Source organism: Xanthomonas codiaei (assembly GCF_002939785.1).
Taxonomy (GTDB): Bacteria; Pseudomonadota; Gammaproteobacteria; order Xanthomonadales; family Xanthomonadaceae; genus Xanthomonas; species Xanthomonas codiaei.
Map to the genome: position 1 here is coordinate 1 of NZ_MDEC01000031.1, position 55,307 is coordinate 55,307.

Below are 55,307 nucleotides of genomic sequence, written 5' to 3' on the forward strand. Positions count from 1 at the left end.
GGTGGGGGGGGGGGGGGGGGGCTCTAGCGCCTCAAAAAGATCAGCAGCCGGGTCGCGCTCAGCTTTACCTACGGTGATGGCGTATCGAAACACCATGCTGGCGATACCCCGAGCTCGATGTGCTGTCTCGATGGCACCACGGGCCTCAATCTTGCGCAGGACAGCAAGAAGTTCCGGCGCAGATACCTCTGCGATAGGCTATCGCCCAGATAGGGATTGAGGTCTTTTTCAACGGTCCTGGCATTGCGCTTCATCGTAAGAGCGGAGTTTTTTCTCATGTAGCTCCAAGAGCTCTCCAGAGACCGCTGCAAAGCTGAGCTGGGACCGATCAACGCGAACCAGCCTATCGACCCTTCTCTTTCGCCTGGGTCGATGCCTGACCGAGGAATCTTAAGCGCTTCAAGATGCTGCGCCCGCACATCTGCCAGGCCGCTTCTGGGTAGACCCCAGTGCCAAGCGCTTCTCTTTACCGCCAAAGCGGTACTTCCATCGCCATAGCTTGGCGCCTTTCGGCGAGATCTCGACGTATAAGCCGCCGCCGTCAAACAGCCTCACGGGCTTGGCAGCGGGCTTTGCGTTACGCACTGCAGCGTCACTTAGGGGCATGGGGGCATCCGTATTCGCACTGGGGGCTGGTGCCCCCATCTATGCCCCCGATCAGCCTGGATTTCAATGGATCAGGGTGGACCCGCCAGGACGTGCGGGCACCAAAAAACCCCCGATTTCTCGGGGGTTTTGAACTTTACTGGACGTCCCCGGAGGGTTCATCTGGTGCGCCCGGAGGGATTCGAACCCCCGACCAATGGCTTCGGAAGCCACTACTCTATCCGGCTGAGCTACGAGCGCCTGGCCGGGCATTATGCCAGAACCCGCGGCCGACGTGATTCCGCCGTCGCAGGGCGCGCGGACGCTACCCAGTGGCGCCGCATGTCCGCAGCCCGCTGCACGGGCCCGCTCGTCTCGCGCCCTGTCGCGTGGCCGGATATCGGATCAGACCAGCGGCGCGTCTTTGCAGACGCTGCGCTGGCTCGCCGCAACGGGTCTATCACGCCGGCAGCCGCATGGCCGCATCCAGAGCGCGCTGCTACCCTTTGCAGCATGAGCAAGCATGGTTTCGAACAGGCCCCTGCGGCACCCGCGCTGAGCTGGTCCGAGCGGCTGGGGCAGTACTGGAAGCTGGTGCGCGGCGACCGCCCGATCGGCAGCCTGTTGCTGCTGTGGCCCACGTGGTGGGCGCTGTGGCTGGCCGCCGACGGCCTGCCGCCGCTGTGGACGCTGTGCGTGTTCACTGCCGGGGTGTGGCTGACCCGCTCGGCCGGCTGCGTGATCAACGACTACGCCGACCGCTGGCTGGACCCCCATGTGGAGCGCACCAAATCGCGTCCACTGGCCACCGGCGCGGTGTCCGGACGCGAGGCGCTGTGGGTCTTCGTGGCGCTGATGCTGATTGCATTCGCACTGGTGCTCAGCCTCAACTGGCTGACCGTGGCGCTGAGCGTGCCCGGGGTGTTCCTGGCCGCCAGCTACCCGTATCTCAAGCGCCATACCCACCTGCCGCAGGTCTACCTGGGTATGGCCTTCGGCTGGGGCATCCCGATGGGCTTTGCCGCCGTGCAAGGCAGCGTGCCGCTGTTGGGCTGGCTGCTGTACGCGGCCAACATCCTGTGGGCCACCGCCTACGACACCTGGTACGCCATGGTCGACCGCGACGACGACCTTCGCATGGGCAGCAAGTCCACCGCCATCCTGTTCGGCAGCTACGACTTGCTCGCCCAGGGCGCGTTGTATGCATCGATGTTTGCCATCCTGGCCGCGGTCGGCCTGCGTGCCGCTCTCGGCCCAGCCTATTGGGCCGGCCTGTGCGTGGCGGCGCTGCTGGTGGCCTACGAATTCCGCATCGCCCGCCACCGCGAACGCGGCCCCTGCTTTCGCGCCTTCCTGCACAACAACTGGGTCGGCCTGGCGATCTTCGTTGGCATCGCGGTAGCGGTGGGTGGGCGCTGAGGGGCGGGGATTGGGGATTGGGGATTGGGGATTCGGAACTGCGGACGGCGGACGGCGGACGGCGCAGTCGAACTCGCTGCGATAGCGTTGCAAGGCTCCCACGTCGACCTATTCCTCGACAGGGAAAACGTCGCGCCTTGCCCGGCTGCGCCTTCCGGCGACAAGCCCGTCGCCTGAGTGAAAGAGGAACCGGGCCCAGGCAACTAGCCGTCCCCAGGCACCGACGCACCGGTGCCTTCAACGCTGCAGGGGGCTCTACCGATCCGCTCTACCGTCCTACGAGACACCTTCTCCTGGGGGAGAAGAGGAACCGCGCGTCATTTCCGCGCTTCCGTCGAGACAACCGCCGATCGATCCAATCAGCCATATAGCGAGATCCGCAGCCCTGACGCGGAGCGCCAACCACGCCCGCATTGCGCGCCGGCCCTATCGCGTCAACGCGATCGGCACCGGTGACGTACAAAGCCCCTGCCGAAGCCTGCCCTCATGGCACCCGCGCGCAGACCCAGGCATCCACCCGCTGCACGCCGGCCCGGCGCAGGGCCTGGGCGGCGGCGTGCAGGGTCGCGCCGGTGGTCATCACGTCGTCCACCAGCGCCACGTGGGCAGGCAAAGCGCCACGGGCGATGAAGGCATCGCGCAGGTTGCGCTGGCGCTCGGCGGCATCCAGCTCCGATTGCGGCGCGGTGGCGCGCACCCGACGCAGCAATGGCAGGCACGGCAGCTGCAGCGCGCGGCCCAGCGGTCTGGCCAGCTCCAGCGCCTGGTCGTAGCCACGCTGGCGCAGCCGCTGCCGATGCAGGCTCACCGGCACCAGTGCCTGCGGCCGTGGCAACTGGGCACAGCGCCGGGCCATCAACTCGCTCAGCAGGCGACCGGCCGCCAGGTCCTGATGGAACTTGAAGCGTCGCAGCAGGCCATCCACCGGCCAGCGATAGGTGAAGCAGGCGTGGACCCGCTGCAATGGCGGCAGCCGCTGCAGGCATTGCCCGCAGAGCGCCACGCCATCGGAGGCGAACAACGGGGTGGCACAGCACAGGCAGGCATGGCCGTGCTCCGGCAGGGCGGCGCGGCAGGACGGGCACAGGTCGCAATCGGCCATGCCCGCTTCCGCGCACACCAGGCACAGGCTCGGCAGCAGCAGCCGCAACACCCGCTGCGGCCACCTGTAAACCGAGCCTGCCACATTGAAGTTGACAGCCTCGTCCATGCTCACCAGACTGCCTGGCTTCCAAGCCGCTGACTGTCAGGAAACTCCGATGTCCGTTGTCGTCCGCCATGACTGGGATCGCAAAGACGTGCAGGCGCTGTTCGACTTGCCGTTCCCAGAGTTGCTGCATCACGCGGCCAGCGTGCACCGCGCACATTTCGATCCGGCGCAGGTCCAGGTCTCCACGTTGCTGTCGGTCAAGACCGGCGGCTGCCCGGAAGATTGCGCGTACTGCCCGCAGGCACAACGCTACGACACCGGCGTGAGCGCGCAAAAACTGATGGACACCGATGCCGTGGTCGCCAAGGCACGCCAGGCCAGGGATGCCGGCGCCTCGCGCTTCTGCATGGGCGCGGCCTGGCGCTCGCCCAAGGAGCGCGACATCCCCAAGGTGGCTGCGATGATCCGCGAGGTCAAGGCGCTGGGGCTGGAAACCTGCGCCACGCTGGGCATGCTCGACGCCGGCCAGGCACGCGCCCTTAAGGAGGCCGGCCTGGACTACTACAACCACAATCTGGACACCGCGCCGGATTACTACGACTCGATCATCCATACCCGCCAGTACCAGGATCGGTTGAACACGCTGGAACATGTGCGCGACGCCGGGCTGAAGACCTGCTGCGGCGGCATCGTCGGCATGGGCGAGACCCGCGAGCACCGCATCGGCCTGTTGCTGGCCCTGGCCACCCTGCCCGCGCATCCGGACTCGGTGCCGATCAACCAGCTGGTGCAGGTGCCGGGTACTCCGCTGCACGGTACCCAGCAGCTGGATCCGTTCGAGTTCGTGCGCATGATCGCCGTGGCCCGCATCACCATGCCCAAATCGATGGTGCGCCTGTCCGCCGGCCGCGAGGCGATGAGCGACGAGTTGCAGGCGCTGTGCTTCCTGGCCGGTGCCAACTCGATCTTCTATGGCGAAAAACTGCTCACCACCGGCAACCCGGACACCGAACGCGATCAGGCCCTGTTCCAGCGCCTGGGTCTGCGCCCGATGCAGATCACTGTCGACGCCGCCGGGCACGACCACCCGGGCACCGTGCATGCGGACATCACCTGCGGTACGGCGTGCGAGCACACGGCATGACGACGGATTTTCCGCGCTGCATGGGATCGTGATGCAGCGACGTCGTTGCGGTGGCCGGCCGGAGTTCCATCGCTGCAGAGCAACTCCGTGACCACCCGCCGGAGATGCTGCTGCCAGTCGGCGACGATCGGCACGGTGCGATGACCCGATCGTGCCGGTAGATCTGTGACCGGTCACGCTGCAGCCCGGTCACGCAAGTCCGCTGGCGCCTGTCGTTGCAGGGCGGCCCTGATTCGTCGATGCCGAATCGCAGCCGCAGGTCTGATCCACTGGCGTTGAAAGCCATCCCCGCCACGCATGCCCGCTGCCGATGCGCGAAGCCCCCTGGACGTCGGCCGGACTGTTGAACCATCCGATTGGTGGACATCGCCGGCATCAGGCGGCACAGCATTCCGTCGGCATCGAGCAGCTGGCACGCGGGCGAACCCGGCATCGCCGGCACCGGCCGTCGGTACCAGCTGGGCGATGCGGGCGCGGCACGCTACGCTAGCGACCCTTTCCGTGACCGAATTCCCCATGACTCGCCCCGATCTGCACGAACGGATTTCGTCGCTGCGCAAGTTGCGCGTGGCCCAGGAGCGGGTGCGGGTGCGGCGGCAGGTCGGTCGCCGCGATGGCGTGCGGCTGGAGGTCGACGGCCGCTGGCTGACCGGATTCTGCTCCAACGACTATCTGGGCCTGTCCCAGCAATTCGAAGTGGTGGCCGCGTTGCAGGATGCCGCTGCGCGCGATGGTGCCGGCGCCACCGCCTCGCACCTGATCTGCGGCCATCACACCGCGCACGAAATGCTGGAGCGGGAAATCGCCGACTGGTTGGGCTACCCGTCGGCCCTGCTGTTCGGCAGCGGCTTCATCGCCAACCTGGCCGTGCAGCAGGCCCTGCTCAGCGAAGAAGACGACGTGTGCGTGCAGGACCGGCTCAATCACGCCAGCCTGCTCGATGCCACGCGCCTGGCCGGCTGCCGGCTGCGGCGCTATCCGCACCTGGACGTGGAAGGCGCGATGCGCCAGCTCAAGGCTGCGCCAGAAGGGGCGGCGATGCTCGCCAGCGATGGTGTCTTCAGCATGGACGGAGACGTGGCACCGCTGCGCGCGTTAAGCCTGGTGGCGCGCATGCAGCAGGCACTGTTCTATGTCGACGATGCGCATGGCGTGGGCGTGCTGGGTCCGCAGGGGCGCGGCTGCGTGGCCGATGCCGGGCTGGGCGTGGCCGAAGTGCCGCTGCAACTGGTGACCCTGGGCAAGGCGCTGGGCGGCTATGGCGCGGCGGTAGTCGGCGAGCAAGCGCTGGTGCGCCACCTGGCCGAAACCGCGCGCCCCTACATCTACACCACCGCCCTGCCACCGGCACAGGTGGCCGCCACCCTGGCCGCGGTGCGCCTGGCACGCCGCGACGAGTGGCGCCGTGCGCGCTTGGTCGAACTGATCGGCACCTTCCGCGACGGTGCACGCCGGCACGGCTTCGAACTGATGGCCTCCGATACGCCGATCCAGCCCTTGCTGTGCGGCGAAGAGGCCACGGTGATGGCGATGTCGGCCGCGCTCGAGCAGGCCGGCTTCATGGTCGGTGCGATCCGCCCGCCCACGGTGCCCGAGGGCAAGGCGCGCCTGCGCGTGACCTTGTCGGCGTTGCATACCCCGCAGCAGGTGCAGGCGCTGGTCGAGGCCATCGTGCAGGCGCGCGATGTGGTCAGCCGGCAACCGCTGCGCGCGTCGGCCTGACGGTGGGCGACAGCGCGCCGGGGGGCTGGCCGGTGCCGGACTGTCGAGCGCCTCGCCGACACATCGATCCATCGCCACGGCATGCGGGAGACGCTGCCCGAACGGAGGTTGGAACATGCCTATGGATGGACGAGACGGCCACAGGCGGTCCACCTGCGTGCTGGCTCCGGCACGTTGCTGACACCCGCATGAGCCGCGCGCGCGCCAGTTCGCCTGGCCCTTCCAGCCGGCATGTTGGAAACCGTTGCGTCTGTGCCAAGCGGATGGGCGAACCGTTTCGCTGTTTGCACGCTGTCCTCGCAAGCTACAGGCACCACGCGTCACCACATCCCGCGGCGACGTGGTTGCCACTGTGACCTCCGGCGCGCCCGATCCAACCGCCGCCACACCGGCACAACGCCGTGTCTGGGAAGCGCTGTCCTTGCTGTACCTGGACAGCGCCGGCGAGGACCAACACACCGGTATCGCGCAGGCACTGGCCGCTTCGCCATTCACGCTACCGCAGTTGCGCACGATGCTGCTGCATGAGGTGCATCCGGTGTTGATCGGCAATCTGCGCAGCGTGGCGGGCGTGTGGGATGCGTTCGATGCCGACTGGCTGGCGGCGACGATCGCCGCGCGTCGCGCGCGCCGCTGGCGATGGCCCGACCGCTGGTGCCGGCGTGGCTACGCACGCGCACAGTGGGCAGTGCTCGCACCCAAGATCGAGGCGCTACGCGCCATCGACAGGCACTGACCCGAGCACACCACACCGGGCACCCTGCGGCGTCCACCGATCGGCGACAATGCGCGCATGCATATCGATGTTATCGGCCACGGGCCTGCGCTGGTTCTTCTGCACGGTTGGGCGCTGCACGGCGGGGTGTTCGCACCGCTGGTGGAACGGCTGTCGCCGCACTTCCAGCTGCATCTGGTGGATCTGCCCGGGCACGGTTTCAGCCGGCAGGAGCCCACGCCGCTGGCGCTGCCCGATGTGGTGGCCGGCGTAGCCGCCGCCACGCCGCCGGCGGTATGGCTGGGCTGGTCGCTGGGTGGCCTGTTCGCGCTGCATGCGGCTGCCACGCTGCCGCAGGTACGCGCGCTGGCGATGATCGCCGCCACGCCCCGCTTCGTGCGCGGCAGCGACTGGCCGGAGGCGGTCGAACGCGAGGTGTTCGTGCAGTTCGGCCAGGACCTGGCGCGCGATTATCGCGGCACGCTGGAACGGTTCCTGGCACTGGATACGTTGGGCTCGGCGCATGCGCGCACCGAGTTGCGCAGCCTGCGCCAGACGCTGACCGCGCGCGGCGAGCCGGCTGCCGAGGCCTTGCACCAAGGTCTGCAGCTGCTGGAGCGCACCGACCTGCGGCGTGCGCTGCCGCAGCTGACGCGGCCCAGCCTGTGGATCGGCGGCCAGCGCGACCGGCTGGTGCCGGCGGCCGGCATGCAGGCCGCTGCCGCACGCACGCCGCAGGCACAGACGCTGACCATCGCCGGTGGCGGTCATGCACCGTTCCTGGGCCACGCCGACCAGGTCGCCGAGGCGCTGCAACGCTTCGTTGCGTCCGTGCCCTGAGCAGATCGTCGATCATGCGGCTTCGCTGATCGAGGACGCACTGCATGGATTTGGGAATCGCCGGGCGCTGGGCACTGGTGTGCGCCGCCAGCAAGGGCCTGGGACTGGGCTGCGCACGCGCGCTGGCCGGCGAAGGCGTCAACGTGGTGATCGTGGCGCGTGGCCACGCTGCGCTGGAACAGGCGGCCGCGACCTTGCGTGCGCTCCCCGACGCGGGGCAGGTGCATAGCGTGGTCGCCGACATTGCCACCTCAGAAGGCCGCAGCGCCGCGCTCGCCGCCTGCCCGCAGGTCGACATATTGATCAACAACGCCGGTGGCCCGCCGCCGGGGGATTTCCGCCAGTGGGAGCGCGAGGACTGGCTGCGCGCGCTGGACGCCAACATGCTGGCGCCGATCGAGCTGATCCGCGCCACCGTCGACGCGATGCGCGCGCGCCGCTTCGGTCGCATCGTCAACATCACCTCCAGCGCGGTGAAGGCGCCGATCGACATCCTTGGCCTGTCCAATGGCGCGCGCGCCGGCCTCACCGGTTTCGTGGCGGGCGTGGCGCGCAGCGTGGTGGCCGACAACGTCACGATCAACAACCTGCTGCCCGGCCAGTTCCTCACCGACCGGCTGCACGGCAATTTCGCTGCCATCGCCCAGCAACAGGGCGTTGCACCCGAGGACGTCGCCGAGCGCAAGCGCGCCGGCATTCCGGCCCGGCGCTTCGGCGAGCCGGATGAATTCGGCGCCGCCTGCGCGTTCCTGTGCGGCGCACAGGCCGGCTACATCACCGGGCAAAACCTGCTGATCGATGGCGGCAACTATCCGGGCACGTTCTAGCGCGCATGCGCCTTGCCAGTGGCCGGCGCAAAGTGGGGAGGTCAGCTGAGGCCGCGTCCCCACCTTCGCGCACATGTCAGCGCTGCATGAGATGGCGGACTGCTGGCTGTGGGCGATGCCTGGCAGGACGATGTGGCGAGGCCCGACATGCACCGCGACCCGTGCCAGCGTGCGCACTGCAACCGCAGCCCCTCGCCCGATCAGCCGGGCACGAGAGTCGTCACGGACCGCCTTGGCAGGCCCGAGCTCGGCGCAGACGCGCAGAGGCGTCGATGCATCGATGCAACCCAGCGCATCGGCGCGCGGCATGCCATAGCGAGCGCGACGCAGTGATCGGTCGAACGCGCTGCACGCAACCCGGCGCGTTGCAGCACCTGGCCAGTATCCAAGCAAACCTTGCTCGACTGGCCCCTGGCCACGGTCAGATCTCCAGGCAGACGCGACACCAAAAACCCGCATCGATTCCCTCCACACCGGCCACAGGCGACAATAGCGCCGCAATGAACAGCACTTTCGACCCCCGCCACGTCCGCCGCGCCTTCGCGCGCGCCGCCAGCAGTTATGCCGCCGCCGCCGCGCTGCAGCGCGAAGTGGAAACACGTCTGCTCGAATCGCTGGATTACCTGGGCGACCAGGTGCCCAAGGTGGTGCTGGATGTCGGTGCCGGCCCGGGCCAGGCCAGCAGCAGCATCAAGAAGCGCTGGCCCAAGGCCCAGGTGATCGCGCTCGACCAGGCCATGCCGATGCTGCGTCAGGCGCGCAAGGCGGCCGGTTGGTGGAAGCCGTTCGCGCAGGTCTGCGCCGATGCCCGCGCGCTGCCGGTGGCCGATGGCAGCGTGGATGTGATCTTCAGCAATCTGTGCCTGCAGTGGGTGGAAGACCTGCCGGCCGTGTTCGCCGGGTTTCGCCGTGCGCTGCGTCCGGGCGGGCTGCTGCTGTGCTCCACCTTCGGCCCGGAGACCCTGATCGAGTTGCGCGAGGCCTTCGCCCAGGCCGACACCGCCCCGCACGTCAGTCGGTTCCCGCCGATCGCCCAGTTCGGCGACGCCTTGATGATGTCCGGCTTCCGCGACCCGGTGCTGGACCGCGACCTGTTCACCCTCACCTACAACGACCTGCCCGCGCTGATGCGCGAGTTGCGGGCGATGGGCGCGACCAACGCGCTCAGCAACCGCCGCGCCACCCTCACCGGACGCGGCCGCTTCGCTGCCGCCAGTGCCGCCTACGAGCCGCTGCGCCGCCCGGACGGCACCCTGCCCAGCTCCTGGGAAGTGATCTACGCGCAGGCCTGGGCCCCGGCCGCGGGCGCGCCCATCCGCGAACGCGGCCAGGACATCGCCAGCGTCCCGGTGGCTTCCATCCCGATCCGCCGCCGCGACTAAGCGCGGCTACCAATACCTCGCGAGCGGTCGTCAGGTAGGTGCGGACGGCGCGGAGGAACCGGAGTACGAGCGGTACATGCCGCACCCAGTACCGGCCGCGCCCGCCTGGCGGTGAGCGCGGCCCTTTGCCAGCTGCTCTGAGCGGCGGTGCACAGCGGCCGTCAGCGTGCGCCGGTACCCGGTGACACACACTATTGCGCTGGCGCCGTTGTGCAGCAGGCAGGTGCGGCCGCCGGAGCCGGTAGAATTCACTAGTTGATGACAGCGCCCCCGCGCTGGCCTCCCCTTTCGTTGCGGCCCCCGCCCCAATTGGCGTTTCCCATGTTGAAGTGGCTTCTCATTGCGTTGTTCATCGCATCGGCGCTGTACATCCATTACCGCGGTCGCGTGCGGCACCGGCTCAGCCGGCAGCTGCTGGACCATTCCACCTTTATGGCGCCGATCAACACGCTGATGTACCTGTGTTCGCGGGTGCCGACCACGCCGTTCATCGACCCGGGCCGGGAGTTTCCGGAACTGGCGCCGCTGCGCGCGAACTGGCCGGTGATCCGCGACGAGGCGGTGGCCCTGCAGCAGATGCAGAAGATCCGTGCCGCCGACGGCTATACCGACATCGGCTTCAATTCGTTCTTCCGCCGCGGCTGGAAGCGCTTCTACCTGAAGTGGTACGGCACCGCGCACCCGTCTGCGGCCGAGCTGTGCCCGCAGACCACCGCACTGCTGAAATCCATCCCCACGGTGAAGGCGGCGATGTTCGCCGAGCTGCCGCCGGGCAGCGAGCTGCGCCCCCATCGCGACCCGTTCGCCGGCTCCATGCGCCTGCACCTGGGCCTGGCGACGCCCAACGACGACCGCTGCTTCATCGACGTGGACGGCCAGCGGCATAGCTGGCGCGACGGCGAATGGACCATGTTCGACGAAACCTATATCCACTACGCGCGCAACGATACCGATCAGGACCGCATCATCCTGTTCTGCGATATCGAGCGCCCGATGCGCTGGCGCTGGGCCGGTGCGGTGAACCGCTTCGTCGGCCGCAGCCTGCTGTCGGCCGGCGCCTCGCCCAACCAGGAAGGCGACAAGACCGGCGGCATCAACCGCGTGTTCCGCTACTTCTACGCCGCACGCCTGAAGGCCAAGGCGCTGAAGGAGCGCAACAACCCGCTGTATCAGGTGCTCAAGTGGAGCATCTTCGTGCTGGTGGTGATCGGCATCGTGCGGCTGTAACGCCCGACCACCACGTAGGAGCGCGTCTGACCGTGCATGCCGATTGGCCCAAGCAGGCCATAGGCACCGTATTGCCGTAACACAGGACCACCCGCGTAGGAGCGCCCCCGGGCGCGATGAGGCGTCACCGGCAATGCCTGGTCGCGCCCAGCTGTGCTCCTGCGCAGCGGCAGTCCGTGTCCATCGATGCGCTCAACGCGAGACCTGCGCGATCCATTCCTGCAGGTTGTAGTAGTTGGTGACGCGGGTGATCTTGCCGTCGTGTATGTCGAAGAACGCGCCACCGGGCAACACGTAGGTCTGGCCGTTCGCTTCCGGCAGGCCTTCGTCGGTGGTGTGGTAGACCCCGTGCACCACGTATTCGGCGCCGACACGCGTGCCGTCTTCGTTGGCGGTCACCACGATGTCGTGCAACTGCTCGCGGTAGCTGTCGTTCATGCGTTGCAGGAAGGCCGCGAACTCCGCACAGCCGATCTCGCGCGGCCCCTGATTGAGGTCGTGGGCCACATCGTCGGCCAGGAACGCCAGCATGCCGTCCCAATCGCCGCGATTGAAGGCCTCGTAATAGGCCTGGACCAGGCCGGTGGCGCGTTGCCGGTTGCTCTCGCTCATGCTCGAACCTGCCGCTGGGAAAGCCGCATCATAGAGCGGCTGTTGCATGCATGCGAAGACGCCGCCAGTGGCTGCATCGCAGTTCGGTACGCCATCGGAGGCAACGAACCGAGAACGATCACCGCCAGCAGCGTCTTGCATCGCGATCTGCTGCGATGCAAGACCCATCATCGAAAACAACGCTGGTACCGCGTCCAAACGCCATCGCCGATGGACTACCGTGCGCGCCGCGCGGCTCAGGGGCCTTGCACCACCAGATCGCGGTGGAAGTAATAGACCTCCTGCAGCAGAAAGCGCCAGCTGGTGTGGAAGCTGCGAAAGCGCGTACTGGGCGTGGACGAGGCCAGCGCGTCCACACCCAGCTCCTGGCTCAGCCGCAGTGCGCGCGCCATGTGCAGCGGGTCGCTGACGATGATGGCCCGGTGCAGGCCGTGGCGCTCCATCAGCGCGCGCGCCTGTTCCAGATTCTGGCGGGTCGTCCGCGACCGGGTCTCGATCATGATCGCCTCCGGCGGCACGCCATGGCGCAGTGCATAGCGCCGCGCCACCTGCGATTCGGAAAAGCGCGCGCCATTGCCGAAGCCGCCGGTGAACAACAGGTGCGGCGCGTAGCCTTGCGCGTACAGATCCAGCGCGTGCCGGATGCGTTCTTCGAACACCGGCGAAGGGCGTGCATCGTAGGCGGCCGCCCCCAGCACGATGATCACGTCGGCCGGCGCGGCCTGGTCGCGGTCGCCGACCCAGACGATCCAGCCGGCCACCGCCACCAGCCAGATCAGGGCCAGCATGCACAGTCGCCAGCCCCAGCCCCACAGGCCGAGCCCACGCGAACGCCTGCTCACGCGACAACCCACGGCAAGGCATCCAGATCGACATTGCCGCCGGACAGGATCAGCCCGACCCGGCGTCCGGCAAACCGCGCCGGGTCGGCCAGCACCGCCGCCAGCGTGATCGCCGACGACGGCTCCACCACCTGCTTGAGCACCTGCCAGAGCAGCCGCATCGCCTGCAGCACGGCTGCATCGTCCACCGTGATCACCTGTGCGCCGGCAGCCTGCAGCAGCGAGAAATTCGGCGCGCCCAGCGTGCCGCGCAGGCCATCGCAAAGGGTGTCGGGCACGAAGTCGACCAGGCGCTGCCCGGCCGCCAGCGACCGCGCGGTATCGGCCGCCCCGCGCGGCTCGGCCAGCACCAGCGCACAGTCTGGCGCCGAGTGCAGCGCCAGCGCCGCGCCGGCGGCAAGCCCACCGCCACCGACCGGTGCTACCAGGACATCCAGCCCACCGCTTTGATGCAGCAGCTCCAGCGTGGCGGTGCCCTGCCCGGCGATGACTGCCGGATCGGTATAGGGATGAACCAGGGTGGCGCCGCTGGTCTGCTGTACCTCGGCACACATCTGCTCACGCGCGGCAATGGTCGGCGCACACCGCCACAAGGTGGCGCCGTGACGGGAGATATTGGCCAGCTTGGCGGCCACCGCGCCCTCGGGTACCACCACGTGGCAGCCGATGCCCCGGGTGCGCGCCGCCAGCGCCAGCGCGGCGCCATGGTTGCCGGAGGAATGGGTGACCGCGCCACGCGCAGCCAGGTGCTCCGGCAGCGACCACACGGCATTGCAGGCACCACGAAACTTGAAGGCGCCACTGCGCTGCAGGTGTTCGGCCTTGAACAACAGCTGCGCACCGCAGAGCGCATCCAGGTTATGCGAGGTCAGCAACGGTGTCAGCGCGCAATGCGGCGCGATGCGCGCGGCCGCTTGCAGGACATCGGAATGGGCAAGAGGGGCCGTTTCGGTCATGTCCCAAGATTAACGTATCGTCCCGCTCTTCACGGCCAGCAGGCAGTCCGCCTGCGCATGCTGGATCGATGAAGAAGCACCCCATTGCCGCGCAGTTAAGGACCGATTCAATGCAGCGGTTCGAAAGTGAGAGCATGGTTGCAGGAGGGCACCATCCATGAAATTCCGTCTGATCCTTGCCGCCGCGCTGCTCGCCCTGGGTGGCTGCGCAACGTACGACTACACCGGCGCCGGGTCGGGCGGCTATTACCGGGGCGCCCCCGCCGTGCAGTATCGCTATCCGCCCGGCTACTCGCCGTTCTATTACGGCGCGCCGTATGGCGCCGGCGCGATCGGGCTATACGATTATCCGGTCTATCCGATCTACCGCGGCGGCTATTACTACCGGCAGTACGATCGCCGTCCGCAGTACCGGCCGCCCCGTCACAACGGGTCGTTCAATAACGGGCCGCGACCAGGTGGACCGCGTCCGCAGCCGCCCAGCCGTCCCCCGGCGAGCGCCCCGGCACCGGCCAGGCCGCCCGCTAGGATCGGTGCCCCGCCGCGGGTGATCCGCGAAATCCAGCGCCAGACCGCGCCGCGCAACCCGCGCCAGCAAATTCCATGACATGCTGACTGCGACGCACCCCACAATTGGCAAGATTGGGGGCTTGCGTTCAGCCGGCACTTGGTCGCAAGCTAGGTGCTCTGTGTGACCCGCTGCGTCATCTACTGACACGGCTCGCCCCACTGACCGACTTATGTCGATGTCCGACAGGGAAATCTGGATCCCCCCTGTTCCGGCCCTGTCGGATATCGGCGCCTCCAATGCATAAAGCCCCGGCGTGCCGGGGCTTTATGTTTTCCGGGATGGCCGCCCGGACGATGCAGCGCCGGCAGACGGTCAAAGGCTTGCGACCCGGGCGTCGGAGGGCCAAAAAACCAAAAAAATAAGGGTCGGCAGTCCCCCGACTACCGACCCTTACGCTACCCCGACGCACGCGCGGCTGGCCCCTGTTCCAATTCCAGCCTTTGCGCCCATGTCGCAATGCCACGACGGGTGCAGTAGGGATATCCGCACGAAACATGCCAACTTGAGTCCCAATGTTCCTTAATGTGATTAACATCACATTTTTTGCGATTTAGTGACCGCATCGGCTCTTCAGCCGATACTTGCCCGGCCGCTTCCCTCTTTCCGCTTCTTCACGCCCATGTCCGACTCCTTCTATCGCTTCGATGTCATCGTGATCGGTGGCGGCCACGCCGGCACCGAGGCGGCGCTGGCATCCGCGCGCGCCGGTGCCCGCACCCTGCTGCTGACCCACAACATCGAGACCGTGGGCGCGATGAGCTGCAACCCGGCCATCGGTGGGATCGGCAAGGGCCACCTGGTCAAGGAGATCGATGCGCTGGGCGGCGCGATGGCGCACGCAGCCGATCTGGCCGGGATCCAGTGGCGCACCCTCAACGCCTCCAAGGGGCCGGCGGTGCGCGCCACCCGCTGCCAGGCCGACCGCAACCTCTACCGCAACGCCATCCGCCGCATCGTCGAAGCCCAGCCCAACCTCACCGTGTTCCAGGCGGCGGTGGACGATCTGGTCATCCACAATGGCGCAAGCGAGCCCGACAGCGTGCGCGGGGTGATCACCCAGACCGGGCTGCGCTTCGAGGCGCCAGCGGTGGTGCTGACCGCCGGCACCTTCCTGGCCGGCAAGATCCATGTCGGCGAAACCCAGTACGCGGCCGGGCGCATGGGCGACCCGCCGGCCACCACCCTGGCCGCACGGCTGCGCGAACGTCCGTTCGCGATCGACCGGCTCAAGACCGGTACCCCGCCGCGCATCGATGGGCGCTCACTGGACTATGGGGTGATGGTCGAGCAGCCGGGCGACGACCCGCTGCCGGTGATGTCGTTCATGGGCCAGGTCGGCGACCACCCGCGCCAGGTCAGCTGCTGGATCACCCAGACTACCGAGCAGACCCACGACATCATCCGCAGTGCGCTGCATCGCTCGCCGCTGTATTCCGGGCAGATCGAAGGCATCGGCCCGCGCTACTGCCCGTCGATCGAAGACAAGGTGGTGCGCTTCGCCGAGAAGACCAGCCACCAGATCTTCGTCGAGCCCGAAGGCCTGGAGGTGACCGAGATCTATCCCAACGGCATTTCCACCTCGCTGCCATTCGATGTGCAGCTGGCGCTGGTGCGCTCGATCCACGGCTTTGCGAACGCGCACATCACCCGCCCCGGCTATGCCATCGAATACGACTTCTTCGACCCGCGCGGGCTCAAGGCCTCGCTGGAGACCAAGGCAGTGGGCGGGCTGTTCTTCGCCGGCCAGATCAACGGCACCACCGGTTACGAAGAGGCGGCCGCACAAGGCCTGCTGGCCGGCCTCAATGCCGCACGCCATGTGCAGGGGCTGCCGGCGTGGTCGCCGCGCCGCGACGAGGCCTACCTGGGCGTGCTGGTCGACGATCTGATCACCCATGGCACCACCGAGCCGTATCGCATGTTCACCAGCCGCGCCGAGTACCGGCTGCAGCTGCGCGAAGACAATGCCGATGCGCGCCTGACCGGCGTTGGCCGCAGCATGGGCCTGGTCGATGACGCGCGCTGGGCACGCTTCTGCGCCAAGCAGGAGGCCGTGCAGCGCGAAAGCGCGCGGCTGTCCGCGCTATGGGCGACGCCGGGCAATGCGCTGGGGCGCGAGGTGACCCAGACCCTGGGCGTGTCGCTCAGCCGCGAAACCAATGTGCTGGACCTGATCAAGCGCCCCGAACTCAGCTACGCCACCTTGATGCGCGTGCCGAGCCTGGGCCCGGGCGTGGACGATGCGCAGGTGGCCGAACAGGTGGAAATCAGCGTCAAGTACGCCGGTTACCTGGATCGCCAGCGCGACGATATCGCCCGCCAGCAGCGCCAGGAAACCACACCGATTCCGGACGGCTTCGACTATGCCGGCGTGCGTGGGCTGTCGATCGAAGTCCAGCAGAAGCTCAAACGCGTGCGCCCGCAACACATCGGCCAGGCCCAGCGCATTCCCGGCATGACGCCGGCAGCAATCTCGCTGCTGCTGGTGCATCTGGAGCGCGCACGCCGCAGCCAGATGGCGTAGCCGGCCGCCATCCGCGCGGACGCTTCTGCGCGGGCTGGCTATCATTGGGCACGTCATACGCAAGGACAGCCACGCATGGACATCCATCCCATCGCAGCGGACAAGCGCGAGGCCGTGCTGTCGGCGCTGCGCGACATCGAGCAGCAGCATGACGTGCGCATCCTGCTGGCCTGCGAATCGGGAAGCCGCGGCTGGGGATTTTCCTCGCCGGACAGCGACTACGACGCACGGTTCGTCTACGTCCATCGTCGCGATTGGTATCTGACGGTCAACGAGAGCACCGGCTCCGGCGAGCCGCAGCGCGACGTGATCGAACTGCCGATCTCCGACGATCTGGATGTCAGCGGCTGGGATCTGCGCAAGGCCTTGCGGCTGGTGTCCAAGTCCAATCCGACCCTGCTGGAGTGGCTGCATTCGCCGGTGGTCTATCGGCAGGATGCGGTAGCCGTTGCGCAGTTGCGCGCCATCTCCGCGCAGTTCTACTCGCCGCTTGGCACGTGGTGGCATTACTTCAACATGGCCAAGAGCAACTACCGCGGCTACCTGCGCGGCGAGCGCATTCGCACCAAGAAGTATCTCTACGTACTGCGCCCGATCCTGGCCTGCCAGTGGATCGAGCGCAGGCAGGACATGCCGCCGATGGCGTTCGAAGTCTTGCTGGACGCGCTGTTGCCGAACGGCGAGCTGCGCCAGGAGGTGGATCGTTTGCTGGCGCTCAAGCGTGTCTCCACGGAGGTGGAAGACGGCCCGCGGATTGCCGCGATCAGCGATTTTCTCGAAGCAGAACTGGACCGCATGGGAGCGACCCAACCGCGCCTGCCGGCCGGCAGCGGACGCGCGGACGCCCTGGATACGCTGTTTCGGCAGATGCTTGCAGCCGACGCCGCATCGATCTGACGCAGCGTGCCGGGTTGCCCGCCCGGTGGCAGAGGACCGGAGGATGCAGATCGCGATCGCCTTGCGTGTGGCCAGAAGGTACACGCAACCCCGCGCCTGTCGGACCGGGTGCTGCGCACGGTGCCACCGACTGCACTGAAACGATGGCATGTCGCGATTAACGAAGAAATCGGCACCGACCGGCGTGATGCGTCGACCAAACGGTCGAAGGAAGCACAAATCCTGTTGCTATGATTTGCCAACGACACCACAAAAAAATAAATGAACGCACTGAGCTTGTTCTTGGGCAAAACGTTTCGCATCGCCTGCCCGGTTCTGTTGTTGACCCTGGGAGCCCTGTCCACCGCGCGCGCCGCGACCGAAGAAGACGGCCGCTATTGGTTGAGCGTCTACGCGCAGGGCAAGTTGCCGGTCGAAAACCTGTATTGGAGCATGGACGTGCATCCGCGCTGGCGCGAGGAAGGCGAGCAGTTCGATCAACTGATCCTGCGCCCTGCGGTGTTCTACCGCCTCAACTCCAAGGCCAGCGTCTGGATGGGCTATGACACCATCATCAGCCATCCGGCCGGCCAGCCCTCCAACCGCGAAAATCGTTGGTGGGGACAGTTCCAGTACCAGTTCGATCCCATCGCCGACATCACCATCACCAGCCGCACCCGCCTGGAGCAGCGTCACCGCGAAGACTTCAGCGATGAGGGGTATCGGGTGCGGCAGATGCTCCGGGCCACGCGCCCGAGCGGATTCAGCCCGCAGCTGTCCTGGGTGCTGTTCAACGAGCTGTTCGTCAATCTGGATCAGACGCAGTGGGGCGCGCGGCGCGGCATCGACCAGAATCGCGTGTTTGTCGGCATCAACTGGAAGTTCAATGCCATCGCCAATATGGACGTCGGATACCTGAATCAGTTCGTCAACACGCCTGCGGTGGATCGCGAGAACCACGTGTTGATGACGACCTTCCGGTTCAATTTCTGACGCGCGTCGGCGGATTCGGCAGCGCGCTGCGACGCGTGTGCCGCCGGCAGCCGCCGTGACGCTGCCTTGATGCGGTGCCACGGCCAGGCGTGGATCGACCGCGTGCGCGATTGGTCCGCGCAGGCGTCCCATGGGTGAGGCAGGCGCACCGACCTACACCGGCAGGAACTGTTTGCGCAGCGTCTGGGCAAACAGGTCCATCGTCGTGTCGGCCGCCTGGATGACGCCCCCCATGGTGATGAAGCCGTGGATCATGCCAGGCAGGGTGTGCAGGGTGACCTCCACGCCAGCCGCACGCAGGCGTTCGGCATAGCGCGCCCCTTCGTCATGCAGGATGTCCAGTTCGGCCAGCACGATCAGCGCCGGCGCCACGCCGGCCAGATCAGGGGCCAGTAGCGGCGAGATGCGCCAGTCGTGCACGACGGCAGGATCCTGGAAGACATGCCGATTGAAGAACCGCACTGCCTCGCGGGTCAATGGCGGAACGTCGGCATTGGTCGTGCGCGAAGCATGTTCTGCGATGTCTTCGCGCGCATCGGTCAGCGGGTAGAGCAATAACTGGCAGCGCAGCGCAATGCCGGCATCGCGCGCGACCAGTGCAACGACGGCAGCCATTGCTCCGCCGATGCTGTCGCCAGCCACCGCCAGACGCCGCACGTCCGCGCCGACCTGCTGCGGATGCGCGGCCAGCCAGTGCAAGGTGGCGATGACGTCCTCCACGCCCGCTGGCGCCGGATGTTCCGGGGCGAGGCGGTAATCCACCGCCAGCACCTGGCAACCGGCACGCGCGGCCAACTGTCGGCAGACGTCGTCATGCGAGTCCAGATCGCCCACGACGCCGCCGCCTCCATGCACGAACAGGCAGGTCGGCGCGGGATCGTCGGCCAGGCCGGGCGGGCGATACAGCCGCAGCGGTACGTTGCCGCTGGCGGTGCTGGCGTGCAGATCGCGCACCTGCATCTGCAGCACCGGAAAGCCGAGCTGCGCGCTCATGCCGCGCATCATGGCGCGCGCCTCCACCAAGGGCAGCGCTTCCATCGGCGGCGCGCCGCTCTGCTGCAATTGTGCGAACAGGCGAACGACATCTGGATCGAAGGACATGGCGGCTCCATCACGTGAGGACGATCCGCGGAGCTTGCCAGATTGTTATTGACAATAACCATTAATTTCAATAAACAGCTGCGCGGGACGCAGGAGCAGCTGGCAACACTCCGTTTTGCGCGACTCCGCCCCCTGACCTGGCCCGTCGGATAGACGTGGATTGCTGCATCGCATCGCAAGCCTGCGCGCGGACACGCCTACGCCCTGCGCGAGGCAACGTCTGATCGGTCCGACGTGAATGAATCTCGGGCGAGCGCCCCATGACCGCGCGTGACCAGGCTAACCGACAAGCGATGCGATGCCTTCATCCCGGATGGTGCGCAGCGCCTCATCGAAGGCGGCTTGATCGCTTGCGAACAGATCGTCCCATACCGTGGAGTTGTCGAATTCATCGACAACCTCCAGCGTCCAATCCGTATCGGGCCCACGATAGATCTCCAGGCGAACGGTGTGCCCGTCGCGGGTGACCGCTCGACTCAATGGCGAGACGACAAGCCGATATTCGCGCATAAAATTCTCGGTTGGGACGATATGACGCCAGCCCGCCGGCTCAGTCGTCCTCGGCAGCGGCTTCGCGGCCCTGCTGGCGGATCAGGTTTTCCTGTCGCGCGTCCTCGATCGAGGCGCGCACGGCGCGCACGTCCGCGCGCCGGGTATCGAACTTGAAGCGCCCGGTGAGCGCGCTGTCCGGACGCAGCTCGCCCTTTTCGAACAGCGCCCACATCTCTTCGCCGTAATGGGTGTCCAGCAGCTCGGGAGCGAAACGGCCCAGGCAGTCGCGCAGGTTGTGCACGTCGCGCAACAGCATCTCGCGCGCGGCATTGTTGCCGGCGGCGCTGACCACCTGTGGGAAGTCGATCACCACCGGGCCGTCGGGCGACACCAGCACGTTGTATTCGGACAGGTCGCCGTGCACCAGGCCCAGCGACAGCATCTTGACCACGTCGCCGATCAGGCTGGCGTGGAAGGCGCGCGCCTGCTCCGGTTCCAGCTCCACCTCGCCCAGGCGCGGTGCGCTGTGACCGGCGTCGTCGGTGACCAGGTCCATCAACAGCACGCCGTGGAAATAACCGCGCGGCCTGGGGACGTGCACGCCGGCATCCACCAGCTGGTAGAGCGCGTCGGCTTCGGTGTTCTTCCAGGCGGTTTCGGCTTCGCGGCGACCGAACTTGGTGGCCTTGCCCATCGCCCGCGCCTGGCGGCTGCCGCGGACCTTGCGCCCCTCCTGATACTGCACGCGCGCCTGGAAGCTGCGCTGCGCCATGTCCTTGTAGACCTTGGCGCACAGGATGTCCTCGCCGGCGCTGACCACGTAGACGGACGCTTCCTTGCCGCTCTTCAGTGGCCGCAACACTTCGTCGATGACACCGTCGTCGATCAGCGGCTGCAGGCCGGTGGGGGTTTTCATGGACGAAGGGGACCGATCCGAAACAAGTCAGCCGCGATTATGCGGCAACCTACGGTGAAGCGTTTACATGCGGGCGCACACACGGCGCCGGCGGCGTGCACCGGCACAAGCGCTTACCATGGCCGGACCTGTCCAGCACGCAAACCGATGCCCGAGCCCACCACCAGCCGTCGCAAACGTCCTGTCGCCGTCGCTGCGGCCGGTAGCGAGCGCAGCCTGCCGCGCGAGCTGATGCAGCAGATTGCCGCCGCGCAAGGAGATCCGGACTTCATGACCTCGCTGGGGCGCGGGCTGGTGGTGTTGAGTGTGTTCGCCCAGCACGCCCGCGAGGTGACGATGTCGCAGATCAGCCTGGAAACCGGCATTTCGCGCGCGGCGGTGCGGCGCGTGCTGCACACGCTGGCCAAGCTGGGCTATGTGGGCGAACAGGGACGCGGCTATGTGCTGTTGCCGCGGGTACTGGGCATCGGCGGTGCCTATGCGGCCTCGTCGTCGATGACCGCGGCGGCGCAGCCGGTGCTGGACGGCTTGCGCGACCAGCTGCACGAATCCTGCTCGCTGGGCGTGCTGGACGGCGACGATCTGCTGTACGTGGCGCGCGCGGAGACGGTACGGATCATGTCGATCGGGCTCCGGCCGGGCACGCGGCTGCCGGCCTATTGCACGTCGATGGGCAGGGTCCTGCTGGCCGCACTGCCCGGCGACACCTTGCAGGCGTACCTGGAGCGCACCACGCTGCGCCCGCGCACCGACCGCACGCTGACCCAGGCATCGGCGCTGCTGGAGGTGCTGGCGCGCACGCGGCGCGAAGGCATGTGCCTGACCGACCAGGAGCTGGAGATCGGCCTGCGCTCGATCGCGGTGCCGGTGCGCAACCTGCGCGGCGAGGTCATCGCCGCGCTCAACATCGGCGCCCAGGCCGGCCGCGTGAGCCTGCAGACCATGCAGACGCAGCTGCTGGACCCGCTGAAGCAGGCCGCGCAGCGCCTGGGCGCCTTGTTGAGTCAGTAGCTTGGCAGCGGGCCATCCGTGGATGCAGATCCGCACGCGTTGGCCGGGCAACCGCGCGCAACAGCGCAAACGCCGGCCCCGGGCCTCTATCGATCGTTTCCGTCACGGCCGGGCGCCTGGCGCGGCCGGCGCAGAAAGCTCACCACCGCATCCACCCAGGCGGCATGGGTGTCTTCCACCTGCGCCACATGATCCGACTGCGGCAGGGTGACCCAGCTGCGGTCTGCGCTGCGCAGGCGTACGTACAGATGCGCGTAGTCGGCCTGGGTGGCGATGGGATCGTCGACCCCGCGCAGCAGCAACACCGGCAGCGCACTGACCTGCTCGGGCCGGAACGCGAATTGCTCCATCGCGCGCCAATCGGTACGTATCGGGTCGGCGGCCAGCGCCTGCGCCACATAGGCATCGCGCACGCGGGCCGGCGCCGCATCGGCGGTGATGAAGTCCTCGCCGGCCGCCGCGGCCGTGGTGCGTTCGCGCTTCGGCTTGGGCGGCGATGGCGTTGCGGCGGCCGGGGCATCGACGTCGTCCGGGAAGCCGTACAGCACCAGCGCCGATACCGAGCGCGGGTGCTGCTGGCCGACCAGCAGCGCCACCCGTGCGCCGTTGGAGTAGCCGATCAAGGCGGGCGCCGGGAGTCCTGGATGCTGTCGGGCAGCCCAGGCCAGCACCTGCTCCACATCGCTTACCGCGCGCGCCGGGGTATTCCAGCCGCTGCCATCGCGCGCACTGCCACCATAGCCACGCAAGTCCACTGCGTAGGCGGCGAATCCTGCCTGCGCCAATGCCGCCAGCACCGAGCGGGAATCGGGGCTTTCAGCGGGCACCTGCAGGTCGAAATTGGGCAGGGAACTCCAGGTGCGGCCGTGCACCAGCACGATCACCCCGCGCGGCTGCGCCGGGATGCGCGACCACACCGCCAAGCGCTGGCCATCGTCGGCGCGCACCTGCGCCAGCACAGTGCCTGGCCCGGGCTGCGGCTGTGCGCCGGCGGCCAGTGGGAGCAACAGCGACAGGAGCAGACAGGCAAGTCGTCGCGTCATGCGGTGCCTTACGGTGGGCGCGATGGAATGCAGCATGGCAGGCGCGTGGCCCTGCGCGAAGCGAAGGCCGCGCATCAGGCTTCGGCAGCCTGTTCTTCCAGGATCGGCTTGGCCAGCGCAAAGGCATGGTTGGCGGCGGGCACACCGCAGTAGATCGCAGCCTGCAGCAGCAGTTCCTTGATCTGCTCGGCAGTGACGCCGTTGTTGCGCGCCGCACGCACGTGCAGCTTGAACTCTTCGTCGTGTCCGAGCGCGACCATCATCGACAAGGTGATCAACGAGCGGGTATGTGCAGGCAGGCCATCGCGGGTCCAGATGGTGCCCCAGGCATAACGGGTGATCAGCTCCTGGAATTCGGCAGTCAGCTCGGTCCGTGCGGCCAGCGCGCGCTCGACATGCGCATCGCCCAGGACGCGCCGGCGTTCGCGCATGCCGGCCTGGTAACGCTCGTCTTCGTGCATGAGGTGTCCTTCGGTACGGTTGAATCAATTGGCCTGCAGAAAGCCCAGCACCGCGTCATTGAACGCGGCCGGCGACTCCAGGTTGCACAGATGCCGGCCGGGCACCTGCGCGTAGTGGCCATCGGGTGCGGCGTAGGCGATCTCGCGCAGATTCGGCGGCGGGCAGACCGGGTCGTCGTCGCCGGCCAACGCCAGCAGCGGCAGGGCCAGGCCATCCAGCGCACCACGAAAATCCGCCTCGGCCACCGCCTGACAACAGGCGATGTAGCCGGCTGGCGAGGTGGAGACGAACGCGGCGGCGATCATGTCCAGCCGCTGCGCGTGGCTGATCGCGAAAGCCGGCGTGAACCAGCGCTGCAGGGTGGCGTCGATCAGCACCGGCAGGCCTTCGCTGCGCACCGTCTCGATGCGCGTTTCCCAGGTATCGGTGCTGCCGATCTTCTGCGCGGTGGCGCACACCACCAGCCGCCGCAGCCGCTGCGGTGCGTGCAGGCCCAGCCACTGCCCGGTCAGCCCACCGATGGACAGCCCGCAGAAATCGCTGCGCTCGATCTGCAGGCCATCCCACAGCGCCAGTACATCCTGGCCCAGGTCGGCGACGCTGTAGGGACCCGGCGGGGTTTCCGAATAGCCGTGGCCACGGCGGTCGTAGCGCAGGATGCGGAAATGCGGAGCGAAGGCCTCGATCTGCACGTCCCACATGTGCAGATCGGTGCCCAGCGAATTACAGAAGGTCAGCCATGGCCGGCCTTCGGTGCCGTCCAGGCGATAGTGCAGGCGATGGGTGGGCAGTTGGAGATAGGCCATCGGAGCACCGTCAACGGGAAGGGGAGCCGGCCAGCACGCGGTCGATCCAGGCCGAGGACAGGCCGCGCCAGCTGTCGCTATCGAACACCGCCTGCAGTTGCGCGTGCGTGAGTACCGCACTCACCTGCGGATCATCGCCCAGTACCTCGCGCAGATGCCGCTGCTGCGCCTGCGCCTGCGCCACTGCCTGTTCGACCAGCGCGTGCGCCTGCGGCTTGCCGAGCTGGGCGGCCAGCGCGAACACCGCCGCTTCGGCGTAGAGCACGCCGCCGTGGCTGTCCAGGTGCGCGCGCATGCGCGGGCGGTCCAGTTCCAGCCCGGCCAGGCAGGCCTGCATCTGCGCCAGGCTGCCGGCGGTCAGCCGCACGATCTGCGGCAACGTGTCCCATTCGGCATGCCATTGGCCGGCAGCGCGTTCGTGCGGCTGCAGCATCGCGCTGAACAAGGTGGCGACCAGGCCGGGCACGCGGGTGGCCGCCGCGACCGCCGCCACGCTGGAGACCGGGTTGCGCTTGTGCGGCATCGCCGACGAGCCACCCTTGCCGGCCGCCGAGGGTTCGAACGCCTCGCCGACCTCCGATTGCATCAGCAGCACCACGTCGCCACCGAGCTTGCCCAGCGTGCCGGCCAGCAGGCCGAACGCGCAGCCAACCTCGACGATGCGGTCGCGCGCGGTATGCCAGGGCACCGCCGGCAACGGCAGCGCCAGCGTGGTCGCCAGCGCCTGGGCCACGTCGAGCCCGCGTGCCTGCAGCGAGGCCAGCGTGCCGGCCGCGCCGCCGAACTGCAGCACCAGCGCATCCTCGCGCAGCGCCTGCAGGCGCCGATGGGCGCGTTGCAGCGCATCCAGCCAGCCGGCCGCCTTGAGCCCGAAGGTCACCGGCACGGCCTGTTGCAGCAAGGTGCGCCCGGGCAGCCCGGTATCGCGCTCGCGCGCAGCCAGCTCGGCCAGCTCGGCGCACAGCTGCTGCAGGCGCGGCAACAGCAACTCCAGCGCCGCACGCAGCTGCAGCACCGTGCCGGTATCGATCACGTCCTGGCTGGTGGCGCCCCAATGCACCCAGCGCGCGGCGTCGGCATCGTGCGCGCCCACCCGCGCGGTCAGCGCCTTGACCAGCGGTATGGCGGGGTTGCCGGCCAGGGCGGTGGCCTGCGCCAACGCGGCCAGATCGTAGTGCCGCACATCGCAGGCCGCGGCGATGGCATGGGCTGCATCGGCGGGAATCACACCGCACTGCGCCTGCGCACGGGCAAGCGCCGCTTCGAAGTGCAGCATGGCCTGCACGCGCGCCGCATCATCGAACAGTGCGTCGCACGCGGCGTCGCCAAACAAGGAATCCAACAGCGAGGACGTCGCACTCATGCATTGCATCTCTTGGCGTGCCGGCAGCATGGCACCGAAGCATGGGGGTGCCAACTAGACGATCGGGCGATACGCCGGCGGCAGCTGAGCGGCATGGTGGTACCGATGGTCGGCCCCCGTGCCTGCACTCGGCACCACGCAGCCATGCGCCTGCGTGTGCCTCTCCAGCCTGTCGGCATGGTGCGGCGGGGTGGCATCGCAGCGTATTGCCGCCACCGGCTGCACATCGGCGCATCGGCGCGACGCGTGCAGGCAGGCGTCGGTGACTCAGTACTGGAAGAACACCGTTTCCGCATCGCCCTGCATGTGCACGTCCCAGGTATAGGCGCCGCCACCGCGGGGCTGGGCCAGCAAGCTGCCGCGGCGGTCGGCCGGCACCAATGCCAGCACGGGGTCGCTGTCCAGTTGCGGGTCGTCGGCAAAGTACAGCCGCGTCGATGCGGCACGCAGCAGCCCGCGCATCAGCACCAGCACGGTCAGGTGTGCGGCCTGGGGCCGGCCATCCGGCCCGGCCACGGTGCCCGGCTTGACCGTGGCGAAGCAGAACCGCCCCTGCGCATCGGTGGGCACCCGGCCCCAGCCATCGAAGGCGGCATCGTGCGCCTGGTGGCGCGCGTCGGCGGCGTGCGCATAGATGCCGGCCGCATCGGCCTGCCACAGTTCCAGCACGGCGTCGGACACCGGCGCACCGGCGCCGTCATAGATGCAGCCGCTGATCTGCACCGGCGTGCCGGCCGCCTGCGGCGGCGCCAGGCGATCGCGATACAGCGGTTCCAGGCCGAGCCGGTAATACGGGCCCACGGTTTGCGACGGGGTGGCATTCAGGCTCATCGACTCACTCCCAGACCGTTTGCTTGCGACCGCGCAACACGATGTCGAAGCGGTAGGCCAGCGCATATTCGCTGACCGCGTTTTCCCAATCGAGACTGGACACCATGCGCTCGCGTGCCAGCGCGTCGTCGACACAGTTGTAGATGGGGTCGTGCGCCAGCAGCGGGTCGCCGGGGAAATACATCTGCGTGATCAGGCGCTGGCCGATGCCATCGCCATGCAATGAAAAATGGATGTGCGCCGGCCGCCAGGCGTTGTAGTGGTTGCGCCACGGGTACGCACCAGGCTTGACGGTCTTGAACGCGTAGCGCCCGTGATCGTCGGTGAGGACCTGACCGGTGCCGCGGAAATTGGGGTCCAGCGGCGCATCGTGGCGATCGCCTTCGTGCTGGTAACGGCCGGCGGCATTGCATTGCCAGACTTCCACCAGGCTGTTGCGCACCGGCTTGCCGTTTTCGTCCAGCACGCGGCCGGACACGATGATGCGCTCGCCCAACGGCTCGCCGCCGAAGCCTGCGGTGAGATCGGCTGCATGTGCGCCGAGGGTCAGCCTGTCCAGGCGTGGGCCGGTCACTTCCGACAGGGTCACCGGGATCTGGATCGGCGCGCGGCGCGGTCCGCGCAACGCCGTGGACGCATAAGGCGGATGCAGATAGGGCGGCTGCGTGCCGGGTTGGCTGCGGCGGTAGCCGAGCAACGGATCGGCAGCTGGCGCATCGACGGGGGTATCGCGCATCGTGAGGTCTCCCTGGCCGCATTGCGGCCTGTTCAGGCCAATGAGTGTGCAGGTGCTGCGTGATCGGTTGCCACGGCCAGGCTCACAGGCGTTCGATCGCCAGGGCCACGCCCTGCCCAACGCCAATACACATGCTGGCCAACCCGAACCGGCCGTCGACGGCTTCGAGCTGGCGCAACAAGGTCAGCGCCAGCCGCGCGCCGCTCATGCCCAGCGGATGACCCAGCGCGATGGCGCCGCCATTGGCATTGACCTGCGCAGCATCATCGGCCAGCCCGAGCTGGCGCATGCAGGCCAGCGCCTGGGCGGCGAAGGCTTCGTTGAGTTCGATCGCATCGAACTGCTCGATGCGCAGGTTCAGCCGGGCCAGCAGGCGCTGCGTGGCGGGTACCGGGCCGATGCCCATGTAGGCCGGTTCGACGCCTGCTGCCGCAAAACCGAGCACACGCGCACGCGGGGTCAGGCCATGCGCCTGTACCGCCTGCGCCGAGGCCAGAAGCAAGGCGGCAGCGCCGTCGTTGATGCCGGACGCATTGCCGGCGGTGACGGTGCCGGGCTGGCGGAAGACCGGCTTGAGCTTGGCCAGCATCTCGGCGGTGGTGTTCGGCCGTGGCGCCTCGTCGTGTTCGACCGTGACGGCTTCGCCACCCTTGCGCGCAGCCACCGGCACCGGGATGAGTTCGCCATCGAAGAAACCGGTCGCCTGCGCCGCTGCCACGCGTTGCTGGCTGCGCAGGGCGAACGCGTCCTGGTCCTCGCGCGAGATGGCGTGGCGCTGCGCGAGGTTTTCGGCGGTTTCGCCCATCAATTCGGTGCCGTAGGCGGCCTGCAGGCGCGGATTGATGAAGCGCCAGCCCATGGTGGTGTCTTCCAGTTGCTGGCTGCGGGCGAAGGCACTCTCGGCCTTGCCCATGACCCACGGCGCGCGCGACATCGATTCCACGCCGCCGGCGATCGCCAGCTCCAATTCTCCGGCACGGATGCCGCGTGCCACGGTGCCCACCGCATCCAGCCCTGAGCCGCACAGCCGATTGAGCGTGCTGCCCGGCACCGAACTGGGCAGACCGGCCAGCAACAGGCTCATCCGCGCGACATTGCGGTTGTCTTCGCCGGCCTGATTGGCACAACCCAGGTAGACATCGTCGATGGCGCCCGGGTCCAGCGAGGGGTTACGCGCCAGCAATGCCGCCAGCGGCAGCGCGCCCAGGTCGTCGGCGCGCACGCTGGACAGCGCGCCACCGTAACGGCCGATCGGCGTGCGGATGCCATCGATTAGATAGACCTCGCTCATGCCTCGGCCCCGGCGGACTGGGTGCCGTGCGCGGCATCGGTGCGTGCCTGCAGCGCGCGCAGTGCCTGCAGCTCCGTCGCGGTGGGCGGCGGGGTCTGGGCAAGCACGTCGGCAAAGCGGATCGGCCAGCCGGTGGCCGCAGTCACCTGCTCGCGGGTGATGCCCGGATGCAGCGCGGTCACCGTGAGTTCGCGGGTCACCGGATCGGGCTCCATCACGCACAGGTCGGTGACCACCACCGTGGGACCGGCGCCGGGCAGGCCGGCGCGCGCGCGCGCATCGCCGCCCTCCAGATGCCCGACGGTGGTGATGAAATCCAGTGCCGGTACGAAGCTGCGTCTGGACTGGCGCATGATGATGAAGACCTGCTTGGCGCTGGCCGCGATTTCCGGCGCGCCGCCGGCCCCGGGCAGACGCGTCTTCGGCGCCGCGTAGTCGCCGATCACGGTGGTGTTGAGGTTGGCATGGCGATCGATCTGCGCCGCGCCCAGAAACCCCACATCCACGCGGCCGCCCTGCAGCCAGTAGCGAAAGATTTCCGGCGTGGAGACCACCGTGTCGGCGGTTTCGGCCAGCTCGCCGTCGCCGATCGACAGCGGCAGCACGTCCGGGCGGGCGCCGATCGGGCCGGATTCGTAGATCAGGGTGACATCCGGCGCATGCGTCAGCCGGGCCAGATTGGCGGCGGTGGACGGCAGGCCGATACCGACGAAGCACACCGCGCCGTCGGGTAGCCGCCGCGCTGCGGCCACGGTCATCATCTCGTTGGTGCTGACTTCGCTCATGCGGCCACCTGCTGCTGCGAGTGCGCGTACACGCGCTGGAAGTCGGCGAAATCCTGCGTGTCGAGGACGTGCGTCTGGATCCACTGCTGAAACCGCGCACGGTCGCGTGCAATCGCATCCCAGCCCAGATAGAAACGGTTGTCGCGCGCGTAGTAGCCATGCGCGTACGACGGTGCGGCGCCGCCAGGCACGTGGCAGACCGCATCGACCACCCAGCGCGGCAGGATGCAGGCGTTGGGCGGTGCGTCGAGCGTGTCCACGATCTGCTCCACGGTCACGATCACCTTGCGCGCGGCCAGCGCGGCTTCCTTCTGCACGCCCAGGATGCCCCACAGCAACACATTGCCGCGTCGGTCGGCCTGCTGGGCGTGGATCACGGTGACATCGGGGTTGACGGCCGGCGTGGCGGCCAGCGTTTCGCCGGTGAACGGGCACTGCAGGAACTTGATGCTGTCGTTGACGCGCGGCAGGTCCGAGCCCACGTAGCCGCGCAACACCGCAAACGGCAGCCCGGAGGCGCCGGCGACGTAGGCATTGGCCATGTCGGCGTGGCTGTGCTCGCGCAACTGCAACGGCTGCGGCCAGGCATGTTCGACCGCATCGCGCAGACGGTGCAGCGACCCGACGCCGGGGTTGCCGCCCCACGAGAACCGCAGCGCCGCCGCGCAGCCGGCGCCAATCAGCTGGTCGTAGATCAGGTCCGGGGTCATGCGCACCAGGCGCAGGTTGCGCTTGTGCTGGCGGATCACCTCGTGCCCGGCCGCATGCGGAATCAGATGGGTGAAGCCCTCCATCGCCACGCAGTCGCCATCGACGATCAGATGGGATACCGCCTCTCTCAGGGAAACCACTTCAGCCATGGCAGCACGCCTGAATTGCGAACAAGCCATCACGGTAGAGCCGGCCAAACGACGCGGTCAATCCGATTATCGGCTTTTGTATTCGATAAACGCACAACTTCGCAAATAGGGTAATGCCTCGACATTGTCTCCGGTGTATACATAACTTCGCCTGCAAGCAGACGCCAGCGCTGGCATGCGCGTCAACTGACGGCCAGCCGCCGCGTCGGCACCGCTTCGTACCCCAGGTTGTATACAAAACCCCAGGAGTCACGGTCATGTCCCAGTCCAAGCCGCTGTTCCCCCTCAATGCGTGGTACGCCGTCGCCTGGGACCACGAGATCAAGCATGCGCTCACCCCGCGCAAGGTCTGCAAGCTGGACGTGGTGCTCTACCGCAGCACGGCCGGGGCGGTGGTGGCGCTGGAAGACGCCTGCTGGCACCGCCTGGTGCCGCTGTCGATGGGCAAGCTGCGCGGCGATGACGTGGTCTGCGGGTATCACGGGCTGGTCTACAACACCCAGGGCCGCTGCGTGCACATGCCGTCGCAGGAAACCATCAATCCCTCTGCCTGCGTGCGCAGTTTTCCGGTGGCCGAGAAGCACCGCTACGTATGGATCTGGCCGGGCGACCCGGCCAAGGCCGACACCGCACTGATCCCGGATCTGCACTGGGCGCACGACCCGGCCTGGGCCGGCGATGGCCGCACCATCTACGCCAAGTGCGACTACCGGCTGGTGCTGGACAACCTGATGGACCTGACCCACGAGACCTTCGTGCACGGCTCGAGCATCGGTCAGGACGAAATTGCCGAAGCGCCGTTCGACGTGGTGCATGGCGATCGCTCGGTGGTGGTGTCGCGCTGGATGCGCAACATCGACGCGCCGCCGTTCTGGGCCAGCCAGATCGCACGCCATCTCGATTACCGCGGCAAGGTGGATCGCTGGCAGATCATCCGCTTCGAAGCGCCCGGCACCATCGCCATCGATGTCGGCGTGGCCATCGCCGGCACCGGCGCGCCGGAGGGCGACCGCAGCCAGGGCGTCAACGGCTACGTGCTCAATACCATCACCCCGGAGACCGATACCACCTGCCATTACTTCTGGGCGTTCATGCGCAACTACGCGCTGCATGACCAGTCGTTGACCACGCTCACGCGCGCCGGCGTCACCGGCGTGTTCGGCGAGGACGAGGCGGTGCTGGAGGCGCAGCAACGCGCCATCGATGCGCACCCGGACCACACCTTCTACAACCTCAACGTCGATGCCGGCGGCATGTGGGCGCGGCGGGTGATCGACCGCATGATCGCGCACGAACTGCGCGCACAGGACCTGTCGCTGCGCATGGTGGGCTGAGCGCATTGCGCAGGAGATCAGCATGCCCCCGACCACTCCGTTCCACAGCAGCGCCGGGCAGACCACCCGCGCGCTGCTCACGCTGCGCGAACTGATCCTGGACGGCACCCTGCCCGCCGGAACGCGGCTGTCCGAACTGGCCGTGGTGCAACGCCTGGGCATGTCGCGCACGCCGGTGCGCGCGGCATTGCAGCGGCTGTGCGAAGAAGGCCTGGCCAGCGCCTTGCCGGGTGGCGGTTATGCGGTGCAGGCCTTCAGCGAACGCGATGTGCACGATGCGATCGAACTGCGCGGCACGCTCGAAGGCCTGGCCGCACGCATCGCCGCCGAACGCGGCGTGTCGGCCGCGCAGCTGGCCCAGGCCCACGCGTTGCTGAGCGAGATCGACACCATCATCGGCGCGCCACGCCAGGGCGTCGACTTCTCGGCCTACGTGCAGGCCAACGCGCGCTTCCATGCCCTGCTGATGGCGATGGCCGGCAGCGATGTGCTCGAACGTACGCTGACGCGCGTGGTGCAGCTGCCGTTCGCCTCTCCCAATGGCCTGGTCATGGCGCAGACCAGCGATGCCGATGCGCGGGTCATCCTGACCCTGGCGCAGGAGCAGCATCGCGAAGCGATCGCCGCCATCGAACAGCGCCAGGGCAGCCGCGCCGAAGCGCTGATGCGCGAACACGCGCGCCTGGCCCATCGCAATCTCCGCCACCTGTTGCAAACCCCTGCGGCGGTCAGCCAGGTGCGCGGCGGCGCCCTGATCGGCCGCGCCCATGCGTCCACCGCCGGCACCGACCGGCCTGCCCTTCTGCCTGGAGCCCCTCATGCGTAAAGACACCCAGTGGCATCGCGCCCATGTCGTCAGCGTTGCCGACGCCTGCCAGGGCGTGCGCGAAATCGTGCTCGATCCGGGCCCGGCCGCACGCAGCTTCGAGGTGGGCAGCCATCTGGATTTCCGCGTGCGGCTGCATGGCCGCGACGATGTGCGCTCGTACTCGCTGGTCGGCGAGCCACGCAAGGACGGGCATTACCGCATCGCCGTGCGGCAGATGCCCGACAGCCGCGGCGGTTCGCTGCACATGTGGTCGCTGCAGCCCGGCGACGTGGTGGAGATGTCGCCGCCCAGCAACAACTTCGCGCTGGACGAAAGCGGCGAGGAGATCCTGCTGATCGCCGGCGGTATCGGCATCACGCCCATCCTAGGCATGGCGCAGCGGTTGGCGCAGCGTCACCCCGCCTTCCGCCTGCTCTACGTCGGCCGCACGCGCAGTGCGATGGCCTACGTGGATGAGCTGGAAGAACTGCTCGGCGAGCGCCTGCACCTGCATTGCGACGACAGCGCCGGCCCGGTCGACCTGGCCGCCGCCCTGGAGCCGCTCTCGCCCAACGCCGAGGTATATGTCTGCGGGCCGCTGGGCATGCTGGAGGCGGTACGCCAATGCTGGCATGCGGCCGGGCGGCCGCGCGCGCGGCTGCATTTCGAAACCTTCGGCAACAGCGGCCGGGTGCCGGCGCAGGCGTTCGTGGTCAAGCTGCCCGGGCTCGGCCTGGAGGTGCCGGTGGCGGAAAACGAATCCATGCTCGATGCGCTGGCCGATGCCGGCGTCGAGCTGATCGCCGAATGTCGGCGAGGCGAATGCGGCCTGTGTGCGGTGGAGGTGCTGGATACCGCAGCCGACATCGATCACCGCGACGTCTTTTTCAGCGACGAACAACGCCGCGAGAACCGCAAGCTGTGCGCCTGCGTCTCGCGTGCGGTGGGCGGCAGCATCAGCATCGATACCGGCTATCGCGGCGAGCTGGGCTGACAGCCGTGGCCAGCGCGTGCGCCGGCAGTGGACTGGCGCACGCGCTGGTCGGGGCCGCAGGCGCCGACAGCGCACCATCGCACCGATCAGCCCGCTCGGTCGGCGCTCGGCCGATCGCCGTGTTTGCATCCTCACGCGCATGCGCGATCATCTGTGCATGGAGTCGACTCACTACAGGACTGTCCCGGCGCCGGCCTTGAACCCGCGCCAGGAGCAATTGGTGGCGCTGGTGCGGCAGCAGGGCTTTGCCGAGGTCGAAGGGCTGGCAACGCGCTTCGAGGTCACCCCGCAAACCATCCGCCGCGACCTGACCCTGCTTTGCGACGCCGGTGTGCTGCGCCGCTATCACGGCGGCGTCAGCATGCCCTCGAGCGTGGAGAACCTGGCCTATACCGCGCGCAAGGCGCTGCAGGCCAGCGAGAAGCAGCACATCGCCGCGCAGGTGGCGCGTTTCATTCCCGACGATGCCTCGCTGTTCATCAACCTCGGCACCACCAACGAGGAAGTGGCGCGCGCGTTGCTGCAGCATCGCGGCCTGCGCGTGATCACCAACAACCTGAACGTGGCGGTGATGCTCAGCGCCAACCCCAGCTGCGAGGTGATCGTAGCCGGCGGCGTGGTGCGTGGACGCGACCAGGGCGTGACCGGCGAGGCCACGGTGGAATTGATCCGCCAGTTCAAGGTGGACTTCGGGGTGATCGGCATTTCCGGCATCGATCTGGACGGCACCTTGCTGGACTTCGACTACCAGGAAGTGCGCGTGGCCCAGGCCATCATCGAGCACTCGCGCCAGGTACTGCTGGCCGCCGACCACAGCAAGTTCGGGCGCAATGCCATGGTGCGGCTGGGCGCGCTCGCCCAGGTGCACGACTGGTTCACCGACCGCGACCCGCCACAGGAGCTGGCCGGGGTGCTGGAAGAAGCCGGCACGCGGGTGCATGTGGCGGGTAAGAAAGGCGCCGCCTAGAGAGACCGGCATCGCCCCGGCGTGGCGCTGTCGATCCGCGCGGGCCGCCTAACGGCTGAAGCCCAATGCCATGTTCGTTTTTGTGCGTTTTGGCATGGAGACGGTGCCACCTTGAGTATATCAATAGGCCTAGAAAATCTTATCTAGACTTTTGATAGCCTTTAACTTCTCATATCTCGCCATCGACAGGCGATTCAGTTCTTCACGCCCCCGCAAGGTTCTATGTTCGAATATGTTCGAACATGACAACTTGGGTTCGCTATTGCGAATCTGGACGGAGACCCCGATGAGCGAGACGTACGATCTTCTGGTGGTAGGCGGCGGCATCAACGGGGTTGGCATCGCCCGCGATGCGGCCGGGCGCGGCCTGTCGGTGTGCCTGTGCGAGCAGGACGACCTGGCCGCGCACACCAGCAGCGCCAGCACGAAGCTCATCCATGGCGGCCTGCGCTATCTGGAACAGTACGAATTCGCCCTGGTCGGCAAGGCGCTGGCCGAGCGCGAAGTGCTGCTGCGGCTGGCACCGCACATCATCTGGCCGCTGCGCTTCCTGTTGCCGCACCAGCCGCATCTGCGCCCGGCCTGGATGATCCGCGCCGGTCTGTTCCTGTACGACCACCTGGGCGGCAGCAAGCGCAGCCTGCCGCGCTCGCGCCGGCTGTCGCTGCGCACGCATCCGGTCGGCGCGCCATTGCAGGAATCGTTGCGCACCGGCTTCGTGTATTCCGATGCCTGGGTGCAGGACGCCCGCCTGGTGGTGCTCAATGCGATGGATGCCGCCAGGCGGGGCGCGCAGATCCACACCCGCACCCGCTGCGTCGGCGCCTGGCGCGATGCCGGATTCTGGTACGCCGAACTCGAAGACCGCCAGGGCCGCCGCCGCACTGTGCAGGCGCGCGCCCTGGCCAATGCGGCCGGCCCATGGGCGGTAGCGTTCCTGGACAAGGTGGCAGCGGTGCCGCACCAGCACGCATTGCGCCTGGTCAAGGGCAGCCACATCGTGGTGCCCAAGCTGTTCGATCACGACCACGCCTACATCTTCCAGCAACCGGACCGGCGCATCGTGTTCGCCATTCCCTACGAGCACGACTTCACCCTGATCGGCACCACCGATGTCGACTATGAAGACGACCCCGCCGCGCCCAGGATCGATGCGGCCGAAGTGCAGTACCTGTGCGATGCGGCAAACCTGTATTTCCAGCAGCAGATCGGTCCGCAGGATGTAGTGTGGAACTACAGCGGCGTGCGTCCGCTGCTGGACGATGCGCAAGACAATGCCGCCGAGGTCACGCGCGACTATCAACTGGAAGTGGTCAACGACGGCGCGCCGTTGCTCAACGTGTTCGGCGGCAAGCTGACCACGTATCGCAAGCTGGCCGAAGAAGCGGTCGACCGGATCACGCAGGCCCTGGGGACCCGCAAGCCGGCGTGGACCGCGCGCGGCGATGCGCTGCCCGGCGGCGAGCAGCGCGACATCGCCAGTCTGTTGGAGCGGGTGCGCACTGCGCGTCCATGGTTGCCTGCTGCTACCGCGCAGCGCCTGGTGCGCAACTACGGCACCTGCGCCGAACAACTGCTGGGCGATGCCAAGGACATCGCCGGGCTGGGTACGCACTTCGGAGCGGACCTCTACCAGGCCGAAGTGGATTACCTTCGGCAGCACGAATGGGCGCAGAGCGCCGACGATATCCTGTGGCGTCGCAGCAAACTCGGCCTGCGCATCGATGCAGACGGCCGCCAGCGCCTGGAGGCGTATCTGCAGGCGCAGCCGGTGCCGGCCATCGACACTGCCGCCGCTTGAAAACACACCGCGTTGCCGGCGAGGACGGGTCGTCCAGCAACGTATCCTGGCGAACTGCCGGCATCATGACGATCAATGTGGAGGGCACACCCGATGAGCACCAACCAATTTCCCTGCGCGCCAAGGCGTGCATCGCGCCCGCTTGCGCACAACCGTGACTGCGACGCGGGACTGCCCGCATGAACCGTCAGCTCGTGGGTGAGTTGATTTCCGAAGCGGTGGCGATGTTCGTCATCATCGCGCTGGGCGATTCGGTGGCGGCGATGTATGTGCTGTACGACCCAAGCCCTTATCAGAACGCCTACTGGGGAGTGTGCATCGCCTGGGGCCTGGCGGTCACGCTGGCGATCTACGTCACCGGCGCGGTCTCCGGTACGCATGCCAATCCGGCCGTGACCCTGGCGCTGGCGCTGTTCCGCGATTTTTCCTGGAAGAAGGTGCTGCCGTACTGGATCGCGCAGGTGATCGGTGCATTCCTGGGCGCGGCCATCGTCTACCAGCTCTACGGGCCGGTGATCGATCACTACAACCAGGTACAGCAGCTCACCCGCGAAGCCGGCGGTGCCGCCGGGGTGTTCTTCACCGCGCCGGGTCTGGCGGTCACGCCGATGCATGCCTTCGTCGACCAGATCATCATGACCGCGTTGCTGATCTTCGGCATCTTCGCCATCACCGAGCGCTTCAACGAAGCCGCACCCGGCGCCAACTCGGGCGCGTTGATGATCGGCCTGCTGGTCGCCACGCTGGGTGCCTCGATGGGGTATCTGGAAGCCTGGGCGATGAATCCGGCACGCGATTTCGGGCCGCGTCTGTTCGCCTACTTCGCAGGCTGGGGCGAAGCCGCCCTGCCGGCCAAGGACAACTACTGGTGGGTGCCGATCGTCGGGCCGTTGATCGGCGGGCCGATCGGCGCATTGGCGTACCAGTGGCTGATTCTGCCGTTCCTCCCCGCACGTGTGCGGCACCTGCAGGGCGACACGCCGCCGCTGGATCCGCGCTGACCGCCGCGCCTTGCCGCACGCCCGACCGCATGCACGGATCGCCGCCGCCGGCGCGTCATTCGTGCAGCGTCACCCAGTTGCACCGACCACTCTCGCCGTGCGCCAACGCCGGCATTGTTTGAGGAATCTTCGATGGAAAAGCAATACGTCCTGGCGATCGATCAAGGCACCACCAGCTCGCGCGCGATGTTGTTCGATCGCCAGGGCAAGGTGGCCGGCGTGGCGCAGCGCGAATTCGGGCAGATCTTTCCGCAGCCGGGCTGGGTGGAACACAACCCGCGCGAGATCATGACCAGCGTCTACACCACCATCACCGAGCTGCTCAACAACGCGCAGATCGATGCACGCGCGATTTCCGGTATCGGCATCACCAACCAGCGCGAGACCGCGGTGGTGTGGGACAAGGCCACCGGCCAACCGATCTACAACGCCATCGTCTGGCAATCGCGGCAGACCAAGGACATCTGCACCCAGCTCAAAGAAGCCGGGCACGAGCAGATGGTGCGCGACAAGACCGGGCTGCTGATCGATGCGTATTTTTCCGGCACCAAGGTCAAATGGATCCTCGACCATGTGGAAGGCGCCCGCGAGCGCGCTCGCAATGGCGAACTGGCCTTCGGCACCATCGACAGCTGGCTGATCTGGAACCTCACCGGCGGCAAGGTGCATGTGACCGACTACACCAATGCCTCGCGCACCATGATGTTCAACATCCATACCCTGGAGTGGGATGCCGAACTGCTGGAGATGCTGGACGTACCGGCGCAGATGCTGCCGGAGGTGCGCTCCTCCAGCGAGGTCTATGGCACGACCCAGACCCAGTACTTCTATGGCGAACAGGTGCCGATCGCCGGCATTGCCGGCGACCAGCAGGCAGCGTTGTTCGGCCAGGCCTGTTTCGAACCGGGCATGGCGAAGAACACCTATGGCACCGGGTGTTTCATGCTGATGAACACCGGCGACAAGGCGGTGGCCTCCAAGGCCGGATTGCTCACCACCATCGCCTGGGGCATCGACGGCAAGGTGGAATATGCGCTGGAAGGGGCGATCTTCGTCGCCGGTTCGGTGGTGCAGTGGTTGCGCGATGGCCTGCGCATGCTGGGCAAGGCCAGCGACTCGCAGGCCTATGCCGAGCGCGCCGGCGACAACGATGGCGTGTATCTGGTGCCGGCCTTCGTCGGCCTGGGTGCGCCCTACTGGCGCAGCGATATCCGCGGCGCGGTGTTCGGCCTGACCCGCGGCACCAGCAAGGAACACTTCGTGCGCGCGGCGGTGGAGTCGATGGCCTACCAGACCCGCGACGTGCTCACCGCGATGCAAAGCGATTCGGGCATCGAGTTGAAGGAACTGCGCGCAGACGGTGGCGCCATCGCCAACGACTTCATGGCGCAGTTCCAGAGCGACATCCTCAATGTGCCGGTGCTGCGCCCGGAAGTGGCCGAAACCACCGCACTGGGTGCGGCCTATCTGGCGGGTCTTGCAACCGGGTTCTGGAGCAGCCGCGAGGAAATTGCCAAGCAATGGGCGGTGGATCGTCGTTTCGAACCGGCCATGGCCGAGGACAAGCGCGAGCAGCTGTATGCCGGTTGGCAGCAGGCGGTGGAAGCGACGATGGGCTTCAAGATCAGCTGACCCGCTCTGACTGCAAGGCTTGCAGTGAACGTCTCATCTTGCGCGATCTAGCACGGCAGCTATGCGGCCATCACGCGCATGACGCTGGCCTGCGGTGACGCAGGCCAGCGCCGTTTCAAGCGCTTACTGGCCGCCGGTGCTTGCCCGGCCGGCGATGGTGTCCGGATCCCAGTGTTCCTTGATCAGGCCCTTCTCGATGCGGAACATGTCGAACCAGGTGGTGGTGTAGGTCTTGCCGGGATTACGCGGGTCCGGCAGCGTGCGCACCGACACCAGCGTGACCAGGTCATGGTCGGCGGTGATCGCCACCAACGGCAGTTGCACCCGCGGCTGTACCTTGGTCGGCGGCACAAAGGCTGTCAGGAAGGCGATGAAGGCATCGCGCCCATTGGCCACGTTCGGGTTGTGCTGGATGTAGTTCTTGTCCATGTACATCGGCGCGTACTGCACCTGGCCTGCCTCGAACACGATGCGCCAGAAGTCGTAGACCAGACGCTTGTTGGCGGTTTCGTACCAGTTGGAGCCGATCAGCAACTTTTCGTGGTTGGGGTTGGCGGTCACCGCAGTCTGCGCAAACGCCGCCACGGGTGCGAGCAGCATGATCAATACCAGGGCGCGAGAGACGAATTTCTTCATGGGTCACTCCAGGGATGAAGCGGTCCGTGCGCTTGCAGGGGTGTCGACGTACGGCACCGCGGTTGGGGGAATGACGCGTCCTTGCTTCCGCATACTGCTACGCGTCGGGACAACCCTACCCAGCACGTCCGCGCGTGCGCTAGCCACCCGAAAGTGCACTTGGGCACCTCGAAAATTCCAGGTGATCAAATGATTACCCTGTGCGGCGCACCCTCAGGTGTCGGGAAGGCCGACCATCGGCAGGCCCGCATAGTTCTCGGCAATGGTCGCGCGCCCGGCCTCGCTGCCCAGCAGGTACGCAAGCTCGGCCTGGCGCAAGCGCGCCGTAAAGGAATCTTCGTCATCGAAGGTGTGCAGCAGCGTGGTCATCCACCACGAAAAACGTTCGGCCTTCCACACCCGCTGCAGCGCCAGCGCTGAGTACTGCTGCAAGACGTCGGCATTACCAGAGACCTTCCAGCGCGCGAACAGTTGCGCGAGCAGCCCCACATCGGCCAGCGCCAGATTCAGTCCCTTGGCACCGGTGGGCGGCACGATATGCGCGGCATCGCCGGCCAGGAACAGGCGCCCGTACTGCATCGGCTCGACCACGAAGCTGCGCAATGGCGCAATGCTCTTCTCGATCGAGGGGCCGGTGACCAGGGAGTGCGCCAGCGCATCCGGCAGCCGTGCCCGCAATGCATCCCAGAAGGCCTGGTCGCTCCATGCCTCCACGCGTGCGTCGGCCGGCACCTGGACGTAGTAGCGCGTGCGCGTAGGCGAGCGCATCGAACACAGCGCAAATCCCAGGCGATGGCGTGCGTAGATCAGCTCGTCGTGCACCGGTGGGGTGTCGGCGAGCACGCCAAGCCAACCGAACGGGTACACCCGCTCGTACAGGCGCAGACGGTCGGCAGGGATACTTGCGCGGCTGACGCCATGGAAGCCGTCGCAGCCCACCACGTAATTGCAATCGACCCGCAGCCGTGCGCCGTCGTGGCTGAATTCCACGCTGGGCGCGGTGCTGTCGACTGCCTGCAATCTGACATCGTGCGCGCTGTAGTAACTGGGCGCGCCACTGTCCCGACGCGCCTGCATCAGATCGGCCGTGAGCTCGGTCTGGCCATACACGGTGACCCCGCGCCCGCAGCCGCGCAACAGATCGATCCGTTCGCGCTGCCCGTCGTACAGCAGGTCGAAGCCGTGGTGTATCAGGCCTTCGCGCTGCACGCGCGCTCCGACCCCGGCGCGCTGCAGCAAGTCCACGCTGCCCTGTTCCAGGACACCGGCGCGGATGCGCGCCATCACATGCTCCGGTGTCTGCCGCTCGATCACCAGCGTATCGATGCCGAGGCGCTGCAGCAGCTGGCCCAACAGCAAGCCGGAAGGGCCGGCACCGATGATCGCAACCTGGGTTCGCATGAAGCGCTCCTGCCAAGAACCAGGCTCGCAGTGTCGGTAGCCAACCGCGGCCATTGAAGGGATGATTGCGTGCAGTGCTTGGACTTTTCGACGATGCCCACACGCGCACGCCAACTCACTGCAACCACCGCCGTTCCCGCATTCGGCCTGTACGGCGAGCAGCACGCCGATCCACCGGAGCTGCTGCATTGGGAATCGATCGCCGCACGCAGCCGATTGCACGACTGGCAGATCGACCCGCATCGGCACGAAGACTTGGCGCAACTGCTGTACGTGCAGCGCGGGCCGGCAACGTTGCAACTGGATGGGCTGACACGGCGCCTGCATGGCGCCACCGTGGTGTGGTTGCCGCCGCTATGCGTACACGGATTTGCGTTCGACCCGCGGGTGCGCGGGCACATCATCACCTTGTGCATGCCGCTGGTGCGCAGCGCGCTGGACACGGCACCCGCGCTGCAGCCGGGCCTGGCACGGCCGGCGGTGCTGCTGGCCAGTGGATCGCGCAGACTGCTCGACGTGCTGTTCGACAGCATTGCCAACGATCATGCGCACCAGCGTGTAGGACACGCAGCCGCACTGCAGGCGGCCGCGGCGCAACTGGTGATCTGGACCGCACGCACGGCCTTGCAAGGCCTGCACGAGGAGGCGGAGGCCAGCCCGCAGGCAGACCCGGCGCTGCGCCACCTGCGCGCCTACCAGGCATTGATCGACCAGCACTATCGTGCGCACTGGCCGATCTCCCGCTATGCCGACCAGTTGGGCCTGACCCCGGGCCATCTGAACGCGCTGTGCCGACGCCTGGCCAATGCATCGGCGCTGGAGCTGCTGCAGCGCCGGATCATGCTCGAAGCCCGCCGCAGCCTGCGCTACACCAGCCTGAGCGTGCAGCAGATCGCCGCCACGCTTGGATTTTTCGATGCCGCCTATTTCAGCCGCTACTTCGCGCGGCATGCAGGTTGCTCGCCAACGCGTTTTCGCGCTGGCGAGTGACTACGCTCGTCGTGCGACTGCGTGCGATGGATAGGAGTGCGAAGGCGCCGGCCTGGCGATGACGCCAGACCTGCGCCCGGACGCTCAGAACGGGTACTGCGGCACCTCGCTCTTGACCGTCAGCCACTGCCAATGCGTGTACTGCTCCCAATCGGCCGGGCCGCCAACGCTGGTGCCGTTGCCGGATGCCCCGGTGCCGCCGAACGGGTTGATCACCTCGTCGGCCACGGTCTGGTCGTTGATGTGCAGCAGGCCGGTGTGCAGGCGTTCGCCGAGCGCCATCGCCCGCGACACCGACGCGGACAGGATGCCCGCCGCCAGGCCGTACTCGCCGTGGTTGGCCAGTTCGGCGGCTTCTTCGTCGGTGTCGAACACGCTGATGTTGACCACCGGCCCGAACACTTCCTCGTCGAACGCGCGCATGCCCGGCCGCACGTTGGACAGCACGGTGGCGGCATAGAACAGCCCCTCATTGGTGCCGCCAGCTTCCACGACCGCACCGGCAGCCACGCTGTCGCTAACGATATCGATGATGCGTTGCAGCTGGCGCTGGTCGATGATGGGCCCCAGCGCCACCGTGCCGCTGACCGGGTCGCCGACCGGCAGATGCCGCGCCTTGTCGGCCAACCGCTGGATCAGTGCCTGGGCCACGTTACGCTGGACCAGCACCCGGCCGGTGGCCATGCAGATCTGGCCCTGGTGCAGATAGGCACCGAAGGCGATCGCCGATGCGGCGCGGTCCAGATCGGCGTCGTCGAGCACGATCACGGCATTGTTGCCGCCCAATTCCAATGCCACCTTCTTCAGGTGTCGCCCGGCGATCTCGCCGATACGGCGGCCGGCAGCGGTGGAGCCGGTGAAGGCGATCATCGGGATATCCGGCGCCTCCACCAGCGCCTGACCGATCTGCGCATCGCCGTGCAGCACGTGCAGCAGTCCTTTGGGCAAGCCGGCTTCTTCCAACACCTGCGCGATGATCACCCCGCCGGTGTAGGGCGTGCGCGGATCCGGCTTGAGGATCACCGCATTGCCCATCGCCAGTGCCGGCGCCACCGAGCGCAGCGACAGGATCAGCGGGAAGTTGAACGGCGAAATCACCGCGATCACGCCCAGCGGCAGATGCCGCGCAAGGCTGAGTTGGCCGGCGGCGGTTGGCAGCACCTGGCCGACCGCCTGCAACGGCAAGCCGGCAGCCTGTTGATAGAACACCACCGCCTCATCCACTTCGCGCTGGGCCTTGGGCAGGATGCCGCCGGTTTCGCGCGCAATCAGCAATGCGGCTTCGGCGCTGCGGGCCTGCATGACCTGTGCGGCGCGATGGAAGATCGCGGCGCGCTCGCGCGGCGGGGTGGCGGCCCAGGCGCGCTGCGCCTGCTTGGCCTGCGCCACGGCGGCCGCCACATCGTCCAGGTCGGCCTTGCTGACTTCGTGCAGCAAGCCACCGGTCGCCGGCTCATGGATCGGCAAGCTGCCGCCGTGGCCCGGCACCCACTCGCCATTGAAGATGCAGCCTTGCCACGCGGGCGTATCGGTCGCAGCGACCGCTGCGCTGGAAAGAGCATTCATGGTCTAGCCTCCTGCTAAAACAGTTGGGGAGAGTGACGGGTGGGAGGAACTACAGCGTGGTGGATGCCAGCCCGCCATCGACCGGCAGGGTGATGCCGTTGATCCAGCGCGCCGCATCCGATGCCAGGAACACGATGGCGTCGGCCACCTCGTCGGCATACGCCGGGCGGGTCATGCGCTTGGCATCTTCCTTGACGCGCTCCTCGCCCAGCATCGCGGCGAAGTCGCCCAGGATCGGGGTGAACACCGGCCCGGGAGACACGTTGTTGACGCGGATGCCGCGCTCGGCAAACCACGGCCGCGATTGCAGCAACGTCCACACGATCAAGGCTTCCTTGAAGTACTGGTAGCAGGTGTCGTGGGCGACCGGATGCGCAGCCAGCCAGGCGGTGCCGGCTTGGAAACTGTCGGCAGCGGCCAGCTGCTTGTGCAACTCCAGCCGCTGCGGCCACTCTGCGCCAAGGATCGAGGCGACGTTGATGATGGCACCGCCCGAGACGATGCGCGGCAGCAGCGCCTGGCTCAGATGGCGCAGGCCCAGGTAATTGACGCGTGCCACCACATCCAGCGGCACGGTGCCGGGTACACCGGCCACGTTGGCCAAGGCATCGATCCGCTCCGGCAAGGCGGCGACCAATGCGTCGATGGACGCCGGGTCGCCCAGGTCGGCCTGATGAAAGCCGTGCAGGGTCATCTGCACCGGCGAGCGATCCACCCCGATCACCGTGGCGCCATGAAACCGCGCAAGCCGTGCGACCTCCGCGCCGATGCCCGACGCCACACCGGTCACCACGATCGTCTTGTTCTGCAAATTCATTGCCACCCTCCAAAGAAGCCGGATGTCCCGGCGCTAGAACACATGGACGTACTGCAGGTTGACGTTGTTGCCGGACGCTGCATTCCTGACCTCCACCGGCAGATAGAGATTGGCGAACAGGATGTTGTTGGCGTCGAACCGCCACACGCCGCCCGGGCCGGCATAGAACACGCGCTGGCGGGTGTCGGGCACGCGCTCGCCGTTGGTACGGTTGTCGCGGAACTGGGTGAGGTAATACGCGTTGACGCCCAGCCGCACTTGCGGCGCGACTTCCCAGGAGGTGGCGACGTTGACCCATCCCGCGTCGCCGGCCTGCCCATTACGGAAGGCGAATCCGTCGGGAAGATTCGGCCGGCGCTCGCTGCGGAAGTTGTAGATGTAGTTGAGGCGTGCACTGACTTCCCACTTGGGCGTCGGCAGCACCGTGAATGCATAGTTCGGCACCAGCGACCAATAGCCGGCACCCTGATTCAGGTCGCGATCGCGGTCGAACTTGCCGATCGGTGCGACAGCGTCGAGTTCGAAGCGCTGCGAAAATACCGGCCGCCCGTCACGCATCACCGGCAACATCTGCAGGTACGGACCGAAGGTCAGATCGCCGACGCCAGCGCCGTTGTCGCGCAGAGTGGCGATGCTGTTCCGACCGAAGGACGCGTCCAGGTTGATCAACGGCACCAGCGTATTGATGCCCAGTGCCCCACCGAACAACGTGTAGGGCGTGACGTAGGCCACCTGGGTCAGCAGCAAGGTCGAATCGATGCGTGGATTGTCGAACACCGGCACATCGTTGCCGCGCGCATCCTTGATCGCATCCAGCGAGGTCTGGCGCAGGTAGGTGACGACGGCCCAACCGGGCGTGGTGCGGGTGAAACCGTCCAGAAAGCTGGTCCCGCCGGTGTTGATTCCGTTGGTCAATGCAGCGCTCTGTGGCACTGCCTGTGCATTTGCAGCCCCGGTCGCACACAGGCTCCCCAGCCCGAGCAGCAAGGTTAGCGTCCATCCTGCTTGCCTGTCCTGGCCACCGCTAACCGACGATCGATTCACTGCGAACACTCCTATGGTGAGAGGGAACAGCTGGACATGCGATCGCGCGTGCGTCAGGCAGAGCCGAACGCCGCGCTGCAGACAGCACGTGACATCGCAAGGTGATGAAGGCATGCCGCCTGGCCCACGCCAGGCGGAGGCGGACTAGAGTGTGTCCAGACGATCCAGGCGATCGAGCGCGCGCACCAACGGCGCCTCGCTGGTACCGAGCACAGCGCTGAGCTGCCGTTCCATGCGCAGCACTTCGGCTTCGGCGTCGGTCAGCAGGGTGACGCCGGCCGGCGTCAACGACAGATGCTGCATGCGCCGGTCCTGACGCCCGCGCACCTGCCGCAGCAGCCGGCGGTTGACCAGCCGCGCCACCACGATGGCCAGGTTCGGCGGCGACACATGCAGCACATCGCCGATCTGGCGCTGGTTGATGCCCGGGTTGCCGTCCACCAGCATCAGCAAGGAGAAATCGACCGGCTTCAGATCGAAGGCCGCCACGCACTCCTGGAACATCCGCCGCACCAGCAACTCGGTGCGGGTGATGCGGTACCCCAGCAGCCGCAGCAGGCGCGCCTGGTCCACCTCGGTGACGGAATCGGGCAACGGTGCGACAGGAGCGGTAGCGGGCATGACGGTTCTCGCGACGAAGGCAGCGGGCGGACCGGTACGCACTGCGCACCCCATCCACAACGCCGATCCCCGGCGTGCACCACATTGTAGACGCGGCCAGGCCTGCCGATGTGGAGGCGCAGGCCGCTCTTGCATGCCGTAAGTGCGTGGCGTGCCACCACTGCGCCAGCCCGCGCTTGCACGCCCGCCAGCTGTGCGACAGCGCTGCGGCATGCGAGGGACGGCGGTGATCCAGGCACGAAGTGAACATGGTTCCGGTCGGCAAGTGATTGCGTTCCATAATAGTTATTGAACATAACTACATTGCCAAGCTGCAGCGCAGCATGGTCGCGTTCGCTAGGCGGTGCCGGATCTGGGTCGGGACAGCGACCGTCAGGCCGCATGGGGCCACGCAGTGCGATGTGACCGGCCGCCAGGCGTGGCCGGAATCAGCCATCAGCGGAGTGCCGATCAGCAAGGGCACGCAGCCGGGCACGCGCCACCTACCGGACGCGCCTGCGGCGCAGCCGCTGCGCGACACGGCCCGATCAGGGCAGCCAGAGTTTCTCGATATCGCGAAAGCCCCAGTCGCTCGGGCTTTCCATCTGCGCGATCCGGTCCTGGCAATCCGGGCGCGCCAGGTCGATGTCCTGCACCAGCACGTGGCTGCGCAGCTTGGCCGAGTAGAACACCCGCACCTTCGGCTTGAGCAGCGCGTCCGGGGTCTGTTCGATCACCACGGCCAGCTTCTGCGATTCCAGCCGCACCAGCGAACCGACCGGATAGATCCCCAGCCGGCGCACGAAGGCCTGGAAGATCACCGGGTCGAAATGGCCTTTCCACGAGGCCATCTGCTTGAGCGATTCGGCCGGATCCCAGCCGCGTTTGTAGGGGCGGTCGGAACTGATGGCGTCGTAGACATCGCACACCGCACCCATCCGCGACATCAGCGAGATCTCTTCGCCGACGAGCCGATTCGGATACCCGCTGCCATCCATCTTTTCGTGATGATGCAGGGCGATTTCCAGCACCACCGCGTTCTGCACGCCGCCGGCCACCAGCAGGCGATGACCATCCAGCGGGTGCTGGCGCATGACCTCCATTTCTTCGTTGGTGAGCCGGCCCGGCTTGTTGAGGATGTCCAGCGGCGTTACCGCCTTGCCCATGTCGTGCAGCAGGCCACCCATCGCCGCTTCCACCACCTGCGCATCGGGCAGGCCGAGCTGGCGGGCAAGCCCGCTCATCAGCCCGGCCACGGCCATCGAGTGCAGATAGGTGTAGTCGTCGGCGGTCTTTAGCCGCGCCACGCTGATCAGCGCCTGCGGGTGACGCAACACCGAATCGTTGATGGCTTCCACCAGCGGCATGGCCGCCTCGGTGTCGACGGTGCGGCCGAGCCGCACGTCGCGAAACATCTCCTCCACCGTGTCGCGCCCGTCTTCGAAGATGCGCCGCGCACGCACCACCTCGGCCTCGATGCCGACCTGCGCGGTGACGCTGTTGGTCCGTACCGTGCGCGTGCTGGATGCCGGCTCCGGCGGCTCCGGTGCCGGTGGCGTGGCAGCGGCCGCCTCGGCCTCCGGCGTCCCCGCGTCCACATCCAGCCCGCGCGCGGTGTCGATCACCAGTTGCTCGATCCGGCTGCCATGGATCTTGTCCACGTCTTCCGAGTCGACCAGGAACGAGGTTTTCCAGAACGGATGGTGCACCCACGCGCCCAGCAGCTTGTAGACGTACATGCCGGGGCGAAGTTGGTCGGAGTCGATGGTTCTGAGCATGCCGGCGCTGGTGTGCACGATGTTCGCGGAAGAGTCCGCCATGGGCATGGCGGTCTTCGGAGGTATCGGCAGCCGGCACGATTTCTTTGGTCCGCCGATCCGTCCTCGACCGGCGGATTCACGCCGTCGAACGCAGCCGGCTGAGCAGTTCAGCGATCCGGCAAGCGCATCGCCACCACGGCGGCGGCGGCGAACAGCAGCGGCACGGCACAGCCCAGGTACAACATGACCGGCGTCCACCCGGCATCCAGCAACGCCCCCGCGCACAGTGGCGACAGGATCGCGCCGAAGCGGCCCACGCCGATCGCCCAGCCCATGCCGGTGGAGCGCACGGCCGCCGGGAACACCACCGGCGCCACCGCATACAGCCCTCCCATGGCGGCTGTCAGTGCCGCCCCGGTCAGCAATGCCGTCACGAAAGCCCAGCTCAACACTGCGCTACTCAACCCGAACGCGAGCATCGCCACTGCCACCAGGATCAGCGCCCCCGCGGTGAGCCGTGACAACCGCGCGCGCAGGGCCAGCCAACTGAACAGCGTGCCGCCTGCGATACCGCCCAGATTCAGCAGCACCCCGCCGGTCACGCCCTGGGCGGCCGACAGCCCGGCCGTCACCAGCAGCTTGGGCGTCCAGCTGAGCACGAAGTAGAACGAGAACATCAACAGGAAGAACGCCAGCGCGATCAGCAGCGACTGCCGCCGCACTGCGCCGACGAACAGCGCGGCATAGCCCTGCCCGGCCGCCTGTACCGATGGCATCGGCAGGTGCGGCGCAGCCGGCATCCCCATGCGCGCCAGCACCGCGTTGAAGCGTGCATGCGCGTTCGGCGGCCGGCGGGCCATCAGGAACTCCAGCGATTCCGGCAGGAAGGCGAGCACCAGCGGTACGCACACCAACGAACCCAGCGCGCCGAGCACGAACACCGACGGCCACGACCAGTGCTGCAGCAGCAGCGCGGCGATCGCCCCGCCCACCGTCGCGCCTACCGGGTAGCCAGTGGCCTGCAACACCGTGGCCGTGCTGCGCCAGCGCGCGGTGGAATACTCGGCAGCGGTCACTGCCACACAGGCCAGCATGCCGCCGATCCCGATCCCGGTGAACGCCCGCAGCGCGCCCAGTTGCCAGGCGTTGCCGGCCAGCGCCGAGACGCCCATGCCCACGGTGAGGATCGCCAGGCAGATCAGGGTCAGCGCGCGGCGCCCGATGCGATCGGCCAACGGCGCCAGTACCAACGACCCCACTGCCATGCCCACCAGTCCGGCACTGAACAACCCGCCCAGCAGTTTTCCCGACAGTTGCCAGTCCGCCGACACATGCGGCGCGGTGAACGCCATCGCCATCACGTCGAAGCCGTCGAGCATCGTCAGCAGCACGCACACGGCCACCGCCCGCCACTGGAAGGGTGTCATGCGCTCCAACACGAAGGACGCAGGCATCGAGGTGCTTTGGAGCATCGGGGTGTCCTGTGCAGTAGGGAGTATTCCTGCAAAGCGGAATGCAGGCGGTCTTGCATCGACAGCGCCCGGCACGGCGCGGCGATGACTTCGCGCAGCAAAGCGCCAGGTTTTTTACCTTGCCAATGCAGCCGCCACGCCACTGCACGCACGCTAGGCCGATCGCAGACGCTGTTCAAGCCGCATCGCCGCAGTGCTGTGCGCTTATCGGACGTGGCGGGATTGCGCTTCGCCTGGGCAACCACGCGTTCGGGCACACCGGCGCCTGCATGCCGTGGCGGGCGACGTCGACAGATGCGTTGACCGACCACCGCCAGCCCTGGCGCTCTCGCAGGCGGCGCCGGAGCGCGCCGGTAACGGCGCCCATTGCATGTCCGATCGCGATGCAATTCGATTGGCGTTCAATGCCAAGGCGGTGCGTACATGCGATTGCCGGGACACGACAGTGCAAGTGCGGGCAGCCTGCATTCGCGACCTTGGCCAGCAGCGGCACGCCATCGACCGCATCGCGATGCCGCTGACATGCCGGCGGCTGTGGGTAGCGCACCACTGCGCCGGCAGATGCACGTCAGCCTCAGAGGCTGGGCTCTTCCGCAGCCGCCACCACGGCCCGGGTATCATGCACGCCGTGTCCGCGCCTGGCGGCACGCTGACTTGTCGGAGAATGCCGTGACCCCGATTCGCCCGTTTCTGGACCACACCCCGCAACTGGGCGCGCGCGTCTATATCGACCCGGCCTGCACCATCATCGGCAAGGTGAGCCTGGGCGACGATGTGTCGGTGTGGCCGGGCACGGTGATCCGCGGCGACGTCAATCATGTGCAGGTCGGTGCACGCACCAATGTGCAGGACGGCACCATCATCCACGTCAGTCACCACAGCCCGTTCAACAAGGCTGGCTACCCGACCATCATCGGCGCCGATGTCACCGTGGGCCACGGCACCATCCTGCATGCCTGCACCATCGAAGACCTGTGCCTGATCGGCATGGGCGCCTGCGTGCTCGACGGGGCCACCATCAAGCGCTACGGATTTGTCGGTGCCGGTGCCGTGGTCGGCCCGGGCAAGGTGGTCGGCGAGGCAGAATTGTGGCTGGGCAACCCCGCCCGCCTGGCGCGCACGCTCAGCGACAAGGAAATCGAAAGCCTGCATTACTCGGCCCAGCATTATGTGCGGCTCAAGGATCAGTACCTGGGCATTGCCGGCGCGCGCTGACCCGTTGTCTGCCGTGTGAACGCATGGCAGAATCTGCACCCTGCGGCGTGGGGACGCTGCCATCGAATGGATTCGACCTGATGCACACTTCGGTTGTCCTGCGCGGCCTGCTGGCCGCCTGCCTGCTTGTCGCAAGCCCGCTGCTGCTCGCCGTACCGGCCGAGGCCGCGGACGAGGCGCAAGTGCTCTCTGCGCTGCAGTATCACGACGGCCATATCGCGCTGCCGCAGGCCAAGGCGCACTTCGATCTGGACCCGGCATTCCGTTACCTCGACAAGGCCGATACGCGCCGCGTGCTCGAGCAGCTATGGGGCAACCCGCCCGACGACAGCGTGCTGGGCATGATCGTGCCGCGGACGCCTGCACTGGATGCACCGGACAGCTGGGCGGTGGTGGTGACCTATAGCGATGAGGGCTATGTGTCCGACGAGGACGCCGCCAAGATCGATTACAGCGAACTGCTGGAGCAGATGCAGCAAGGCACCGCCGAGGACAACGCCGCACGGCGCGAACAGGGCTACGGCACGGTGGACCTGCTCGGCTGGGCCGTGCCGCCGCGCTACGACGCCGGCAGCAAGAAGCTCTACTGGGCCAAGGAACTGCGCTTCGATGGCGCCCAGCAGCACACGCTCAATTACGACATCCGCGTCTTGGGGCGCAGCGGCTATCTCAGCCTCAACGCCGTCGCCGGCATGGGCCAGCTCGAGCAGGTGCGTCAGGGCATGCAGCAGCTGCTGCCGATGACCGAGTTCGACCAGGGCGCGCGCTATGCCGACCACAACCCGTCCACCGACAAGATCGCCAGCTATGGTCTGGCCGGCCTGATCGGCGGCGGCCTGGCAGCCAAGGCCGGCTTGTTCGCCAAGCTGGGCCTGCTGCTGGCCAAGGGCTGGAAGCTGGTGCTGTTCGGCGTGCTGGCGCTGGGCGCCGGCATCAAGCGTGTGTTCGCCGGGCGCAAGGCCAACGCCAACGGTTGAGCGCGCGTCGGCGCCGCCTTGCCGATCCACATCGGCATCGGCTTCGCGCCGACCAGGCGAGCCGGTCGCAACGCATGGGTGCGATGAGCGCAAGGCCTGCGTCGCCTTGGCCGACAAGGTCATCAGCGCGATGCCCTGCTCGATCATGTTTGCCGGCGTGGTATTGATCGACCTGCACGCGACAAGCCACGCACTTGAGCACGCGCGATTCTGCCGACACCTGGCGCCACGCCAGCGTTGGCCGCAGGCAAGGGCGTAGCGCCCGGATTTTCAAGGCTGCGTCGCACGCTCCAGGGCAGCCAGCATCGCCAACGCCTGCGTGCGCGAGCTGCCACACATTTCCATCGATGGCCGCAGGCTCGCGCAGACCGCCGGGCGGCTCGGCTGCCCGAACAGGCGGCAGCCCAACTGCGCATCCAGCTGCACGCAGGGCACACCGGCCGGCTTGCCCTGCGGCATGCCGGGAATCGGCGAACTGATGGAGGGGGCAATGCAACAGGCGGCACAGCCCGCGCGGCAGGACACAATGGCGCTCATGCGCACAGTCTAAACCGCCCGCGCTGACGGGCACTGGCAACGCATCACCGGCATTACGCACAGGGATGAACCGTTCGGCGCAGGATCGATGGCCGGTCATTCGACGATATCGCCCGCGCATCCGCCATTTCTTGCCGTGCGTGAGCGAGACAGCTGCGTGCTACCGTGCGGGATCATCGGAGCGCGTCTTGACGGTTGCAGCAGCAACAGTCCAGGCGCGGTCTAATTGCCAGCCACCGCTCGCCCTTGTCGTTGACTCCGCCATGCCCGACTACCGCTCCAAGACCTCCACCCACGGCCGCAACATGGCGGGCGCGCGCGCGCTCTGGCGCGCCACCGGCATGAAGGATGGCGACTTCCACAGGCCCATCATCGCCATCGCCAATTCGTTCACCCAGTTCGTGCCCGGGCATGTGCACCTGAAGGATCTCGGGCAGTTGGTGGCGCGCGAGATCGAGCGCGTCGGCGGGGTGGCCAAGGAGTTCGACACCATCGCCGTGGACGACGGCATCGCGATGGGCCACGACGGCATGCTGTATTCGCTGCCCAGCCGCGAGATCATCGCCGACTCGGTCGAATACATGGTCAACGCGCACTGCGCCGATGCGCTGGTGTGCATTTCCAATTGCGACAAGATCACCCCCGGCATGTTGATGGCCGCGCTGCGCCTCAACATTCCCACCGTGTTCGTCTCCGGCGGGCCAATGGAAGCCGGCAAGACCAAGCTGGCCGAGCACAAGCTCGACCTGATCGATGCGATGGTGATCGCCGCCGACGACAGCGCCTCCGACGAGAAGGTCGCCGAGTTCGAACGCAGCGCCTGCCCCACCTGCGGCTCGTGCTCGGGCATGTTCACCGCCAACTCGATGAACTGCCTGACCGAAGCGCTGGGCCTGTCGCTGCCGGGCAATGGCACCGTGGTGGCCACGCATGCCGACCGCGAGCAACTGTTCCTGCGTGCCGGACGTGTGGCGGTGGAACTGTGCCACCGCTGGTATGGCGGCGAAGATCCCACCGCCCTGCCGCGCGGCATCGCCACCTTCGAAGCGTTCGAGAATGCGATGACCCTGGACATCGCCATGGGCGGCTCCACCAACACCATCCTGCACCTGCTCGCCGCCGCACAGGAAGGCGAAGTGCCGTTCGGCATGCGCGATATCGACCGCCTGTCCAAGCGCGTGCCACAGCTGTGCAAGGTGGCGCCCAACACGCAGAAGTACCATATCGAAGACGTGCACCGCGCCGGCGGCATCATGGCCATCCTTGGCGAGCTGGCACGCGGCGGCTTGCTGCATACCAACGCCGCCACCGTGCACGCACGCACGCTGGCCGACGCCATCGCGCAATGGGACATCACCCAGACCGACGATGAAAAGGTGCACACGTTCTACAAGGCCGGCCCGGCCGGCATTCCCACCCAGATCGCCTTCAGTCAGACCACGCGCTGGGATACCCTGGATGCCGACCGCAGCGACGGCTGCATCCGCGACGTGGCGCATGCGTTCTCGCAGGAGGGCGGCCTGGCGGTGCTGTACGGCAATATCGCCCGAGACGGCTGCGTGGTGAAAACCGCCGGCGTGGACGAATCCATCCACGTGTTCGAAGGCACTGCACGCGTCTACGAGAGCCAGGACGCGGCGGTCAAGGGCATCCTCGCGGATGAGGTGGTTGCCGGCGATGTCGTGGTCATCCGCTACGAAGGCCCTAAGGGCGGCCCCGGCATGCAGGAGATGCTGTACCCCACCAGCTACCTGAAATCCAAGGGCCTGGGCAAGCAATGCGCCCTGCTCACCGACGGCCGTTTTTCCGGCGGCACCTCCGGCCTGTCGATCGGCCATGCATCGCCAGAAGCGGCGGCAGGCGGTGCGATCGGGCTGGTGCGCGACGGCGACAAGATCCTGATCGACATCCCCAAACGCTCGATCGATCTGCTGATCTCCGACGAGGAACTCGCCCTGCGTCGCGCAGAGCAGGATGCCAAGGGCTGGAAGCCGGCGGAGCTGCGTCCACGCAAGGTCACCACCGCGCTGAAGGCGTATGCGTTGCTGGCGACCAGTGCGGACAAGGGCGCGGTGCGGGACAAGGCGTTGCTGGACGGTTGAAGCTGGCTGCTACGATAGATCGAGCAGGCATCAGGTGGCCGCATAGCGCAGTTGTGCAGGAGTGATACGTCGTGGCTCACGGATGCATTCGCGCCCATCTGCGAATGCGCGCAATGTTGGGTGGGTCGCGCTCGGCCAGTGCAGCAACTGGCTGCCGTCATCGCGCACAATCGAGTCTGAAAAGCGTGTCTCAGGCGCAATCATGGTGGCTTGCTTGGCAGCAAGCGGCCATCCGCTGCATCAGTCGCGCGGCAGCTCACGCTTCATCACCAACACTGCCCAGCCCATCCAATGGGCTGCGAACCGCCGACGCACCGCGTCCCAGCACATGCGTGTAGATCTGCGTGGTGGTCATGTCCTTGTGCCCCAGCAGTTCCTGTACGGTGCGGGTATCGTGGCCGGCCTCCAGCAGATGCGTGGCGAACGAATGCCGCAACGTATGGCAGGTCGCCGGCTTGACGATGCCAGCCTGCTGCCGTGCCGACTGCATCGCACGCTGCAGAATTTCTTCGAAGACATGGTGCCGGCCAGGCCTGCCGCTGCGCGGATCCCGCGACCGGCGCGCAGACGGGAACAGGTAGGGCCACCCCGGCTCAACGTCGGCATTGGGATACTTGCGCGCCAATGCGTGCGGCAGGAAGACCCGACCGGCACCCGCCAGGTCCGCCGCATGCACTAGCAGTGCGCGTTCGCGTTGCCGCTGTAGCGCCTCCCGCAAGCTGAGCGGCAACGGCACCCGCCGGCCCTTGCCACCTTTGCCGTCGCGCACCACGATCTCGCCGCGCGCGGCATCCACGTCCTTGATACGCAGACGCAGACATTCCATCAACCGCATCCCGCTGCCGTAGAGCAGACTAGCCATCAGCCAGCGCGGCCCCTCCAGCACCGCCAGCAGACGTGCGACCTCCTCGCGCGAAAGCACTACCGGAATACGCCTGGGCCGTTTTGCGCGCACCAGGTTTTCCATCCACGGCAGCTCGATGCGCAGCACCTCGCGGTAAAGAAACACAGTGCCGCCAAACGCCTGGTTCTGTGTGCCCGCAGACACCTGGCCATCGGTGGCCAGCCGCGTCAGGAACGCCTCGACCTCCGCCTGCCCCATCTGCGCCGGATGGCGTTTGCCGCTAGCCAGGATGAAGCGCCGTATCCAACTGATATACGCCTGTTCGGTGCGTATGCTGTAGTGCTTTACGCGCAGCCGGTCGCGCACCTGATCGAGCAGCCAGAGTGGCGGACGTGCTATTACGCCGTGCTCTCTGGGGGTGTAATTCATACGCCTGCATCCCTGCTGGATAACACTGCAAGCATCCGCATGGTCGCGACCGCTTACCATCGTGCAATCCTGTAGTTGCGGCTAAGACTTCCCCTATTCACAAAGCGCCAGTCATCGAAAATACTGAGCGCAACACCGCATTTCGGCGGTCCAATAGTTGTTAGGCGCTAATGACAATTCTTCTGGTGTTGGCTTTACTTTCAGCTGCCTCTACACCTGTTTGCTCCTCTGTTGCGCCAGGTGCAGAACCTATCCTCCCTACAGAGTCCACGGTGGTAGCAGCTGCCAAAGCCGCATG

At 67.1% G+C, this 55,307-nt stretch carries 53 protein-coding genes, 1 tRNA gene and 1 other RNA gene (1 of these 55 running past the window's edge); 25 read left to right on the top strand and 30 right to left on the bottom strand.

What is annotated here, in order from left to right:
• The 3 genes from XcodCFBP4690_RS23460 to XcodCFBP4690_RS18145 form a co-directional block, all read right to left on the bottom strand.
• A partial coding sequence (locus XcodCFBP4690_RS23460; protein WP_430523615.1) for a phage integrase central domain-containing protein occupies positions 1–195 on the bottom strand: 195 nt, incomplete at its 3' end.
• A 204-nt stretch (positions 196–399) separates the two neighbouring features.
• A complete protein-coding gene (locus XcodCFBP4690_RS23170) occupies positions 400–645 on the bottom strand; it encodes an Arm DNA-binding domain-containing protein (RefSeq protein ID WP_341871621.1) in 246 nt (81 codons plus the stop codon).
• A gap of 124 nt (positions 646–769) precedes the next feature.
• Positions 770–846, bottom strand: a tRNA-Arg gene (locus XcodCFBP4690_RS18145).
• 252 nt (positions 847–1,098) lie between these two features.
• Between XcodCFBP4690_RS18145 and ubiA the strand changes: the two genes are divergently transcribed.
• Entirely contained in the window at positions 1,099–2,004 is a 906-nt protein-coding gene (ubiA, locus tag XcodCFBP4690_RS18150) for a 4-hydroxybenzoate octaprenyltransferase (RefSeq protein WP_104543137.1), read from the top strand.
• Positions 2,005–2,488: 484 nt separating this feature from the next.
• Here ubiA and XcodCFBP4690_RS18155 read toward each other — a convergent pair whose 3' ends face one another.
• Positions 2,489–3,214 (bottom strand): ComF family protein, encoded by a 726-nt coding sequence (locus tag XcodCFBP4690_RS18155; protein ID WP_208622765.1) that lies wholly within the window; start codon positions 3,212–3,214, stop codon positions 2,489–2,491.
• A gap of 49 nt (positions 3,215–3,263) precedes the next feature.
• Here XcodCFBP4690_RS18155 and bioB point away from each other — a divergent pair, with 49 nt between their 5' ends.
• The 6 genes from bioB (at position 3,264) to bioC (ending at position 9,784) form a co-directional block, all read left to right on the top strand.
• Positions 3,264–4,298: a biotin synthase BioB gene (gene bioB, locus XcodCFBP4690_RS18160; RefSeq protein WP_104543141.1), complete on the top strand. Its 1,035-nt coding sequence runs from the start codon at positions 3,264–3,266 to the stop codon at positions 4,296–4,298.
• Between the two features lie 516 nt (positions 4,299–4,814).
• On the top strand, positions 4,815–6,020 hold the full coding sequence (gene bioF / locus XcodCFBP4690_RS18165; protein ID WP_104543143.1) for an 8-amino-7-oxononanoate synthase: 1,206 nt from the start codon (positions 4,815–4,817) through the stop codon (positions 6,018–6,020).
• A 340-nt stretch (positions 6,021–6,360) separates the two neighbouring features.
• Positions 6,361–6,756, top strand: a complete 396-nt coding sequence (locus XcodCFBP4690_RS18170; protein ID WP_244183707.1) for a DUF7079 family protein — start codon at positions 6,361–6,363, stop codon at positions 6,754–6,756.
• A gap of 57 nt (positions 6,757–6,813) precedes the next feature.
• Complete coding sequence (gene bioH, locus XcodCFBP4690_RS18175; RefSeq protein ID WP_104543145.1) at positions 6,814–7,575, top strand: pimeloyl-ACP methyl ester esterase BioH; 762 nt, start codon at positions 6,814–6,816, stop codon at positions 7,573–7,575.
• Between the two features lie 44 nt (positions 7,576–7,619).
• The gene (locus XcodCFBP4690_RS18180; protein WP_104543147.1) at positions 7,620–8,402 is read left to right on the top strand and encodes an SDR family oxidoreductase; all 783 of its coding nucleotides are present in this window, start codon (positions 7,620–7,622) and stop codon (positions 8,400–8,402) included.
• A gap of 500 nt (positions 8,403–8,902) precedes the next feature.
• Positions 8,903–9,784 (top strand): malonyl-ACP O-methyltransferase BioC, encoded by an 882-nt coding sequence (gene bioC, locus XcodCFBP4690_RS18190; protein ID WP_104543151.1) that lies wholly within the window; start codon positions 8,903–8,905, stop codon positions 9,782–9,784.
• 4 nt (positions 9,785–9,788) lie between these two features.
• Here bioC and XcodCFBP4690_RS18195 read toward each other — a convergent pair.
• Positions 9,789–9,862: non-coding RNA, sX9 sRNA (locus XcodCFBP4690_RS18195), on the bottom strand.
• 243 nt (positions 9,863–10,105) lie between these two features.
• Between XcodCFBP4690_RS18195 and lpxO the strand changes: the two genes are divergently transcribed.
• Positions 10,106–11,011, top strand: coding sequence for a lipid A hydroxylase LpxO (gene lpxO, locus XcodCFBP4690_RS18200; RefSeq protein WP_064507780.1), 906 nt, complete (start codon positions 10,106–10,108; stop codon positions 11,009–11,011).
• Positions 11,012–11,203: 192 nt separating this feature from the next.
• Here lpxO and XcodCFBP4690_RS18205 read toward each other — a convergent pair whose 3' ends face one another.
• From XcodCFBP4690_RS18205 to XcodCFBP4690_RS18215, 3 genes are all read right to left on the bottom strand, one after another.
• Positions 11,204–11,623, bottom strand: coding sequence for a nuclear transport factor 2 family protein (locus XcodCFBP4690_RS18205; protein ID WP_104543232.1), 420 nt, complete (start codon positions 11,621–11,623; stop codon positions 11,204–11,206).
• Between the two features lie 236 nt (positions 11,624–11,859).
• Positions 11,860–12,477 (bottom strand): YdcF family protein, encoded by a 618-nt coding sequence (locus tag XcodCFBP4690_RS18210; RefSeq protein WP_104543153.1) that lies wholly within the window; start codon positions 12,475–12,477, stop codon positions 11,860–11,862.
• Positions 12,462–13,421 carry a pyridoxal-phosphate dependent enzyme gene (locus XcodCFBP4690_RS18215; protein ID WP_104543155.1) on the bottom strand — a complete coding sequence of 320 codons (960 nt, stop codon included), beginning with the start codon at positions 13,419–13,421 and terminating at the stop codon, positions 12,462–12,464. Before XcodCFBP4690_RS18215 ends, XcodCFBP4690_RS18210 begins: the two co-directional genes overlap by 16 nt.
• Before the next feature lie 157 nt (positions 13,422–13,578).
• Here XcodCFBP4690_RS18215 and XcodCFBP4690_RS18220 point away from each other — a divergent pair, with 157 nt between their 5' ends.
• The 4 genes from XcodCFBP4690_RS18220 to XcodCFBP4690_RS18235 all read left to right on the top strand — a co-directional run bounded on the left by XcodCFBP4690_RS18220 (position 13,579) and on the right by XcodCFBP4690_RS18235 (position 18,385).
• Positions 13,579–14,028, top strand: coding sequence for a hypothetical protein (locus XcodCFBP4690_RS18220; RefSeq protein WP_104543157.1), 450 nt, complete (start codon positions 13,579–13,581; stop codon positions 14,026–14,028).
• A 583-nt stretch (positions 14,029–14,611) separates the two neighbouring features.
• The gene (gene mnmG, locus XcodCFBP4690_RS18225; protein ID WP_104543159.1) at positions 14,612–16,516 is read left to right on the top strand and encodes a tRNA uridine-5-carboxymethylaminomethyl(34) synthesis enzyme MnmG; all 1,905 of its coding nucleotides are present in this window, start codon (positions 14,612–14,614) and stop codon (positions 16,514–16,516) included.
• A 75-nt stretch (positions 16,517–16,591) separates the two neighbouring features.
• Positions 16,592–17,413: a nucleotidyltransferase domain-containing protein gene (locus XcodCFBP4690_RS18230; protein WP_104543161.1), complete on the top strand. Its 822-nt coding sequence runs from the start codon at positions 16,592–16,594 to the stop codon at positions 17,411–17,413.
• Between the two features lie 261 nt (positions 17,414–17,674).
• Positions 17,675–18,385, top strand: coding sequence for a DUF2490 domain-containing protein (locus tag XcodCFBP4690_RS18235; protein WP_104543163.1), 711 nt, complete (start codon positions 17,675–17,677; stop codon positions 18,383–18,385).
• Between the two features lie 153 nt (positions 18,386–18,538).
• On the opposite strand, the gene XcodCFBP4690_RS18240 is transcribed toward XcodCFBP4690_RS18235, so the two are convergent.
• From XcodCFBP4690_RS18240 to XcodCFBP4690_RS18250, 3 genes are all read right to left on the bottom strand, one after another.
• A complete protein-coding gene (locus XcodCFBP4690_RS18240) occupies positions 18,539–19,486 on the bottom strand; it encodes an alpha/beta hydrolase (protein ID WP_104543165.1) in 948 nt (315 codons plus the stop codon).
• Positions 19,487–19,765: 279 nt separating this feature from the next.
• Positions 19,766–19,996, bottom strand: coding sequence for a hypothetical protein (locus tag XcodCFBP4690_RS18245; protein ID WP_104543167.1), 231 nt, complete (start codon positions 19,994–19,996; stop codon positions 19,766–19,768).
• Positions 19,997–20,036: 40 nt separating this feature from the next.
• Positions 20,037–20,894: a PA4780 family RIO1-like protein kinase gene (locus tag XcodCFBP4690_RS18250; protein ID WP_104543169.1), complete on the bottom strand. Its 858-nt coding sequence runs from the start codon at positions 20,892–20,894 to the stop codon at positions 20,037–20,039.
• 147 nt (positions 20,895–21,041) lie between these two features.
• On the opposite strand from XcodCFBP4690_RS18250, the gene XcodCFBP4690_RS18255 reads away from it, so the two are divergent.
• Complete coding sequence (locus tag XcodCFBP4690_RS18255; RefSeq protein WP_104543171.1) at positions 21,042–21,905, top strand: IclR family transcriptional regulator domain-containing protein; 864 nt, start codon at positions 21,042–21,044, stop codon at positions 21,903–21,905.
• Positions 21,906–21,991: 86 nt separating this feature from the next.
• Here the strand turns inward: XcodCFBP4690_RS18255 and XcodCFBP4690_RS18260 are convergent, their stop codons facing one another.
• The 9 genes from XcodCFBP4690_RS18260 to XcodCFBP4690_RS18300 all read right to left on the bottom strand — a co-directional run bounded on the left by XcodCFBP4690_RS18260 (position 21,992) and on the right by XcodCFBP4690_RS18300 (position 30,082).
• Positions 21,992–22,948, bottom strand: a complete 957-nt coding sequence (locus XcodCFBP4690_RS18260; protein WP_104543234.1) for an alpha/beta hydrolase — start codon at positions 22,946–22,948, stop codon at positions 21,992–21,994.
• 74 nt (positions 22,949–23,022) lie between these two features.
• The gene (gene pcaC / locus XcodCFBP4690_RS18265) at positions 23,023–23,409 is read right to left on the bottom strand and encodes a 4-carboxymuconolactone decarboxylase (RefSeq protein WP_104543173.1); all 387 of its coding nucleotides are present in this window, start codon (positions 23,407–23,409) and stop codon (positions 23,023–23,025) included.
• 24 nt (positions 23,410–23,433) lie between these two features.
• Entirely contained in the window at positions 23,434–24,216 is a 783-nt protein-coding gene (gene pcaD / locus XcodCFBP4690_RS18270) for a 3-oxoadipate enol-lactonase (RefSeq protein ID WP_104543175.1), read from the bottom strand.
• A gap of 10 nt (positions 24,217–24,226) precedes the next feature.
• Complete coding sequence (locus tag XcodCFBP4690_RS18275; protein WP_104543236.1) at positions 24,227–25,579, bottom strand: 3-carboxy-cis,cis-muconate cycloisomerase; 1,353 nt, start codon at positions 25,577–25,579, stop codon at positions 24,227–24,229.
• A gap of 267 nt (positions 25,580–25,846) precedes the next feature.
• Positions 25,847–26,410 (bottom strand): protocatechuate 3,4-dioxygenase subunit alpha, encoded by a 564-nt coding sequence (gene pcaG / locus XcodCFBP4690_RS18280; protein ID WP_104543177.1) that lies wholly within the window; start codon positions 26,408–26,410, stop codon positions 25,847–25,849.
• Positions 26,411–26,414: 4 nt separating this feature from the next.
• Positions 26,415–27,146 (bottom strand): protocatechuate 3,4-dioxygenase subunit beta, encoded by a 732-nt coding sequence (gene pcaH, locus XcodCFBP4690_RS18285; protein WP_104543179.1) that lies wholly within the window; start codon positions 27,144–27,146, stop codon positions 26,415–26,417.
• Positions 27,147–27,228: 82 nt separating this feature from the next.
• Positions 27,229–28,437 carry a 3-oxoadipyl-CoA thiolase gene (gene pcaF / locus XcodCFBP4690_RS18290; RefSeq protein ID WP_104543181.1) on the bottom strand — a complete coding sequence of 403 codons (1,209 nt, stop codon included), beginning with the start codon at positions 28,435–28,437 and terminating at the stop codon, positions 27,229–27,231.
• Positions 28,434–29,222 carry a CoA-transferase subunit beta gene (locus XcodCFBP4690_RS18295; protein ID WP_104543183.1) on the bottom strand — a complete coding sequence of 263 codons (789 nt, stop codon included), beginning with the start codon at positions 29,220–29,222 and terminating at the stop codon, positions 28,434–28,436. The genes pcaF and XcodCFBP4690_RS18295 overlap by 4 nt, the downstream gene beginning before the upstream one ends.
• The gene (locus XcodCFBP4690_RS18300) at positions 29,219–30,082 is read right to left on the bottom strand and encodes a CoA transferase subunit A (protein ID WP_104543185.1); all 864 of its coding nucleotides are present in this window, start codon (positions 30,080–30,082) and stop codon (positions 29,219–29,221) included. Before XcodCFBP4690_RS18300 ends, XcodCFBP4690_RS18295 begins: the two co-directional genes overlap by 4 nt.
• A 257-nt stretch (positions 30,083–30,339) precedes the next feature.
• Here XcodCFBP4690_RS18300 and XcodCFBP4690_RS18305 point away from each other — a divergent pair, with 257 nt between their 5' ends.
• The 7 genes from XcodCFBP4690_RS18305 (at position 30,340) to glpK (ending at position 38,619) form a co-directional block, all read left to right on the top strand.
• Positions 30,340–31,416, top strand: coding sequence for an aromatic ring-hydroxylating dioxygenase subunit alpha (locus XcodCFBP4690_RS18305; protein WP_104543187.1), 1,077 nt, complete (start codon positions 30,340–30,342; stop codon positions 31,414–31,416).
• Between the two features lie 22 nt (positions 31,417–31,438).
• Positions 31,439–32,242: a GntR family transcriptional regulator gene (locus XcodCFBP4690_RS18310; protein ID WP_104543189.1), complete on the top strand. Its 804-nt coding sequence runs from the start codon at positions 31,439–31,441 to the stop codon at positions 32,240–32,242.
• A complete protein-coding gene (locus XcodCFBP4690_RS18315) occupies positions 32,235–33,218 on the top strand; it encodes a PDR/VanB family oxidoreductase (RefSeq protein WP_104543238.1) in 984 nt (327 codons plus the stop codon). Before XcodCFBP4690_RS18310 ends, XcodCFBP4690_RS18315 begins: the two co-directional genes overlap by 8 nt.
• Before the next feature lie 139 nt (positions 33,219–33,357).
• On the top strand, positions 33,358–34,185 hold the full coding sequence (locus tag XcodCFBP4690_RS18320) for a DeoR/GlpR family DNA-binding transcription regulator (protein ID WP_104543191.1): 828 nt from the start codon (positions 33,358–33,360) through the stop codon (positions 34,183–34,185).
• A gap of 286 nt (positions 34,186–34,471) precedes the next feature.
• A complete protein-coding gene (glpD, locus tag XcodCFBP4690_RS18325; RefSeq protein ID WP_104543193.1) occupies positions 34,472–35,986 on the top strand; it encodes a glycerol-3-phosphate dehydrogenase in 1,515 nt (504 codons plus the stop codon).
• 179 nt (positions 35,987–36,165) lie between these two features.
• Positions 36,166–36,987 (top strand): MIP/aquaporin family protein, encoded by an 822-nt coding sequence (locus XcodCFBP4690_RS18330; RefSeq protein ID WP_104543195.1) that lies wholly within the window; start codon positions 36,166–36,168, stop codon positions 36,985–36,987.
• Between the two features lie 132 nt (positions 36,988–37,119).
• On the top strand, positions 37,120–38,619 hold the full coding sequence (gene glpK, locus XcodCFBP4690_RS18335; RefSeq protein ID WP_104543197.1) for a glycerol kinase GlpK: 1,500 nt from the start codon (positions 37,120–37,122) through the stop codon (positions 38,617–38,619).
• A gap of 123 nt (positions 38,620–38,742) precedes the next feature.
• On the opposite strand, the gene XcodCFBP4690_RS18340 is transcribed toward glpK, so the two are convergent.
• Together XcodCFBP4690_RS18340 and pobA are read right to left on the bottom strand one after the other, a co-directional pair.
• Positions 38,743–39,255 carry a nuclear transport factor 2 family protein gene (locus tag XcodCFBP4690_RS18340; protein ID WP_104543199.1) on the bottom strand — a complete coding sequence of 171 codons (513 nt, stop codon included), beginning with the start codon at positions 39,253–39,255 and terminating at the stop codon, positions 38,743–38,745.
• A gap of 213 nt (positions 39,256–39,468) precedes the next feature.
• The gene (pobA, locus tag XcodCFBP4690_RS18345) at positions 39,469–40,656 is read right to left on the bottom strand and encodes a 4-hydroxybenzoate 3-monooxygenase (protein ID WP_104543201.1); all 1,188 of its coding nucleotides are present in this window, start codon (positions 40,654–40,656) and stop codon (positions 39,469–39,471) included.
• A gap of 93 nt (positions 40,657–40,749) precedes the next feature.
• Between pobA and XcodCFBP4690_RS18350 the strand changes: the two genes are divergently transcribed.
• Positions 40,750–41,646 (top strand): helix-turn-helix domain-containing protein, encoded by an 897-nt coding sequence (locus tag XcodCFBP4690_RS18350; protein ID WP_104543203.1) that lies wholly within the window; start codon positions 40,750–40,752, stop codon positions 41,644–41,646.
• 84 nt (positions 41,647–41,730) lie between these two features.
• Here the strand turns inward: XcodCFBP4690_RS18350 and XcodCFBP4690_RS18355 are convergent, their stop codons facing one another.
• From XcodCFBP4690_RS18355 to XcodCFBP4690_RS18380, 6 genes are all read right to left on the bottom strand, one after another.
• The gene (locus XcodCFBP4690_RS18355) at positions 41,731–43,212 is read right to left on the bottom strand and encodes a benzaldehyde dehydrogenase (protein WP_104543205.1); all 1,482 of its coding nucleotides are present in this window, start codon (positions 43,210–43,212) and stop codon (positions 41,731–41,733) included.
• 49 nt (positions 43,213–43,261) lie between these two features.
• Positions 43,262–44,029, bottom strand: a complete 768-nt coding sequence (locus XcodCFBP4690_RS18360) for a coniferyl-alcohol dehydrogenase (protein WP_104543207.1) — start codon at positions 44,027–44,029, stop codon at positions 43,262–43,264.
• Between the two features lie 33 nt (positions 44,030–44,062).
• Positions 44,063–45,082 (bottom strand): SphA family protein, encoded by a 1,020-nt coding sequence (locus XcodCFBP4690_RS18365; protein ID WP_410049834.1) that lies wholly within the window; start codon positions 45,080–45,082, stop codon positions 44,063–44,065.
• Between the two features lie 135 nt (positions 45,083–45,217).
• Positions 45,218–45,694 (bottom strand): MarR family winged helix-turn-helix transcriptional regulator, encoded by a 477-nt coding sequence (locus tag XcodCFBP4690_RS18370; protein WP_104543210.1) that lies wholly within the window; start codon positions 45,692–45,694, stop codon positions 45,218–45,220.
• 527 nt (positions 45,695–46,221) lie between these two features.
• Positions 46,222–47,451: an HD-GYP domain-containing protein gene (locus XcodCFBP4690_RS18375; protein WP_104543240.1), complete on the bottom strand. Its 1,230-nt coding sequence runs from the start codon at positions 47,449–47,451 to the stop codon at positions 46,222–46,224.
• A 149-nt stretch (positions 47,452–47,600) separates the two neighbouring features.
• Positions 47,601–48,905 (bottom strand): MFS transporter, encoded by a 1,305-nt coding sequence (locus XcodCFBP4690_RS18380; protein ID WP_104543212.1) that lies wholly within the window; start codon positions 48,903–48,905, stop codon positions 47,601–47,603.
• A 669-nt stretch (positions 48,906–49,574) separates the two neighbouring features.
• Here XcodCFBP4690_RS18380 and XcodCFBP4690_RS18385 point away from each other — a divergent pair.
• Both XcodCFBP4690_RS18385 and XcodCFBP4690_RS18390 read left to right on the top strand, forming a co-directional pair.
• Positions 49,575–50,120, top strand: coding sequence for a gamma carbonic anhydrase family protein (locus XcodCFBP4690_RS18385; RefSeq protein ID WP_167394698.1), 546 nt, complete (start codon positions 49,575–49,577; stop codon positions 50,118–50,120).
• Positions 50,121–50,200: 80 nt separating this feature from the next.
• Entirely contained in the window at positions 50,201–51,097 is an 897-nt protein-coding gene (locus XcodCFBP4690_RS18390; protein WP_104543216.1) for a DUF2167 domain-containing protein, read from the top strand.
• 270 nt (positions 51,098–51,367) lie between these two features.
• Here the strand turns inward: XcodCFBP4690_RS18390 and XcodCFBP4690_RS18395 are convergent, their stop codons facing one another.
• Positions 51,368–51,634 (bottom strand): YkgJ family cysteine cluster protein, encoded by a 267-nt coding sequence (locus XcodCFBP4690_RS18395; protein WP_104543218.1) that lies wholly within the window; start codon positions 51,632–51,634, stop codon positions 51,368–51,370.
• 263 nt (positions 51,635–51,897) lie between these two features.
• On the opposite strand from XcodCFBP4690_RS18395, the gene ilvD reads away from it, so the two are divergent.
• Positions 51,898–53,736 carry a dihydroxy-acid dehydratase gene (gene ilvD, locus XcodCFBP4690_RS18400; protein ID WP_104543220.1) on the top strand — a complete coding sequence of 613 codons (1,839 nt, stop codon included), beginning with the start codon at positions 51,898–51,900 and terminating at the stop codon, positions 53,734–53,736.
• Between the two features lie 256 nt (positions 53,737–53,992).
• Here ilvD and XcodCFBP4690_RS18405 read toward each other — a convergent pair whose 3' ends face one another.
• Positions 53,993–55,009, bottom strand: coding sequence for an integron integrase (locus tag XcodCFBP4690_RS18405; protein WP_104543222.1), 1,017 nt, complete (start codon positions 55,007–55,009; stop codon positions 53,993–53,995).
• A 170-nt stretch (positions 55,010–55,179) separates the two neighbouring features.
• Between XcodCFBP4690_RS18405 and XcodCFBP4690_RS18410 the strand changes: the two genes are divergently transcribed.
• Positions 55,180–55,307 carry the 5' end (the start) of an NTF2 fold immunity protein gene (locus XcodCFBP4690_RS18410; protein ID WP_104543224.1) on the top strand. 175 nt of this gene lie beyond the right edge of the window, so 128 of the gene's 303 nt are visible here — the first part of the coding sequence; its start codon is at positions 55,180–55,182; its stop codon lies beyond the right edge, outside the window.

What these genes read in the sequence shown, in the direction of transcription:
- XcodCFBP4690_RS23170 (WP_341871621.1), bottom strand. Translation starts at nt 645, where the DNA reads ATGGGGGCACCAGCCCCCAGTGCGAATACGGATGCCCCCATGCCCCTA.
- ubiA (WP_104543137.1), top strand. Translation starts at nt 1,099, where the DNA reads ATGAGCAAGCATGGTTTCGAACAGGCCCCTGCGGCACCCGCGCTGAGC.
- XcodCFBP4690_RS18155 (WP_208622765.1), bottom strand. Translation starts at nt 3,214, where the DNA reads ATGGACGAGGCTGTCAACTTCAATGTGGCAGGCTCGGTTTACAGGTGG.
- bioB (WP_104543141.1), top strand. Translation starts at nt 3,264, where the DNA reads ATGTCCGTTGTCGTCCGCCATGACTGGGATCGCAAAGACGTGCAGGCG.
- bioF (WP_104543143.1), top strand. Translation starts at nt 4,815, where the DNA reads ATGACTCGCCCCGATCTGCACGAACGGATTTCGTCGCTGCGCAAGTTG.
- bioH (WP_104543145.1), top strand. Translation starts at nt 6,814, where the DNA reads ATGCATATCGATGTTATCGGCCACGGGCCTGCGCTGGTTCTTCTGCAC.
- XcodCFBP4690_RS18180 (WP_104543147.1), top strand. Translation starts at nt 7,620, where the DNA reads ATGGATTTGGGAATCGCCGGGCGCTGGGCACTGGTGTGCGCCGCCAGC.
- bioC (WP_104543151.1), top strand. Translation starts at nt 8,903, where the DNA reads ATGAACAGCACTTTCGACCCCCGCCACGTCCGCCGCGCCTTCGCGCGC.
- lpxO (WP_064507780.1), top strand. Translation starts at nt 10,106, where the DNA reads ATGTTGAAGTGGCTTCTCATTGCGTTGTTCATCGCATCGGCGCTGTAC.
- XcodCFBP4690_RS18205 (WP_104543232.1), bottom strand. Translation starts at nt 11,623, where the DNA reads ATGAGCGAGAGCAACCGGCAACGCGCCACCGGCCTGGTCCAGGCCTAT.
- XcodCFBP4690_RS18215 (WP_104543155.1), bottom strand. Translation starts at nt 13,421, where the DNA reads ATGACCGAAACGGCCCCTCTTGCCCATTCCGATGTCCTGCAAGCGGCC.
- XcodCFBP4690_RS18220 (WP_104543157.1), top strand. Translation starts at nt 13,579, where the DNA reads ATGAAATTCCGTCTGATCCTTGCCGCCGCGCTGCTCGCCCTGGGTGGC.
- mnmG (WP_104543159.1), top strand. Translation starts at nt 14,612, where the DNA reads ATGTCCGACTCCTTCTATCGCTTCGATGTCATCGTGATCGGTGGCGGC.
- XcodCFBP4690_RS18230 (WP_104543161.1), top strand. Translation starts at nt 16,592, where the DNA reads ATGGACATCCATCCCATCGCAGCGGACAAGCGCGAGGCCGTGCTGTCG.
- XcodCFBP4690_RS18235 (WP_104543163.1), top strand. Translation starts at nt 17,675, where the DNA reads ATGAACGCACTGAGCTTGTTCTTGGGCAAAACGTTTCGCATCGCCTGC.
- XcodCFBP4690_RS18240 (WP_104543165.1), bottom strand. Translation starts at nt 19,486, where the DNA reads ATGTCCTTCGATCCAGATGTCGTTCGCCTGTTCGCACAATTGCAGCAG.
- XcodCFBP4690_RS18245 (WP_104543167.1), bottom strand. Translation starts at nt 19,996, where the DNA reads ATGCGCGAATATCGGCTTGTCGTCTCGCCATTGAGTCGAGCGGTCACC.
- XcodCFBP4690_RS18250 (WP_104543169.1), bottom strand. Translation starts at nt 20,894, where the DNA reads ATGAAAACCCCCACCGGCCTGCAGCCGCTGATCGACGACGGTGTCATC.
- XcodCFBP4690_RS18255 (WP_104543171.1), top strand. Translation starts at nt 21,042, where the DNA reads ATGCCCGAGCCCACCACCAGCCGTCGCAAACGTCCTGTCGCCGTCGCT.
- XcodCFBP4690_RS18260 (WP_104543234.1), bottom strand. Translation starts at nt 22,948, where the DNA reads ATGACGCGACGACTTGCCTGTCTGCTCCTGTCGCTGTTGCTCCCACTG.
- pcaC (WP_104543173.1), bottom strand. Translation starts at nt 23,409, where the DNA reads ATGCACGAAGACGAGCGTTACCAGGCCGGCATGCGCGAACGCCGGCGC.
- pcaD (WP_104543175.1), bottom strand. Translation starts at nt 24,216, where the DNA reads ATGGCCTATCTCCAACTGCCCACCCATCGCCTGCACTATCGCCTGGAC.
- XcodCFBP4690_RS18275 (WP_104543236.1), bottom strand. Translation starts at nt 25,579, where the DNA reads ATGAGTGCGACGTCCTCGCTGTTGGATTCCTTGTTTGGCGACGCCGCG.
- pcaG (WP_104543177.1), bottom strand. Translation starts at nt 26,410, where the DNA reads ATGAGCCTGAATGCCACCCCGTCGCAAACCGTGGGCCCGTATTACCGG.
- pcaH (WP_104543179.1), bottom strand. Translation starts at nt 27,146, where the DNA reads ATGCGCGATACCCCCGTCGATGCGCCAGCTGCCGATCCGTTGCTCGGC.
- pcaF (WP_104543181.1), bottom strand. Translation starts at nt 28,437, where the DNA reads ATGAGCGAGGTCTATCTAATCGATGGCATCCGCACGCCGATCGGCCGT.
- XcodCFBP4690_RS18295 (WP_104543183.1), bottom strand. Translation starts at nt 29,222, where the DNA reads ATGAGCGAAGTCAGCACCAACGAGATGATGACCGTGGCCGCAGCGCGG.
- XcodCFBP4690_RS18300 (WP_104543185.1), bottom strand. Translation starts at nt 30,082, where the DNA reads ATGGCTGAAGTGGTTTCCCTGAGAGAGGCGGTATCCCATCTGATCGTC.
- XcodCFBP4690_RS18305 (WP_104543187.1), top strand. Translation starts at nt 30,340, where the DNA reads ATGTCCCAGTCCAAGCCGCTGTTCCCCCTCAATGCGTGGTACGCCGTC.
- XcodCFBP4690_RS18310 (WP_104543189.1), top strand. Translation starts at nt 31,439, where the DNA reads ATGCCCCCGACCACTCCGTTCCACAGCAGCGCCGGGCAGACCACCCGC.
- XcodCFBP4690_RS18315 (WP_104543238.1), top strand. Translation starts at nt 32,235, where the DNA reads ATGCGTAAAGACACCCAGTGGCATCGCGCCCATGTCGTCAGCGTTGCC.
- XcodCFBP4690_RS18320 (WP_104543191.1), top strand. Translation starts at nt 33,358, where the DNA reads ATGCGCGATCATCTGTGCATGGAGTCGACTCACTACAGGACTGTCCCG.
- glpD (WP_104543193.1), top strand. Translation starts at nt 34,472, where the DNA reads ATGAGCGAGACGTACGATCTTCTGGTGGTAGGCGGCGGCATCAACGGG.
- XcodCFBP4690_RS18330 (WP_104543195.1), top strand. Translation starts at nt 36,166, where the DNA reads ATGAACCGTCAGCTCGTGGGTGAGTTGATTTCCGAAGCGGTGGCGATG.
- glpK (WP_104543197.1), top strand. Translation starts at nt 37,120, where the DNA reads ATGGAAAAGCAATACGTCCTGGCGATCGATCAAGGCACCACCAGCTCG.
- XcodCFBP4690_RS18340 (WP_104543199.1), bottom strand. Translation starts at nt 39,255, where the DNA reads ATGAAGAAATTCGTCTCTCGCGCCCTGGTATTGATCATGCTGCTCGCA.
- pobA (WP_104543201.1), bottom strand. Translation starts at nt 40,656, where the DNA reads ATGCGAACCCAGGTTGCGATCATCGGTGCCGGCCCTTCCGGCTTGCTG.
- XcodCFBP4690_RS18350 (WP_104543203.1), top strand. Translation starts at nt 40,750, where the DNA reads ATGCCCACACGCGCACGCCAACTCACTGCAACCACCGCCGTTCCCGCA.
- XcodCFBP4690_RS18355 (WP_104543205.1), bottom strand. Translation starts at nt 43,212, where the DNA reads ATGAATGCTCTTTCCAGCGCAGCGGTCGCTGCGACCGATACGCCCGCG.
- XcodCFBP4690_RS18360 (WP_104543207.1), bottom strand. Translation starts at nt 44,029, where the DNA reads ATGAATTTGCAGAACAAGACGATCGTGGTGACCGGTGTGGCGTCGGGC.
- XcodCFBP4690_RS18370 (WP_104543210.1), bottom strand. Translation starts at nt 45,694, where the DNA reads ATGCCCGCTACCGCTCCTGTCGCACCGTTGCCCGATTCCGTCACCGAG.
- XcodCFBP4690_RS18375 (WP_104543240.1), bottom strand. Translation starts at nt 47,451, where the DNA reads ATGCTCAGAACCATCGACTCCGACCAACTTCGCCCCGGCATGTACGTC.
- XcodCFBP4690_RS18380 (WP_104543212.1), bottom strand. Translation starts at nt 48,905, where the DNA reads ATGCTCCAAAGCACCTCGATGCCTGCGTCCTTCGTGTTGGAGCGCATG.
- XcodCFBP4690_RS18390 (WP_104543216.1), top strand. Translation starts at nt 50,201, where the DNA reads ATGCACACTTCGGTTGTCCTGCGCGGCCTGCTGGCCGCCTGCCTGCTT.
- XcodCFBP4690_RS18395 (WP_104543218.1), bottom strand. Translation starts at nt 51,634, where the DNA reads ATGAGCGCCATTGTGTCCTGCCGCGCGGGCTGTGCCGCCTGTTGCATT.
- ilvD (WP_104543220.1), top strand. Translation starts at nt 51,898, where the DNA reads ATGCCCGACTACCGCTCCAAGACCTCCACCCACGGCCGCAACATGGCG.
- XcodCFBP4690_RS18405 (WP_104543222.1), bottom strand. Translation starts at nt 55,009, where the DNA reads ATGAATTACACCCCCAGAGAGCACGGCGTAATAGCACGTCCGCCACTC.